Genomic DNA, 56,379 nt, shown 5'->3' on the forward strand with positions numbered 1-56,379 from the left:
GTCTGACCCACCGCTTTCGCTGCCGTCGTAACCTCCGACGTCTCCTACAGGGATCGACAATGCGCAGCTGATGCTGAACCTGTAGGAGCTTCTGGATCTGTGCGACAGTGGCGAATGCGCTGTGTCAGGCACCTTCCAATGTCTGACCCACCGCTTTCGCTGCCGTCGTAACCTCCGACGTCTCCTACAGGGATCGACAATGCGCAGCTGATGCTGAACCGTGGGAGCTTCTGGAGCTGTGCGACAGTGGCGAATGCGCTGTGTCAGGCACCTTCCAATGTCTGGCCCACCGCTTTCGCTGCCGTCGTAACCTCCGACGTCTCCTACAGGGATCGACGATGCGCAGCTGATACTGAACCGTGGGAGCTTCTGGAGCTGTGCGACAGTGGCGAATGCGCTGTGTCAGGCACCTTCCAATGTCTGACCCACCGCTTTCGCTGGCGTCGTAACCCGCGGCGCCTCCCACAGGGTTCTGTGGGGTGCGTCAACCTTACTGTGCGTACCTGCCCGCAATCAGACCAGCCTTAATTCCCGAACTGCCGACTCAAGCCCGGCGGAACGCCGCTGGAATCGGTATCCTGCCACGGTCCGGCTGGCGAGGTGGCCCAGCTCCAGCCGTTATTCCAGCGGTAATAGGTACGCTGGCGGTAGAAGGTGTTGGGCACGTTATCCAGCACATGCACGCCCAGTTTGGCATCCCAGTGGCTGTTGCCGCCTGGCGGCGGAGCGAAGTTGGCGGAGGTTTTCGGGACGGACGGGATCGAGGTCGACGGCGGGGTCTGTGGCGTGGTGCGAGGGGTGCCCGGCTGAGGAGTGGGCTGCGGGTTCGGAGAACTGCCCGGAATGGTTGGAATCGGCTCCGAACTTTGCGGGCCAGGATGCTGGACCGCACAGGCGGCGCTCAAGGCTACCACCACGCTCAACAAGGCAAATCGTGCGACGCGATACATAGGTCTCTCTACTGTGTCTGGGCCGCACGATCCGGCTACTGATCGGGGCTATCGATAGTCAGGGCCTGACGGGCAGTCACGTTGCTGGGCAACGGCTGGCTGCGACCGATCCACTCTCCGGAAGTGGGCTGGCCTGCGCGGGATACCCGAGCAACCAGTTGGACTTCCGGAAAGTTCGACAGTTTCAGCTGCGGCATCATTGCGTCAGCATCGGTCAACTCGACCTCCACCGGAAGGTCGGCCACGGTCACCCGCTTGACCGCCAACGGCGCGGGCGGCCCGGAGACCGCACGAGCGAAGACGAACACGGTGTCACTGGGCTGGACCTTGTCTTTCAACGCATCGGACAGGGTCACATGCACTTTCAGATGCGCACCCACAGCCGCTACCAAAGGCGTGTCCCGCAACGTTCCGCCATTCTGTACCAGCTTGTCGCTGGCCTTGGCGATGCCGCCTTCCAGCGCCGAGCGTGACGGATCGTTCGGCGGCAATACCGCCAGCAGACGCTTCCAGTAGTCCACCGCCTCCTGAAAATGCTGACTCTCGAACGCGTTGATCCCCCTGAGGCCCAGGCCGGTGACTTCGTTGGGATCGGTCTTCAGCGCTTCATCTGCAAGCCCCTGAATCTGCGGGGTCCAGGCCTTGTTACTGGCGAAATACAACGCTTGCGCCCACTGACCCAGCAGTTGCGGTTGGCGACCGGCCAGCGCAACCGCACGCTCGAACATCTGTGCCGCATCGGCGGGACGGTCCTGGGCCATGTAGGTGCGCGCCAGGAAGTAGAGGCTTTCGGCCGAATCCGGCTGCGCCTTTACAGCACGCTCCAGGCGGTTGGTCATCTGCGCCAGCGAACCTGGCGGCTGGGAGAATTCGCGGGTCAGCTCGACCTTGTCGCTGGCGCCGAAATGCAGGTAAAGCGCCAGGCCCAACGCGGGTACCAGCACCGCCACCAGCAACGGCAACGGTTTGCCCAGATGCGAAACCCGTTCGGCGGAAGAACCCTCGGTGTCCGCCAACAATTCACGGGCAGCTTCGGCGCGGCCGCTGTCCATCTGCGCGGCGGACAACATGCCCTCGGCCTGCTGCTTCTGCAGTTCTGCCAGACGCTCCTGATAGAGCGCGACATTAAGGGCGGTGCGATCTTCCTCGCTTTGTGCGCGACGACCCCGCAACAGCGGGATCAGCAGGAAACTCAGGGCCACCAGCAACAACAGGCCGGCGGCTAGCCAGAAATCGATCATTCGTGGTTTTTATCCAGCAGGTGGGCGAGGCGCTGACGCTCCTCGTCGGAAAGCACATCGGCCTCTTCGGCTCGCGGGCTTCGGCGGCGCACAACGATCACGCCAATCAGCAGCACACCGCCGAGCAGCAGACCGGCAGGGCCGAACCAGAGCAGCCAGGTGTGGGCATTCAGTTCAGGCTTGTAGCGCACGAACTCGCCATAGCGATCGACCATGAAATCGATGATCTGCTGATTGCTCTGCCCTTCGCCGAGCATGCGGTAGATCTCTTTGCGCAGGTCCGCGGCGATCGGCGCGTTGGAATCGGCGATATCCTGGTTCTGGCATTTCGGGCAGCGCAGTTCGCGGGTTAGCTGCGAGTAACGCGCGCGTTCGGCGTCGTCCCTGAAGGTGTAGGCGTCGATGGCGGCGTGCGCGATGCCTGTGCAGCTCAGCGCAAGGACGGCAGCAGCGAGCAAACGCATCATGGCTTATCCTCATCGACCAGCCCCTGATACAACCCGGCAAGCTTCTCCCGCCACACCGTCTCGTCGATGATCCCGACGTGCTTGTAGCGAATGATGCCCTTGCGGTCGATCAGGAAGGTTTCCGGCGCGCCGTAGACGCCCAGATTCAACCCCAGGCTGCCCGCTTCATCGTTGATGTTCAGCTGGTAGGGGTCGTGGAAATCCTTGAGCCACTTCAAGGCGTCAGCATTGACGTCCTTGTAGTTGACGCCGTAGATCACCACGCCCTGCTGCGCCAGCTTTGTCAGCACCGGATGCTCGACGCGGCAGGCAACGCACCAGGTGCCCCAGACGTTGACCAGCGCCGGTTTACCCAGCAGATCAGCGCGGGTCAGCGGCTTGCCGTCCTGCACCGCAGGCAAGGAAAACTCCGGAAAAGGCTTGTCGATCAATGCCGACGGCAGCTCCGACGGGTCCAGGTACAGCCCTCGGTAGAGAAACACCGCCATGCCGAGAAACAGCACCAGCGGAATCAATAACACCCAACGCTTCATACCACCGCTCCCGACAGGCCCAGTGCATCGCGCACCTTGGCTCGGACCTTGACCCGATAACGTTTGTCCAGCGCCGCGAGCAAGCCGCCCAGCGCGGTGATCAAGCCACCGAACCAGATCCAGCGCACGAACGGTTTGACGTGAACGCGCACCGCCCAGGCGCCGTTGTCCAGCGGCTCGCCCAGTGCAACGTACAGATCGCGTGAGAAGCCGCCGTCGATCCCGGCTTCGGTCATCATTGAACGTTGCACGGTGTAGAGGCGTTTTTCCGGGTACAGCACGGTGACCTGTTTGCCATCGGCGAGCACACGAATGGTGCCCTCGTCGGAGGTGAAGTTGGGGCCTTGAAGGTGCCGGGCGCCGTCGAAGACGAACGTGTAGCCGCCCAGCTCGACCGAATCGCCAGGGGCCATGCGCAAGTCCCGCTCGGCGCTGTTCTGACTCGACAACACCACGCCCAGGGCGACCACGGCGATGCCGATATGCGCCACCTGCATGCCCCAGTAACTGCGGGTCAACGAGCGCATGCCTTTGAGCAGGCCCTTGTGACGCGTCTTGTCCAGCAGATCACGCACTCCGGCCAGCAGCACCCAGGCGGCCAATAAAACGGTGGCGAGCACCGCCCAATGGAAGTCGGCCATGGCGAAACCTGCGATTACCGCCAACACCGCGCTGCCGACCAGTACCGGGGCCAGCATGCTCAGCAACCATTTGACGGGGGTGTCTTTCCAGCGCACCAGCACGCCGACAGCCATGACTGCCATCAGCAGGCCCATCAACGGCACGAACAGCGCGTTGAAATACGGCGGACCGACCGACATCTTCGCCCCGCTCAGGGCATCCAGCACCAGCGGATAAAGGGTGCCGAGCAGAATCATCGATGCAGCCACCACCAGCACCAGGTTATTGCCCAGCAGCAGGGTTTCGCGCGACCAGAGGCCAAAGCCGACGTGGCTTTTCACCACGGGGGCGCGGATGGCGAACAGGGTCAGCGAACCGCCGACCACCATCAGCAGGAACACCAGAATGAATACGCCACGGGCTGGGTCGGACGCGAACGCATGCACCGACGTCAACACGCCAGAACGGACGAGGAAAGTGCCCAGCAGGCTCAGGGAAAACGCGGCGATGGCCAGCAACACGGTCCAGCTCTTGAACACGCCGCGCTTTTCAGTGACCGCCAGCGAGTGAATCAGCGCAGTACCGACCAGCCACGGCATGAAGGACGCGTTCTCCACAGGATCCCAGAACCACCAGCCGCCCCAGCCCAGTTCGTAATAGGCCCACCATGAGCCCAGGGTGATGCCGATGCCGAGAAACGCCCAGGCGACGATGGTCCACGGCCGCGACCAGCGCGCCCAGGCAGCATCCAGACGACCGCCGAGCAACGCGGCAATGGCGAAGGCGAAGGCCACCGAAAAACCGACGTAACCCATGTACAGCATCGGCGGGTGAATGATCAGTCCGGGATCCTGCAACAACGGATTGAGGTCGCGCCCGTCCTGGGGAATCTGCGGCAGGATGCGGCTGAACGGGTTGGAGGTCAGGATCAGGAACAGCAGAAAACCAACGCTGATCATGCCCATCACTGCCAGCACACGCGCGAGCATGACCTGGGGCAACTGCCGGGAGAACACCGACACCGCGAAGGTCCAGCCGCCGAGAATCAGCGCCCAGAGCAGCAAGGAGCCTTCGTGGGCGCCCCAGACAGCGCTGAATTTGTAATACCAGGGCAACGCGCTGTTGGAGTTTTCGGCGATGTAGGTCACCGAAAAATCATCGACCATGAACGAGTACGCCAGGCAGCCGAACGCGAACAGTAGAAAGGCGAATTGGCCCCAGGCGGCAGGCTGAGCCAGGCCCATCCAGATACGGTCGCCGCGCCAGGCGCCGATCAGCGGCACGATGGCCTGCACGAGGGCGAAACACAGGGCCAGGATCATGGCCAGATGGCCGAGTTCGGGAATCATGGCTTACCCCTGTTTCGCAGGTTGGGACGCGCCGGGCGCTGACTGGATACTCTCTTTCAAGGCCCCAGTGTCCTTCAAGGCTTTGGTGACTTCCGGTGGCATGTATTTCTCGTCGTGTTTGGCCAGTACTTCATCGGCCACCACCACGCCATCGGCATTGAGCTTGCCCAGCGCGACGATGCCCTGCCCTTCGCGGAACAGGTCCGGGAGAATGCCGCGATAGGTAATGGTCACCGACTTGTTGAAATCGGTGACCACGAAGGTCACGTCCAACGAGTCGGCGGAACGTTGCAGCGAGCCTTTCTCGACCATACCGCCGGCGCGAATCCGCGTGTCATGGGGCGCTTCGCCGCTGGCGATCTGGGTCGGGGTGTAGAACAGGTTGATGTTTTCCTGCAAGGCACTGAGCGCCAGGGTTACCGCGATGCCGACCCCGGCGAGGATCGCCACGATGATCAACAGGCGCTTTTTTCGCAGCGGATTCACGTATTGCTCTCCCGGCGCAAACGGCGCGCCTCTTGTTGCAGGTAGCGCCGGCGCGCCAACAGCGGTGACGCAATGTTGATTGCCAGTACGGCCAGGCAGATGCCATAGGCGCTCCAGACAAACAGGCCATGTTTACCCATCGCCAGAAAGTCGCTGAAGGACTCGAAAATCATTGCCCGGCCCCCTTGCGCGATGTGGGTTGGCTGGAAACGTGGCCGAGGCTTTTCAAGACCTCCTCCTTGACCCAGCTGGCGCGGGACTCGCGCTTGAGCACTTCCAGGCGCATGCGCAGCAGCAACACGGCGCCGAAGAAGCAGTAGAAACCCAGCGCCGTGAACAGCAGCGGCAGCCACATTTCGGCGGGCATTGCCGGTTTCTCGGTGAGGCTGAAGGTCGCGCCCTGATGCAGGGTGCTCCACCACTGCACGGAGTATTTGATGATCGGGATGTTGACCACGCCGACGATCGCCAGCACCGCACAGGCCTTGGCAGCGCTGTCACGGTTGGTGATGGCGTTGCCCAGCGCGATCAGGCCAAAATACAGGAACAGCAGAATCAGCATGGAGGTCAGGCGCGCATCCCAGACCCACCACGAACCCCAGGTCGGCTTGCCCCAGATGGCGCCGGTGACCAGCGCCAGGGCGGTCATCCAGGCACCGATGGGCGCGGCGCATTGCAGCGCGACGTCGGCCATTTTCATCTTCCACACCAGCCCGACCACACCGCATACCGCCAGCATCACGTAGCAGGACTGCGCCAGCATTGCCGATGGCACATGGATATAGATGATGCGGAAACTGTTGCCCTGCTGGTAATCCGGCGGCGCGAAGGCCAGGCCCCAGACCACGCCGATGCCGATCAGCAACGCCGCTGCGACGCTCAACCATGGCACCAGACGGCCACTGATGCCATAGAACCACTTCGGCGATCCGAGCTTGTGGAACCAGGCCCAACTGATGCCGCTTTTAGCCTTGGCGCTTGTGTTCATCACGCTGCCTTTTCATCACTTTTTTCATCACGGTCTTGATCATTCAGGCGCTCCTTTTAGCTGAAGCGTCCTGTCGCGGATATTAAATAATGCTGGCTCGGCGCCTAAAAAGCTGTCCGATTGATCAGGTTTCGATTATTCGCCAACACTGATTTTCAAGCCAGCGGCAATTGCAAAGGGTGTCAGGGTTATAGCGAGCGCCGTCAGGCTGCCAAGCCAAAGCAGATAGCCGGTCGCTGGCATGCCCTGAAGGGCCGCTTGCAGAGCACCGCTACCCAGAATCAACACAGGGATGTAAAACGGCAGAATCAGCAATGCCAGCAGCAGACCGCCGCGCTTGAGCCCCACGGTCAATGCCGCACCCACCGCGCCGAGCAGGCTCAACACCGGTGTGCCCAGCAACAAGGACAGCAGCAACACCGGCAGACAGGCGGTTGGCAGACCGAGCATCAGCGCCAGCAAGGGTGCGAGCAAAACCAGTGCCAACCCGGAAAACGCCCAGTGTGCCACTACCTTGGCCAGTACCAGTAGGGGTAAAGGGTGCGACGAAAGCACCCACTGTTCAAGAGAGCCGTCTTCGAAGTCGCTACGGAACAACCCGTCCAGCGACAACAGCACCGACAACAGTGCCGCAACCCAGACCAGGCCGGGAGAAATCGTCCGCAGCAGTTGTGATTCCGGCCCTACGGCGAGTGGAAACAGGGCAATGACGATGGCGAAGAACACCAGCGGGTTGAGCAATTCGGCAGGACGGCGAAACAGCAGGCGGGCTTCGCGGGCAATCAACAGGGTGAACACATGACTCATACGGCCCACTGCCCCAGATCCAGTTCGCGATAACCGGCTGGCTTGCGGTGCAGCGTGTGGTGAGTGGTCAGCACCACACTGCCGCCCTGCTCACAATGCCCGGCCAAGCGTTCTTCCAACTGCGCCACGCCCTGCTTGTCGAGGGCGGTGAAGGGTTCGTCAAGCATCCACAGTCCCGGCCCCGGCAGATACAACCGGGCCAGTGCCACCCGCCGTTTTTGTCCGGCCGACAGCGTGTGGCACGGCACATCTTCGAAACCGCGCAGTCCAACCGCTTCGAGTGCCTGCCAGATGTCGTCGGCCGCGACGCTCTGGTGCAAGGCGCACAGCCACGAGAGGTTTTCGATGGGCGTGAGCAAGTCCTTGATCCCTGCCGCATGACCGATCCACAACAGGTTGCGTGCCAGTTCGCTCCGTTGCTGCGAAAGGGGTTTGCCGTCGAGCAGGACATCGCCCGCAGTGGGCTGCATCAGGCCGCTGAGCAGACGCAACAGGCTGGTCTTGCCGCTGCCGTTGGGGCCGCTTATCTGCACCATGTCACCGGCTGTCAGCCGCACGTCGAGATGCTCGAACAGCAGGCGCCAGTCACGCTCACAACTGAGCGCCACGGCTTCAAGGACAGGGATCGACATGTGGACCTTCTTTTCGGATAGCAGGTGTGCACGGCGGTTCAAGTCAGCGTCAGGCCGGCCGTTATACTGATGCAGCTTTACGGTAGCCCGCCGATGACCTCGGCGCCGGATTATACATAGATAGAAGCGCTTGCCGTTTTATCCCTGACCCGGATGCGGCAAACCCTTCAAAAAACACGGCAACCAGAGCGCAATTTTACCGAGTCCGGATCCGATGACAGGCGATATACCCAATCTTTCCTCCGTTGCAGCCGCTAAAGTCCTGTTGCGCGCGGGTGTCCCGCCGGGCGAGGTGCTCAAGCTGATGGAGCCGCGCGAAGGCCTGCTCAACTCAGGGCAAGTGGCCAATGCCGAGGTGGTCAGCCTCAAGCAGCTCGGCCAGGATTTCCAGCTGCTGCTCAAGCTGACGATGGACAATGGCCGCCAGACCACCCTCCCGGTCAGCAGCTCCCTGCCGCTGACGCCTGGCACCACGGTCAATGTCGCTCAGGATACCGCCGAGACCCTGACCATCAGCGTGCAGGACCTGCACAAAGCCATTGCCAACAGCCTGACCACCGTCGACACCCGTCAGTTACCCGCCGGTACGTTGCTGCAAGGCAAAGTGCTGACCACGCAGGTCGCCGCTCAGAACGTCGCGCAACTGGCCGGGCAAACTGCCAATGGTGCCGCGCAACCGAGCAATTACCGCTCGATCGTGCTGCTGCTCAACACCGCGCTGGCGGGCAGCAGCATGACCATCGACAGCCCGCAGCCCTTGAGAGTCGGCAGTCTGCTCAGTGCTCAGGTGCAGAACAGCCAGGCGTTGAATTTTGTCGCCATGCCTGATCGTCTCGACGAACTGGCACTGGCGCAGCAGTTGTCCACCCAGCAAAGCCGCCAGGGTTCGCTGCAAAGTCTGCTCACGGCGCTGCAGAATCTACCACCGCCCTCAAGCGACAGCGCCGACAACCTGCCGCCTTCGTTGCGCGCCAGCATTGATCAGCTGTTCGCCGACCTCCCTGATCTGCAGCAGATGACCACCGCCAAGGGTGTAGCGCAGGCGTTGAATGCCAGCGGGCTGTTCATGGAGTCGCGTTTGCTGGCGGGGCAAAACCCGACGCTGGTGCCGGACATGAAGGCCAACCTGTTGCGGGTCATCGCACAGCTGCTTCCCGGGCTGCCGGACAATGTCAGCTACAACGCCGCCGCTGCCGCCAACACCCTGGCGCGGGCGATGCCCAGCGTGATCCGAAATGCACTGGGGACTTTGGGCCTGGTCGCAGCGCCCAGCGTGCCGATCAACTTTCCATTACCGTCGCGCACCCTGGGCAACCCTGAAAGCCCGGACGATCTGGAGACGCTGTTGAAGCTGGCGGCGGGGGCGATTGCTCGCTTGCAGAGCCATCAGTTGGGCGGTCTGGAGCAGACACGCACCAATTCCGACGGCACGCAAGTGACCACCTGGCAGCTGGAAATCCCCATGCGCAACGCCCACGACGTGGTGCCGTTGCAGCTCAAACTGCAGCGCGAAGATGCCCCGGAGCGTGAGGACAACCCGGATACCGCAGCCCAGGAGATCAGGGAAAAAGAGAGGTTGTGGCGCGTGGAGCTGGCGTTCGACCTTGAACCGCTGGGGCCGTTGCAGGTTCAGGCGCAGTTGATTGCAGGCAGCCTCTCCAGCCAGATGTGGGCGCAGCGCGAAGGCGCCGCCGAATTGATCTGCGCCGAGCTGGACAACCTGCGCGCCCGGCTGGTCGCCTGTGGGTTGAATGTGAAGGAACTGGCGTGCAACCGCGGCATACCGGCCCAAGGGTCGCGTACCGTGCTGGAACAACGCTGGATCGATGAGAACGCCTGATGAGCACGCCCGACCAAAACCCGCGCCAGGCCATCGCCCTGAGCTACGACGGCCAACATGCCCCGACCCTCACCGCCAAAGGCGAAGATGCCCTGGCCGAAGCGATCCTCGCCATCGCCCGCGAGTACAAGGTGCCGATCTACGAAAACGCCGAACTGGTGACGCTGCTCGCACGCATGGAGTTGGGCGACAGCATTCCGCAGGAGCTATACCTGACCATCGCCGAGATCATCGCGTTCGCCTGGCGCCTGAAAGGCAAATTCCCGGCTGGATTCGACCCGGACCCGCAGCCGGTGGAGCGCGATATAACGCCGAAATAACATTGGCTGGATGAGCCCCTTCGAGAGTGGTGGTGAATCAGTTATAGATGAATCGACTGGGACGCCGTCTTCGCTGCCGTCGTAACCTGCGACGTCTCGCACAGGATCGCGTCAGCACTCTGGACCTGCGTTTGATTTTGATTTTGGAAACAGGTCTGCCGTTAGGCAGAACCATTTATGCCGCAGGTCGGTTATAGGAGCACGATTGCCCGCGATAACGGCGGCCAACGCCGGCGCTCTTAGTTATTCCCATGCACCTTACTCATCAGCTGCGCCTCAGCCTGCGTCAAACCACAAGACTGGGTGAGCTCATCAACACTGGCCCCCATACTCACCAGCCGCGCCGCCTGGGCAAACGACAGCGTGGAAGGATCGCGCTGCTCCAGCGCAGTAATCTTGTCCGGCAGCGGCGCGACGATGGCACGCAACTCATGCAGGTCCTCGCCCATCTTCACCGTACCGCCCTGATAGTTTTCCAGGCGCCGGGCCAGCTCACGAATGCGCTGATCACGCAGCGAGTCGGCTTCGACCTGCTGCGCAGACAGTGTGCGCTGGCGTTTGGTGTGGGCCATGAACATCGCGAGGGTCGCGACCCACAACACCGCTAAAAATATGACCGCAACCTCGAAAATCAATCAGATGTTCTCCAGCTCGGACCACTCTTCCTCGGACATCATCTTGTCCAGCTCCACGAGGATCAGCAGCTCACCATTCTTGTTGCACACGCCCTGGATAAACTTGGCGGATTCGTCGTTACCCACGTTCGGCGCGGTTTCGACTTCCGACTGACGCAGATAGACCACTTCGGCCACGCTGTCGACCAGGATCCCGACCACTTGCTTGTCGGCCTCAATGATCACGATACGCGTGTTATCGCTGACTTCAACCGGCGGAAGGCCAAAGCGCTGACGGGTGTCAATCACCGTGACGACGTTACCGCGCAGGTTGATGATGCCCAGCACATAGCTCGGCGCACCCGGCACCGGCGCGATCTCGGTGTAGCGCAGCACTTCCTGAACCTGCATCACGTTGATGCCATACGTTTCGTTGTCCAGGCGGAAGGTGACCCATTGCAGGATCGGATCTTCGGAACCCTGTGCTGACGACTTCTTCATACCCCTAACCCCTTGCGTGTTGTGCTCTGCAGACGACGCGCTCGCGCCGCCCTGTGTTTATTTGATGATGTTTATTTGAGTGCTTGCATCTGCTTGACCGCGCCGCTGGCAATCAGCTCGGCCAGTGCGGAAACGTCCAGCAAGGCACACATGTGCTCGATCACCGTCCCCGCCAGCCACGGACGTTGACCGCGATGGGTGCGCCATTTGATTTCATCGGGCGCAAGGCGCAGCGAACGGCTGACCTGATGCACCGCCAACCCCCACTCATACCCCTGAACCGAAATCACATACTGCAAGCCCTGACGAAAATCGTCGCGGTAGCGATCGGGCATGATCCAACGCGCGGTATCCAGCACCTTCAGGTTACCGGCCTGGCTGGGCAGGATCCCAAGAAACCAGTCCGGCTGACCGAACAAGGGCGTCAGGTCATGCCCAGCCAGCGGATAGATCGAGCCCAGGCAAACCAGCGGCACTGCCAGGGTCAGACCTGCCACATCGAACAACAGGCATTCGAAGGGTTCAGCGGCCCAGTCCGGCCGCGCATCCGCGGTCGGCGGCGGCGTCGGTGTGCGTTGCGCTGGCAAATGCACGTCGGCGACCGGCTCGACCACCGCCACGCCAGGCGCGGCGACGACAGGCGAGATGACCGCAGGAGCGATGACCGCCGGCAAGATGACCGGTTTCTCCAGCACCCTGGCCGCAACCGACTCGGCAACTGGTCGGCTCACCGCCTCGGCAGCTCGAATCGGCACCGCCGCCGCTACCGCATCGGCAACCGCCGAGCGCATGCGTGCGTCATGGGCCTGCTCTTCGAGCACCGCTGCTTGAAATTCATCGACGCTGTCGACGACTTCCAGCTCTTCGGTGGCGTCCTGAAGCAACGCGTCCAGATAGTTCTGCAGCGCCAGTTGTGGCCGTGTTGCGATGTCCAGAGGGCGGTTCATACGGGGGCCCGAAAATAAGTGATGCGATTACCGCCTGTCTTCTTTATCGGCCGCACCGCAGGCCGACTTGAGCGCGCAGGCGCAAGCCGTGTGAATAAACGATCAGCGGACACCTCAGGCCACCTGCCCTACAAGCTGCTCGGTGAGCATGTGTTTGAGCAGCGTGCGGTAGGCCAGCACCCCACGGCTCTTGTTGTCGAACTGCGACGGCGTCAGCCCTGCCCGACTGGCGTCCCGCAGACGTGTATCGACCGGGATGTAAGCCTTCCATACATGCTCCGGATAACTGTCACGCAACAGCTTGAGGGTGCCCATCGACGCTTGGGTGCGACGGTCGAACAGCGTCGGCACGATGGTGTACGGCAGCGGCACCTTGCGCGAGCGGTTGATCATCGCCAGCGTATTGACCATGCGCTCCAGGCCCTTGACCGCGAGAAACTCGGTCTGCACCGGAATCGCCAACTGCTGACTCGCCGCCAGCGCATTGACCATCAACACCCCCAGCAACGGCGGGCTGTCGATGATCGCATAGTCGAAATCCTGCCACAGCTGCGCAAGGCTTTTGGCGATCACCAGGCCCAAACCGCTCTGCCCCGGCGACTGACGCTCAAGAGTGGCCAGCGCCGTACTCGAAGGCAGCAGGGAAATGCGTTTGTCGCTGGTCGGCAAGAGCAACTGACCGGGCAGGCCATCCGGCACTACGCCCTTGTTCAGGAACAGGTCGAAACAGCTGTGCTCCAGCATGTCGGGGTCATGCCCGAAATAGCTGGTCATCGAGCCGTGGGGATCCAGGTCGACCACGACCACGCGCTTGCCCGCCTCGGCCAGCAAACCGGCTAAAGCGATTGAGGTGGTGGTCTTGCCGACCCCGCCTTTCTGATTGGCTACTGCCCAAACTCTCATGTGTTCGCGTTCCCCCCAGCCATCACAACCATGACCGAGACCGATTTAAGGGGCAGATGACGAAGATTTGACGCCCTGCGGCGGTTTGGCTGGGACAGGTGCAGTTTGTGTGCCAGCACGACGCAGCGCCGCATCGGGTTTTGCACTGGCTGCGGTGCCGGAGCCGGTGAGGCTGCGACGCACGTCCAGATTGCGCGAGATCACCAGCACCACACGGCGATTGCGCGCGCGGCCATCGGCGGTGGCATTGGAGGTCAGCGGCTGGAACTCGCCGTAGCCGACGGAGGCCAGCCGCGCCGGGTTGATCCCGTCCATGGCCAGCATGCGCACGATGCTCGAAGAGCGTGCCGAGGACAGCTCCCAGTTACTCGGAAACTGCGCCGTGTTGATCGGCTGATCATCGGTGAAGCCTTCGACGTGAACCGGGTTGTCGAATGGCTTGATGATTTTCGCCACCTTGTCGATCAGGTCGAATGCCAGGTTGCTGGGCATGGCGTCACCGCTGCCGAACAGCAGGCTGGAATTGAGTTCGATCTCGATCCACAACTCGTTGCCGCGCACGGTCATCTGCTTCGAAGCGATCAAGTCGCCGAAGGCGGCGTTGACGTCGTCGGCAATCGACTTGAGCGGGTCCTGCACGGCCTGCCCCAGCGCGGCGTCGGTCTGCTCGCTGTCCTGCACCAGCGGATCGGCAGGACGTACGGTTTGAGGTTTCTGCTCGCCAATCGGGATCGGTTTGACGCTGCGTTCGGCTTCGTTGAAAACCCCCACCAGCGCTTCGGAGAGCACCTTGTATTTGCCTTCGTTAAGCGACGAAATCGAATACATGACCACGAAAAACGCGAACAGCAAGGTGATGAAGTCTGCGTACGACACCAGCCAGCGCTCGTGATTTTCGTGTTCTTCGTGGCGACGTCGACGGGCCATCAGCGCATCACTCCATGAAGCCTTGCAGCTTCAGTTCGATCGAGCGCGGGTTCTCGCCCTCGGCAATCGACAGCAGACCTTCGAGCAGCATTTCGCGGTAGTGCGATTGACGGATGACAACAGCCTTGAGCTTGTTGGCCACCGGCAGCAGGATCAGGTTGGCCGAGGCGACGCCGTAGATGGTCGCAACGAATGCCACGGCAATGCCGCTGCCCAGCTGATTGGGGTCGGCCAGGTTGCCCATCACATGAATCAGGCCCATGACCGCACCGATGATGCCCACGGTCGGCGCGTAACCGCCCATGCTTTCGAAGACCTTGGCGGCCTGGATATCGCGACTTTCCTGAGTCATGAAATCCACTTCCAGAATCCCGCGAATGGCCTCGGGCTCGACGCCGTCGACCAGCAGTTGCAAGCCCTTGCGCGAGTAAGCGTCAGGCTCGGAATCGGCAACGGTTTCCAGACCCAGCAGGCCTTCCTTGCGCGCGGTCAGACTCCACGACACCACACGATCGATGCCCCCCGCCAGGTCGACGCGCGGCGGGAACAGAATCCAGATGAAGATCTGAATCGCACGCTTGAACGCGCTCATCGGCGTCTGCAACAGACAGGCCGCGAGGGTGCCGCCGAGCACGATCAGCGCCGCCGGGCCATTGAGCAAGGCACCCAGGTGGCCGCCTTCGAGAAAGTTGCCGCCGATGATGGCGACGAACGCGAGGATGATCCCGATAAGCGTCAAGACATCCATCAGAGACAAGCCTCGACCAGATGGCGCCCGATATCGTCCAGGCTGTACACAGCGTCGGCCAGATCGGCTTTGACGATGGCCATCGGCATGCCGTAGATCACGCAGCTGGCCTCGTCCTGCGCCCAGATGTGGCTGCCGCCCTGTTTGAGCAGGCGCGCGCCTTCACGGCCGTCCGCGCCCATGCCGGTCAGCACCACGGCCAGTACCTTGTCGCCGTAGGATTTGGCCGCCGAACCGAAAGTGATGTCGACACATGGCTTGTAGTTCAGACGCTCGTCGCCGGGCAAAATTTTCACCGCGCCGCGACCGTCGACCATCATCTGCTTGCCGCCAGGTGCCAGCAGCGCCAGACCCGGACGCAGGATGTCGCCATCCTCGGCTTCCTTGACGCTGATGCGGCACAACTTGTCCAGGCGCTCGGCAAAAGCCTTGGTGAACGCCGCGGGCATGTGCTGAATCAGCACGATGGGGGCCGGGAAGTTGGCCGGCAACTGGGTCAGGACCCGCTGCAGCGCCACTGGGCCGCCGGTCGAGGTGCCGATGGCCACCAGCTTGTAGGCCTTGCGCTTGGGTGCAGGCGAAGCCGGCGCATGGGGGGCGCTTGGGCGTGCAGGTGCCGGTGCAACAGCAGGTCGCGCGGCAGCTGTGGTCGGCGCAGGACCGCGCAGCGAAGCGGTTGACGGCGCGGCAGGCGCGGGAGCCGGAGCCACCGGAGCACTGCTGCTGTAGCCGCTGAAACGGCGATTACTGCGCGAAATGGTATGCACCTTCTCGCACAGCATCTGCTTGACCTTCTCGGGGTTGCGCGAGATGTCTTCGAAGTTTTTCGGCAGGTAATCGACCGCACCGGCATCCAGCGCATCCAGGGTCACCCGGGCGCCTTCGTGGGTCAGTGAGGAGAACATCAGAACCGGGGTCGGACAACGCTGCATGATGTGTCGGACGGCGGTAATGCCATCCATCATCGGCATCTCGTAGTCCATGGTAATCACGTCAGGCTTGAGGGCCAGCGCCTGCTCGATCGCTTCCTTGCCGTTGGTGGCGGTGCCGACCACTTGAATCGTTGTGTCAGAGGAAAGAATTTCCGAGACGCGCCGGCGGAAAAAGCCGGAATCGTCTACCACCAGAACCTTGACGGCCATAAATACTCCATTAGGAAAGCCGGCCAGCATTGCCGCACACCTTCCATCGAACATTCGACAAATCGATCACTCGACCTGCGACTAACCCCCGTGGGAGTGAGGTCGCTCACGAAAGCCTGGCTACAGACGCTACATCTCTAGCGGCCCAGACTTCTCATTCGTGAGCAAGCTCATTCCACAGGGGGTAAAACCGGCGTTAAATACGCCGCGCGGCGTACCGCTTAAGCATGCTCGGGACGTCGAGAATCAGTGCGATGCGGCCGTCACCGGTGATGGTGGCGCCGGACATGCCTGGCGTACCCTGCAACATCTTGCCCAGCGGTTTGATGACCACTTCTTCCTGCCCCACCAATTGATCGACGACGAAGCCGATGCGCTGGGTGCCGACCGACAGGATTACCACATGGCCTTCGCGCTGTTCTTCGTGAGCGGCAGAGCTGACCAGCCAGCGCTTGAGGTAGAACAGTGGCAGCGCCTTGTCACGCACGATGACCACTTCCTGACCGTCGACGACGTTGGTGGTCGACAGGTCCAGGTGGAAGATCTCGTTGACGTTGACCAGCGGGAAGGCAAACGCCTGGTTGCCCAGCATCACCATCAGGGTCGGCATGATCGCCAGGGTCAACGGCACCTTGATGACGATCTTCGAGCCCTGGCCCTTGGTGGAGTAGATGTTGATCGAGCCGTTGAGCTGGGCGATCTTGGTTTTCACCACGTCCATGCCCACACCGCGACCGGACACGTCGGATATCTCGGTCTTGGTCGAGAAGCCCGGCGCGAAGATCAGGTTGTAGCAATCGGTGTCGCTCAGACGATCGGCCGCATCCTTATCCATGACCCCGCGCTTGACCGCGATTGCGCGCAGTACCGCCGGGTCCATGCCTTTGCCGTCATCGGAAATCGACAGCAGGATGTGATCGCCTTCCTGCTCTGCCGAGAGCACTACGCGGCCGCCTCGGGACTTGCCCGATGCTTCACGCTCTTCGGGCGATTCGATGCCGTGGTCTACGGCATTGCGCACCAAGTGCACCAGCGGGTCGGCCAGGGCCTCGACCAGGTTCTTGTCCAGATCGGTTTCTTCACCCACCAGTTCAAGGTTGATTTCTTTTTTCAGCTGACGCGCCAGATCGCGAACCAGGCGCGGGAAGCGCCCGAAGACTTTCTTGATCGGCTGCATGCGCGTCTTCATCACCGCGGTCTGCAGGTCAGCGGTGACCACGTCCAGGTTGGACACGGCCTTGGACATGGCTTCATCGGCGCTGTTGGCACCCAGGCGCACCAGACGGTTACGCACCAGCACCAGTTCGCCGACCATGTTCATGATCTCGTCCAGCCGCGCGGTGTCGACGCGCACAGTGGTTTCAGCTTCGGTATGGACCTTGTCGCCCGCCGCGGGTGACGTAGCGGCTCTTGCAGGTGCTGGCGCGGTGGCAGCCGCTGCTTTTGCGGGTGCAGGCGCGGTGGCAGCTGCAGCAGCGGCAGCCGGTTTCGCGGCCTCGTTTTTTGCAGGCTCCACCTTGGCAGGCTCGGCTTTCCTGGCCGACGCAGGAGCGGCCACAGCAGCAGCCGCTACGCCGGGTTCGAACTTGCCCTTGCCATGCAGTTGATCAAGCAGTGCTTCGAATTCGTTATCGGTGATTTCATCCGACGCCGGTGCTTTCGCGTCGGCGGCCGGCTCTGCATTGACAGGTGCAGCAGCGACGGGTGCGGCAGCGGCTGGCGCTACGGCGGCATCTGGCGAGAACGAGCCTTTGCCGTGCAGCTGATCGAGCAACGCTTCGAACTCGTCATCGGTGATTTCATCGCTGGCAGGCGCGGCCGTCGCGGCCGTCGCGGCGGCCGGTGCAGCAGCGGCTGGCGGCGCGACTGCATCGACGGCGAACTGGCCCTTGCCGTGCAGTTGATCGAGCAACGATTCGAATTCGGCGTCCGTGATTTCGTCGCTGGCCGCTTGCGCAGCGGGAGCAGCAGGCGTCGAGACAGGTGCAGCCAGGGCAGCCCCCGCCGCTTCAGCCTTGACCGCATTGAGCGAGTCCAGCAGTTGTTCGAATTCCTGGTCAGTAATGTCCTCGGACGCAGCTTCGGCAACCTCCTCCACCACCGGCGCAGGCTCGGCGGCCACTTCGTCAGCAGACGCAGGTTCTGCCAGACGCGACAGGGCTGCGAGCAGCTCAGGGGTGGCGGGCGTGACATCCGAACGCTCACGGACCTGACCGAACATGCTGTTGACGGTGTCCAGAGCTTCGAGCACGACATCCATGAGTTCCGCGTCGACCCGCCGCTCACCTTTGCGCAGGATGTCGAACACGTTTTCGGCGATGTGGCAGCATTCGACCAGCTCGTTGAGCTGGAGGAAGCCGGCGCCCCCTTTTACAGTGTGAAAACCGCGAAAAATTGCATTGAGCAGATCCGCATCATCCGGCCGGCTTTCCAGCTCGACCAACTGCTCGGACAACTGCTCCAGAATCTCGCCGGCCTCTACCAGAAAATCCTGAAGGATTTCTTCATCGGCGCCGAAGCTCATTGGGGGGTGCTCCTAAATTTAACCGTCAAACCGATCCAGGGGCTGCGTTGTCGGCCTGCGCGCATTGCCTTCGTCGAAGCATTGGCGCGCAGACCTGCAGCCACTTTCACATAGAACCCGGGACTGAAATCTTCGAATCAGAACCCAAGGCTGGATAGCAGATCGTCAACATCATCCTGACCGGATACGACGTCTTCACGTTTATCGGCATGAATCTGCGGACCTTCACCCTTGGAATGAATTTTTTCCTGTTCTTTTTGCCTACGGAACTCTTCCTGGTCGTGTTCGATACCAGCAAAGCGATCCACTTGGCTTGCCATCAGCACCAGCTTGAGCAGATTGCTCTCGACCTCGGTCACCAGCGTAGTGACACGCTTGATCACCTGGCCGGTCAGGTCCTGATAGTCCTGGGCCAGCAAAATGTCGTTCAGGTGGATGGCGACCTCTTGGGTCTCCTTCTCGCTGCGCGTCAGAAAACCATCGACGCGGCGGGCCAGATCCCGAAACTCCTCGGCACCGATCTCGCGACGCATGAAACGCCCCCAATCGACGCTCAGGGCCTTTGCATCGGCACTGAGGCCATTCATCAGCGGCGTGCTCTGCTCCACCAGGTCCATCGTGCGGTTGGCCGCACCTTCCGTGAGCCTGACAACATACGACAGGCGCTCGGTGGCGTCAGTGATCTGGGACACTTCTTCGGCTTGCGGCATGTGCGGGTCAATCTGGAAATTGACGATTGCGCTGTGCAGTTCGCGCGTCAGCTTGCCGACTTCCTGATACAGACCGCGATCCCGGGTCTGATTAAGCTCATGGATAAGCTGCACGGCGTCGCCGAACTTGCCTTTTTCAAGGCTGGCGACCAGTTCTTGTGCGTGTTTCTTCAGGGTCGACTCGAAGTCACCCATTGTCGAATCTGTAGGATCCATAGCGCCCTCGCAGCGGACATCAGCTATTGACGCGCTCGAATATCTTCTCGATCTTCTCTTTGAGCACCTGAGCGGTGAACGGCTTGACCACATAGCCATTCACACCGGCCTGGGCGGCCTCGATGATCTGCTCGCGCTTGGCTTCGGCAGTCACCATCAGTACCGGCAGGTGACGCAAACGCTCGTCGGCACGCACCTGACGCAGCAGGTCGATACCGGACATGCCAGGCATGTTCCAGTCGGTCACCAGGAAATCAAAAGCGCCGCTCTGCAGCATCGGCAATGCGGTGGTACCGTCATCTGCTTCGGCCGTGTTGGTGAACCCAAGGTCACGCAACAGGTTTTTTATGATCCGCCGCATCGTTGAGAAGTCATCAACGATGAGGATTTTCATGTTCTTGTCCAATTCGACCTCCAAGCAGTCTTTAACGCGTCCAGCTCTGGACGCGCGTTCAATCAATCCCGGCACACCAAACCACCGGTTACACGAAAACGAGGGGGTCTTTCGAAGAAACATGTGATGAGCGCAGCGGAAAAAGGTCTTGAAGTCCTGATCCGACCGGCTCCTGCCTTGTCTCTTTTGTATCCCACACAACGCCTTGCACTGCCGGTCCCACATTCATGCCGCAGATTTCCATCCACGCCGCAGGTATCCATCGCAGGCCTGCGTCAATGAGTCATCGCGCGCGCCATTCTCCCAGACGTCCCCGCAAACGTGCGGCGCACTGGCTGTGCAGCTGGCTGACACGGGATTCGCTGACGCCCAGTACCTCGCCGATCTCCTTGAGGTTCAGTTCTTCGTCGTAGTACAGCGCCAGCACCAGGCGTTCACGCTCGGGCAGGTTGGCGATGGCCTCCGCCAGCGCGTTCTGGAAGCGCTCGTCTTCCAGATCCCGCGACGGCTCCAGCGACTGGCTCGCGCCGTCCTCGTGCAGTCCTTCATGCTCGCCGTCCTGCAACAGGTCGTCGAAACTGAACAGCCGACTGCCCAAGGTATCGTTCAAAATCCCGTAATAATCGTCGAGACTCAATTGAAGTTCGGCAGCAACCTCATGATCTTTAGCGTCACGGCCGGTTTTCGCTTCAATTGCCCGAATCGCATCGCTGACCATGCGCGTGTTGCGGTGAACCGAACGCGGCGCCCAGTCGCCCTTGCGCACTTCGTCGAGCATCGCGCCGCGGATACGAATACCGGCGTAGGTCTCGAAGCTCGCGCCCTTGGTGGAGTCGTATTTGGTCGACACCTCGAGCAAACCGATCATGCCCGCCTGGATCAGATCCTCGACCTGCACGCTGGCCGGCAGACGCGCCAGCAAGTGGTAGGCGATGCGCTTGACCAGAGGGGCATAGCGTTCAATCAACTCATACTGAGAGTCTTTGGACGATTTGCTGTACATGCGATAGCCACTTGCTGTCATGACACTGGCCCTGCGCTGGCCTGATGAACCAGGCGTTCAACGAAAAATTCAAGGTGACCACGCGGGTTCGCCGGCAGTGGCCAGGTATCGACCTTCTGCGCGATGGCCTTGAACGCCAGCGCGCACTTGGAGCGCGGAAACGCTTCGTAAACCGCCCGCTGCTTCTGCACAGCCTTGCGCACGCATTCGTCGTAAGGCACGGCGCCGACATACTGCAGGGCCACGTCCAGGAAACGGTCGGTGACCTTGGTCAGCTTGGCGAACAGGTTGCGCCCTTCCTGCGGGCTCTGCGCCATGTTGGCCAGTACGCGGAAGCGGTTCATGCCGTAATCGCGGTTCAGCAGTTTGATCAGCGCGTAGGCATCGGTGATCGAGGTCGGCTCGTCGCACACCACCAGTAGCACTTCCTGGGCAGCGCGCACGAAGCTCACCACCGATTCGCCGATCCCGGCAGCGGTGTCGATCACCAGCACGTCCAGGTTGTCGCCGATATCACTGAATGCCTGTATCAGACCGGCGTGCTGCGCCGGGGTCAGATGGACCATGCTCTGGGTGCCGGACGCCGCCGGCACGATGCGAACGCCGCCCGGGCCCTGCAACAGGACATCGCGCAGCTCGCAGCGCCCTTCGATGACGTCCGCCAGGGTGCGCTTGGGGGTCAATCCCAACAATACGTCGACATTGGCCAGACCCAGATCGGCGTCCAGCAACATGACGCGACGTCCCAGCTCGGCCAGGGCCAGCGAGAGGTTCACTGACACGTTAGTCTTGCCTACGCCACCTTTGCCACCGGTCACCGCGATAACCTGTACGGGATGCATGCTGCCCATGTTAATTTTTTACCTTGTCTTGCTTAGACCAAAGCCACATTTCGGGCTGCACGTTCACTGCGTGAACAATGCCTGGCAGACCACCGATGCAGGTAGATTCCATTGTCATTTTCCCTACCTAGCCCGCACGCTTGCCGGGGCTGTGATAAAGATCCGCAAACATATCCGCCATCGCTTCCTCGCTAGGCTCCTCCTGCATCTGCACGCTGACAGCCCTGCTGACCAGTTGGTGCCGACGTGGCAGATGCAGATCATCGGGTATCCGTGGGCCATCGGTGAGATAGGCCACGGGCAGTTCGTATGTCACCGCAAGACTGAGCACTTCGCCAAGGCTTGCGGTTTCGTCGAGCTTGGTCAGGATGCACCCGGCCAGACCGCAACGTTTGTAACTGTGATAAGCCGCTGTGAGCACTTGCTTCTGACTGGTAGTGGCCAGGACCAGATAGTTGCGCGCCTTGATCCCGCGACCGGCCAGGCTTTCGAGCTGCAGACGCAGGGCCGGATCGCTGGCTTGCAGGCCGGCGGTGTCGATCAGTACCACGCGCTTGCGCAGCAGAGGCTCCAATGCCTGGGCCAGGGATTGTCCCGGATCGACGTGAGTCACCGGCACATTGAGAATTCGCCCCAGGGTCTTGAGCTGTTCCTGAGCCCCGATGCGGAAACTGTCCATGCTCACCAGCGCGATATTTTGCGCGCCGTATTTCAACACATAACGGGCCGCCAGTTTAGCCAACGTGGTGGTCTTGCCCATCCCGGCAGGACCGACCATGGCGATCACGCCGCCCTCTTCCAGCGGCTCGATGTCCGGGGTGACGATCATGCGGGCCAGATGCGCCAGCAGCATGCGCCAGGCGTGCGGCTGATCATCGGTGTCCGGGACCATCGCCAGCAGATCACGCGACAGCGGGCCGGACAGGCCAACGCGTTGCAGACGACGCCACAGATTGGCCTGTTGCGGACGGTTGCCTTGCAGTTGATTCCACGCCAGCGAACCCAGCTGGACTTCCAGCAGTTCACGCAGGCCATTCAATTCGGAGCGCATCGACTCGTAGGCGCGCTGGCCGATCGCCGCCTCCGCAGCCGATTGACGTTCGGCGCGCTCGGTGCGATCGGCAGCGACCGCCGCGTGAATCGAAGGGCGAAACGGCTCATCCAGCGTCGGCTCGATTTGCTTGCTGTCGTCCATCGCAAGACCGGTGAACAACTGGCGGTTGGCGACGGTGTCCAGCTCGCTGCGGTGAGTCAGCTCGGCCTGGGCGGTGACGATGCGCGATTGAGTCTTGCGCAGCTCGTCTTCGAGCTCGATGTTCGGCACACGTGGCGCCAGCGCAGACAGTTTGTAGTCCAGCGCGGCAGTCAGTTCCACGCCGCCGGCGATCCGCCGGTTACCGATGATAGCGGCTTCAGCGCCCAGCTCATCACGAACCAGTTTCATGGCTTGTCGCATATCGGCGGCGAAAAAACGCTTAACTTGCATGACTCACTACCTCAGCCGTTAGGCCCGACAGTCGCTACGATGGTGACTTGCTTGTTGTCAGGAATTTCCTGGTACGCCAAAACATGCATATTCGGGACTGCCAGGCGTCCAAAGCGGGACAACATGGCGCGAACCGGACCTGCGACCAACAAAATAACCGGCTGACCCTGCATCTCCTGACGCTGCGCCGCTTCGATCAACGAGCGCTGAAGTTTCTCAGCCATGCTCGGTTCGAGCAGAACGCCTTCTTCCTGACCCTGACCTGCCTTCTGCAGACTATTGAGCAATATCTGTTCCAACCTTGGCTCAAGGGTGATAACAGGCAGCTCCGGCTCAGTGCCAACAATGCTTTGCACGATGGCGCGGGACAAACCGACCCGTACGGCAGCCACCAGGGCGGCGGTATCTTGACTCCGCGCAGCGTTGTTGGCGATGGCTTCGGCGATGCTGCGGATGTCGCGCACCGGGACCTGTTCGGCCAACAGTGCCTGCAACACCTTGAGCAGCGCCGACAGTGACAGCACACCTGGCACCAGTTCTTCGGCCAGTTTTGGCGAGCTCTTGGCCAGCAACGTCATCAGTTGCTGGACCTCCTCGTGCCCGATCAACTCATGAGAGTGCTTGTAGAGGATCTGGTTCAAGTGGGTTGCCACTACAGTGCTGGCGTCGACCACGGTGTAGCCGAGCGATTGCGCCTGCGCGCGCTGGCTGATTTCGATCCACACCGCTTCCAGGCCGAACGCCGGGTCTTTGGCAGTGATGCCGTTGAGGCTGCCAAAGACCTGCCCGGGGTTGATCGCAAGCTCGCGGTCCGGGTAAATCTCCGCCTCGGCCAGGGTTACACCCATCAGCGTCAGGCGGTAAGCGCTTGGCGCCAGGTCCAGGTTGTCGCGGATGTGCACGGTCGGCATCAGGAACCCCAGCTCCTGAGAGAGCTTCTTGCGCACGCCCTTGATCCGCGCCAGCAGTTGGCCACCCTGGTTGCGGTCTACCAGCGGAATCAGGCGATAACCCACTTCCAGGCCGATCATGTCGATCGGGGTGACGTCGTCCCAGCCCAGTTCCTTGGATTCCTGCGCGCGGGTTGGCGAAGGCAGTAGCTCCTGTTGGCGCTTGACCTCCTGAATCGCCGCCAGCTTGACCTGATTCTGTTTCTTCCACAGCAAGTACGCGCCACCCGCCGCCACCAGCCCCAGGCTGATGAACGAGAAGTGCGGCATACCCGGCACCAGCCCCATGACAATCATGATGCCGGCCGACACGGCCAGGGCTTTATGCGAGGTAAACATCTGACGACCGACCAGCTTGCCCATTTCTTCCGAACCGGACGCGCGGGTCACCATGATGGCCGCTGCGGTGGACAGCAAAAGCGATGGCAATTGCGCCACCAAACCGTCACCAATGGTCAACAGCGCATAGACCTTGCCGGCGTCGCCGAAGCTCATGTTGTGCTGGATGATGCCCACCAGCATGCCGCCGATGAGGTTGATGAACAGAATCAACAGGCCGGCGATGGCGTCGCCACGCACGAATTTGCTGGCACCGTCCATCGAGCCGTAGAACTCGGCCTCCTGGGCGACTTCCAGACGACGGCGCTTGGCTTCGGGTTGGTCGATCAGGCCGGCGTTGAGGTCGGCGTCGATGGCCATCTGTTTACCGGGCATCGCATCGAGGGTGAAGCGCGCACTCACTTCGGAGATACGACCGGCACCTTTGGTCACCACCACGAAGTTGATGATCATGAGGATCGCGAACACCACGATACCGACCACGTAGTTACCGCCGATCACCACCTCACCGAAGGCCTGGATCACCTTACCGGCAGCGGCGTGGCCGTCTTGGCCGTGGAGCATGACCACGCGGGTGGAAGCGACGTTGAGCGCAAGCCGGAGCAAGGTAGCGATCAGTAGAATCGTCGGGAAAACCGAGAAATCCAGGGGGCGTAGTGCGTAAACGCAGACCAGCAGGACCACGATCGACAGCGCGATGTTGAACGTGAAGAACACGTCCAGCAGGAACGGCGGCATTGGCAACATCATCATTGCCAGCATGACCAGCAACAGCAACGGCACGCCCAATTGACCGCGGCCCAGGCCAACCAGTCCAATGCGAGCGTTAGAGATTAACTGAGAGCGATCCACCGATTCTGTACCTGCGAATTAATCAAAACTTTGACGCCAGAGGCGCTGTAACGCAGGTATTGCAAAAACCTGTCCAACTCTTGGAAAGGGCTGAAAATATCAGGGTGCCACTATTTAGAACGTGGGGTAATCGACGAATGGGTAGCGCGGCTTGTTTGCTCTGCCTAACGGCAGAAGCGTTTCGCCTTCGGCGAGTTACCTGGAAAAAGCCCCCAAGTGACCAAGGGGGCTTGCTCCGGGTTTGGCCCGACTTCGTCGGGTTCCCTCACTTTGGACTGCCCTCAAGTCGCGATTCGTGTCGTCTGGACTATCGCGTAAGAAGAGCAAAAGCAAAGCGGGAGCGGGAGCGGGAGCGGCGGGATTAGGGCCTGAAGATAGACGCTGTACCTGTGGGAGCTGCCGGAGCTGTGCGACAGCCGCGAAGGCGGAGTGCCAGACAGCACATCCATAACTGACCCACTGCATTCGCTGCCGTCGTAACCTCCGACGTCTCCCACAGGGTGGACTCAGCCTTCAGATCTCCTGCGCTGCGGCTATTGCTGTCGGTGCGCGATAGTTCAGATACCGCCGACGCGACTTGAGTGCAGGCCGAACGCAGGCGACGCGCAGTGGGCCGAGCGACATGGATGGCGGATGGCGGCGGGCCAACGGAGCGTCACCGGAGTGAGGGAACCCTGACGAAGTCAGGGCCAAACCAGGAGCAAAAGCGCTTTGGTTACTTTCGCGCTTTTCGAGAGTGACCCGCCGTAAGGGCGGAGCCAATCTCTGCAACACCCTGATAACGGATATACACCCAGAACCCAGAACCCAGAACCCAGAACCTAAGAATCCCGCCGCAAATCCGGCGGAATCGGCAAATTCTCATTCAACGGATCAGGCCGTTTCCCACGCCCAGCACGGTACTGGCGAATCTGATAGACGTAAGCCAACACCTGCGCCACCGCCAAATACAACCCCGCCGGAATCTCCTGTTCCAGCTCAGTGCTGTAATAAATCGACCGCGCCAGCGCCGGAGACTCCAGCAACAAAATCTGATGCTGGGCAGCAATCTCGCGTATCTTCAGCGCCATGAAATCGCTACCCTTGGCCAGCAGCGTCGGCGCCCCACCCTTGTCCGGGTCGTACTTGAGGGCAACGGCATAGTGGGTCGGGTTGGTGATGACCACATCGGCATCCGGGATCGCTGCCATCATCCGCCGCTGCGACATCTCGCGCTGCAACTGCCGAATCCGCTGCTTGACCTCCGGCCGCCCTTCGCTGTCCTTGTGCTCGTCGCGCACTTCCTGCTTGGTCATCAGGAGCTTCTTGTGCGCTTCCCATAACTGAATTGGCGCATCCACTGCGGCGATGATTACGAGACCGAGGGCAATCCATAACGTACTCCAGCCCACCAGCTGGAGGCTATGCACGACCGCCGATTCCATCGGTTCGTGGGCGATAGCCAGCAGATCGTTCTTATCCTTCGCCAGCACCACCACCGCCACCAGCAGCACCACGGAAAATTTCGCCAGGGCCTTGAGCAACTCCACCAGCGATTTGGTGGAGAACATACGCTTGATGCCAGCGGCAGGATTCATCCGGCTGAACTTGGGCGCCATGGAGCCGGCGGCGAACAGCCAGCCACCCAGGGAGATCGGGCCGATCAGCGCCGCCAGGGTCAGGGCGATCAGCAGCGGCTGCAACGACAGCAGCGCTGCCTTACCCGACGCCATCAACATCAGCCCCATGGAGCGCTCATCCATGAGTGCATCGCGAGAAATGACGAAGTTGTCGCGCATCAGTTGCATCAGCATTTCCGCCATGGAGCCGCCAAACGCCAGCAGGCCGGCAGCCCCGACGATCATCACGAAAACCGTGTTCAGCTCTTTGGAGCGGGCGATCTCGCCCTTCTCCCGCGCGTCACGTTTGCGTTTGTCCGTGGGGTCTTCTGTCTTGTCCTGCCCACTCTCGCTTTCAGCCATGTCAGCGTGCCTTGACCATGTCCTTGAGCAACTGCAAGGCGTCGACCGCCAGCGGTTGGTATTGATTGAGAATGTCGCCGAGGGAGATCCACAGAATCCCCATGCCCAGCACCAGCGTCAACGGAAAACCGATGGAGAAGATGTTCAGCTGCGGCGCGGCGCGGGTCATCACGCCCATGGCGATGTTGACCACCAGCAGCGCCGTGATCGCAGGTAACACCAGGATGAGCGCCGCCCCAAGCACCCAGCCCAGACGCAGCACCAGCTCCCAGAAATCGGCGGCCACCAGCCCCTCGCCCACCGGCAGCGTGGTGAAGCTCTCGATCAGCACTTCGAACACCACCAGATGCCCGTTCATGGCCAGAAACAGCAGCGTGACAAGCATGGTAAAGAATTGACCGATCACTGCGGTCGATACCCCGTTGACCGGGTCGACCATGGACGCGAAGCCCATGCCCATCTGGATCGCCACGATTTGCCCGGCGATCACGAACGCCTGAAAGAACAACTGCAGCGACAACCCGAGCGCGGCGCCGATGATGATCTGTTCGCCGATCAGCAGCAGCGCACTGAGGTCCAGCGCGTGCACCTCAGGCATCGGCGGCAGACTCGGGGCGACGACAACCGTGATGGCCAGCGCCAGATAGAGGCGCACACGTTTGGGCACCAGCGTCGTGCCGAAGATCGGCATCGTCATCAGCACCGTCGCAATCCGGAACAACGGCAGCATGAACGCGGCAACCCAGGTGCTGATCTGCGTGTCGGTCAGCGCCAGCACAGGCTCCATTCGCCGATCAGCCGATGACTTGAGGAATGCTGGTGTACAAGTTGGTGATGTACTCCATGAACGTGCGGACCAGCCACGGGCCGACGACGATCAGGGTAATCAACATGACCAACAGGCGCGGCAGAAAACTCAGGGTCTGTTCGTTGATCTGCGTGGCTGCCTGGAACATCGATACCAGCAGGCCGACGATCAGGCTCGGCACCACGAGAATCGCTACCATGGTGGTGGTCAGCCACAGCGCTTCGCGAAACAGGTCTACAGCAACTTCCGGGGTCATGCCGGGCACTCCTCGTCAGACAGGTTCATACGCCGCCGAAACTGCCGGCCAGCGTGCCGATGATCAGCGCCCAGCCATCCACCAGCACAAACAGCATGATCTTGAACGGCAGGGAAATAATCAGGGGAGAGAGCATCATCATACCCATGGCCATCAGCACACTGGCGACGACCAGATCGATGATCAGAAACGGGATGAAAATCATGAAGCCGATCTGAAAGGCGGTTTTCAGCTCCGAGGTCACGAACGCCGGCACGATGATGGTCAGCGGCGCGGCATCGGGGGTGGGGATGTCAGTGCGCTTGGACAGACGCATGAACAGCTCCAAGTCGCTGGAACGGGTCTGCGCCAGCATGAAGTCCTTGATCGGCACTTCGGCCTTGGCCACGGCATCCTGAGCGGTCATTTTCTCGGCGAGATAGGGTTGCAAGGCGTCGTTGTTCACTCGGTCGAACACCGGGGCCATGATAAACATGGTCAGGAACAGCGCCATGCCGGTAAGGATCTGGTTCGATGGCGTCTGCTGCAAGCCAAGGGCTTGCCGCAGGATCGAGAACACGATGATGATCCGGGTGAAACTGGTCATCAGCATGACGAACGCCGGAATGAAGCTCAGCGCTGTCATGATCAAGAGGATCTGCAGGCTGACCGAGTACTCCTGCTGCCCGTTGGCACCGGTGCCCAGGGTGATCGCCGGAATCGACAACGGGTCGGCGGCGAACGCCAACGGCGCTGCCAGCAGCAACAGCAGCGTCAAAACAATACGCATCAGTTCTTATCCTTCTGACCCGGGCTGCCCAGTCCGTCTTTGCCTGGACGCGGCATGATCATGCCTTTGTTGCCCAGCACGTCCATCAGGCGTCTGGCGAATTCCGGCGTCGTGTGCTGGGTTTCCGGCACCTGGACCGGCTCGCTCATCACATGCAGCGCGGTGATGCTGCCGGGCGAGACCCCCAGGAGCACCTGCTCGTTGCCGACCTGGACCAAGACCAACCGATCACGCGGCCCGAGGGCGCGGGAACCGACCAGTTCGATGACCTGATTGCCCGCAGGCCCCGTACGCTGCACCCGGCGCATCAGCCAGGCGAGGACGAAAATCAGCCCGACCACCAGCAACAGGCCCAGCACCAGCTGCAGCAACTGGCCCCCGATGCCGCTGCTCAACGTGCTGGACACCGCGGGCGCCGTCACTGGCGCAGTGGCCGGGGCGACAGCGGCGGCAGGCGCGGCGGTTGTGGCCGGCGCGACAGCAGACGTGGCTGGACCGGCAGCCATGACCGCCCACGACGTTACCAGCAGCATCAGCCCCGCCAGCCCTTTCAGCCCTTTCAGCCCTTTCACAAAAAAAACGCCCACTTAACGCAGCTTCTTGATGCGTTCGCTCGGGCTGATCACATCGGTGAGGCGAATGCCGAACTTCTCGTTCACCACGACCACTTCACCGTGGGCGATCAGCGTACCGTTGACCAGCACGTCCAGCGGCTCGCCGGCCAGACGATCAAGCTCGATCACCGATCCCTGGTTCAGTTGCAGCAGGTTGCGGATGTTGATGTCGGTGCTGCCCACTTCCATGGAAATCGAAACCGGGATGTCGAGGATCACGTCCAGGTTCGGGCCGTCCAGCGACACCGGACCATTGTTTTTCGGCACGCTGCCAAACTCTTCCATTGCAAGGCGATTGCTCGAGGAATTACCGGCGTCGGCGGCCAGCAGTGCGTCGATGTCGGCTTGGCCACCCTCTCCGGCTTCATCCAGGGCCGCAGCCCACTCGTCGGCCAGCGCCTGGTCGTCTGCGGAATTCATTTCGTTTTCATTAGCCATGGTTGTCCTCGGGGAGCAATAGCAAATCGTTTACACAGCACATTCTGAAGCTGACGACAAAACATCAGCGGCGTTCTACCGGTTCGATCACTTGCAGGGCCAGATTACCCTTGTGCGAACCCAGCTTGACCTTGAACGACGGCACGCCGTTGGCGCGCATGACCAGGTGATCGTTCAGCTCGACCGGAATCACGTCGCCCGGCTGCATGTGCAGGATGTCCCTCAACTTGAGCTGACGACGGGCCACCGTCGCACTCAAGGGCACCGCCACGTCCAGCACGTCTTGCTTGAGGGCGTTGACCCAGCGCTCATCCTGATCGTCCAGGTCGGACTGGAAGCCGGCGTCGAGCATTTCGCGTACCGGCTCGATCATTGAATACGGCATGGTCACGTGCAGGTCGCCACCACCGCCATCGAGTTCGATGTGGAACGTGGAGACCACAATTGCCTCGCTCGGGCCGACGATGTTGGCCATGGCCGGGTTCACTTCCGAGTTGATGTACTCGAAATTGACTTCCATGATCGCCTGCCAGGCTTCTTTCATGTCGATGAACGCCTGATCCAGCACCATCCTCACCACGCGCAGCTCGGTCGGGGTGAATTCCCGGCCTTCGATCTTGGCGTGACGGCCATCGCCACCGAAGAAGTTATCCACCAGTTTGAACACCAGCTTGGCGTCCAGGATGAACAACGCGGTGCCGCGCAACGGCTTGATCTTGACCAGGTTCAGACTGGTCGGCACATACAGCGAATGCACGTACTCGCCGAACTTCATCACCTGCACGCCGCCCACTGCCACGTCCGCAGAGCGGCGCAGCAGGTTGAACATGCTGATGCGGGTATATCGGGCGAAACGCTCGTTGATCATTTCCAGGGTCGGCATACGTCCGCGGACGATGCGGTCCTGGCTGGTCAGGTCATAACTCTTGACGCTGCCAGGTTCCATAACGCTTTCGGTCTGCACCAGACCATCGTCCACGCCATGCAGCAGCGCGTCGATTTCATCCTGGGACAGCAGGTCTTGCACGGCCATGTCGTGGTCCTACTGCAGTACGTAGTTAGTGAAAAGTACCTGATCGATGACGCTTTTGTTCAGCTCTTTCTGCCCGACTTCCTGAACCACCGCAGCGGCTTTCTGGCGCAGCATTTCCATGCCCACCGGCGTTGCGATGGTGTCGAACGGCTGCCCGGAGAACATCATCACCAGGTTGTTGCGAATGACCGGCATGTGCACTTTCAACGCCTCCAGATCGGCGTGATCACGGGCCAGCAAGGTAATGCTGACCTGCATGTAGCGCTGCCGGCCGTTGACGTTGTAGTTGACCACGAAAGGCGGTGTCAGCGGTTCGAAGATCGCTTCCTTCTTGACGTTGGCAGCCTCAGCCGCCAGCGCGGGATCAGGCTTGCTCTCGGCCTTGTGCATGATGAACCAGGTCGCGCCGACCGACAGCCCGACAGCCAGCAACAGGCCCACCACCACAAGAATGATGACCTTCAGCTTGCCTTTTTTCGCGGGGTCTTTAACTGCGTCGTCGCTCTTCGCCATGCCAATAATCCGTCACTATCCAAGGGGTTCGGTGTTACGTGACAGAGCAAGAGCAAGGGTTGTGCCAGAGTTGGCGCGCAGGGAGGTGGGGCTTTTGATTCTGCCCGAAGGAGCGCAAGAGCGTGCTTGTCCGCAAACGGCCGTATCAGACGGTGCGGATGAGGCTGATAGCCGTCTTCGCGGGCAAGCACACTTCTACGTCTGCGGCAGAAGGGAGCTTGCCTGTCGGTCAGGCGTAATAGTCGACCGCGCTGGAGCCGATAACGGTCAACGGCGCGCTCGCCGCCGCCGACGCTGTATCGATTGGTGCGCCGTTGGCGATCAGATCGCTGCCGTTGGAACTGCCGGAGCCGCTGCTGTCATTACCGCGCTGGCCGTCGCCACCCGACTGCTGCTGGGCCTGCTGCTGCCAGCCACGGGACTGATCCGAAACGTTGACGTCGACCTGGCCCATGCCCTGCTGGACGAAGGAATCACGCAGACGCGACATCTGGCTTTCCAACGCTTCACGCACGCCGACATGGGCGCTCATGAAAGTCACCTGAGTCTGCTGATCTGCCGCCATATTGACGCGAATGTCCAGACGACCCAGTTCAGCAGGCTCCAACTGAATGTCGGCCTGCTTGAGATTTTGACTGGACAGATACATGACGCGGTTGACCACGCCTTCGGTCCAGCCACTCTGGTTCATGGCCAGCGGCTGATTGATCAAGGGCGCAGGCGCAGGCGCATTGTCTTTCACCTGTGCCGCTTGGGACAGCGCCGCCAGACGCTCGGCGAAGTTGTCCACTCGGGTGTCGCTGCCAGCGCTCTTGGTGTCCTTCAGGCCATCGGCCAGCAGACCGCTGAAGCCCTTGTCGCCGCCGCCCTCGGTGGTGCTCTTGTCTACGGGTTGATCGCCCAGCGCCGCCAGATTACTAACTTGCAGCTGCGTTGGATCGGCATTTGGGTCCTGCTTACCGGAGGCCTTGTTCGCGTCGTTCGTATTGCCGGCCGCTTGTGCCGTCTGCCGGGTGTGGTTTTCCAGTGCGACCTGCACGGCCGTTAGCCCTTCGAGCGGATCGGCCGAAGGATCGAACTTTTCGTCGTTGGCATCTGCCGGCGCCTGGACCACAGGCGCAGGAACGACCGGCGCTGCAGCGGCCAGCACAGCTGGATCGACCGCAGGCTGCGCATCAACCGCCGGCGGCTCTACAGGCGGCACGGGTTCCTGAGGCGCGGCGACGACCAGCGTCGGGTCAAGGACCGCAGCCGTGACGCTGGTGTCATCGGACGTGTGCGTGGTATCAGAAGCGTCGTCATCGCTTTTGTCGTTGCTGTCATTGCCGTCAGCCTTGCCGTGGTCAGCCTTGGCAGGCAAACCGTTGCCGTTATCGGCAACCGTCTTGTCGGAAGCGGCAGGAGAGTGGGTGGCATCGCTCTTGCTGTGAACTGCCGGACTCTTGGCACTTGCAGACTTGGCAGGGCTGTCATCGACGCTGTTTGCCTTGGCCGGGGCCTGCTTGGCGAACACGCTTGAAAAGCTGGAAGTGTTGTCCTTGACGGGGTCCGGTGCCTTCGCCGATGTGGCGGTGCTGGCTTTCTGGGCCTTTGCAGCCGTCAGAGCCGTCATTAATGGATTGTTGGCGAGGGCCATGTTGATCTCCGCAAGAGCACGATTACACAGAGATAAAGCAAATGGCGGGCCAGAGTTGGAAGTTTTGCGTACACAGCATCAATGACTGGCAAGCGTGGTCTGCAATTCAACGTCGAATATGTCGCGCACCACGCAGAATTCGCTGTCGATGTCTTGGACCAACTGCGTGACTCGCGCCTCGCTGACCGCACCCTGACCGCGGACCAGATCTTCGAGTTCTCCACACAACTGCGCCAGATGAGCGGCACCCATATTGCTGCTGCTGCCTTTGAAGCTGTGGGCCAGCAAGCCTAGCTGGTCCAGGTGGGTCTGCGAGGCCGCAGAGAAATCAGCGGCCTGGATCAACCCGTTCAAATCGGTGACACGGGCTTGCGAATCCCTGATGAATATATGAAGCAATGCCGGATATTCGGTCTCCATGACATCGCGCAACGTATTGAGTACGGTCAAATCCACATGTTCTTCCAACACTTGCTCACTCCTTGATCAAGAATCGCGGGATTATGCCAGACCCTCCCACGCAAACTCCACAGACGCCGTACGGCCATCTTCCGACCACCGGCAGCGATCGCTGAGCTGACGAACCAGGCTCAACCCGCGCCCTGACAGTTGGTCAATCGCAGGCGGCAGCGCCAGGACATGCTGGACGTCGAAGCCGCTGCCGCTGTCGTGTACCTGGACGGTCAGGCGACCACCCTGAGCTACCGGGATTATCTGAAAATTAAAGCGGATGAACCCATACTCCAGCGCGTCCAGCCGCTCACCGCGTTGCTGGTAGTAAAGCGCAAATCCTTCGGCGTCGCATTTGAGCGCCGAATCCAGCCCGAGGACGCCGTGCTCCAGGGCATTGCTGTACAGCTCGGCCAGCACGATGTACAGCTCGCTGCTTTGCTGACGCAGGCCGTGGACCTCTTGCAACAGTTGCAGCAAATAGGGCAGCGGGTTGAAACGTTTGAGGGTCGAGGCCCGGAATTCGAAACTCGCCGACCAGTCCAGCGGGCTGGAATCGCCGCTGTCGGTATAGACCACTGACGGCAGGCCGAGGGATTCCGGTTCGGTGAACCCCACCTCCAGCATGCTCACGTCATCACGCACCTGCCCGCGAAACCGTGCCAGGGCCCACTGCACCTCTTCAATCAGCGTCGCCGGATTGCGATTGGAGACGAACACGTTTTGCAGACGCCGCGCGCCGAACATTTCTCCGCTTTCGTCAGTACTGTCCACCACGCCGTCGGACAATAGAAATACTCGGTCGCCGGCGCCGAATGGATAGACTTGGGTGTTGTCATCGAAACTGCTGGCGCTCAGCACACCCAACGGCAAATGCGCCGACACCAGCGGCGTGTGCGGGCGCCCGTCGCTGTGCAGCAGATAGCCATCCGGCAGGCCGCCGTTCCAGACCTCCACCAGCTGCTGTTTGAAGTTCACGCAAATCAGCGCTGCGCAGCAAAACATGTCGACCGGCAGAATCCGCTTGAGCTTGGCATTCATCTCACGCAGGGTTTCCGGCAGGCCGTAACCCTTGGCCGTCATGCCGTAGAACACCTCGGCCAGCGGCATGGCACCGACCGCCGCAGGCAGGCCGTGGCCAGTGAAATCGCCGAGCAGCACATGCATGTTGCCGGACGGCGCCCAGGCCGCCAGCAGCAGATCACCGTTGAACAGCGCGTAAGGTGATTGCAGGTAGCGGATGTTCGGCGCGCTGAGGCAGCCGGAGTGGGCGATCTGATCGAATACCGCTTTGGCCACGCGCTGTTCGTTGAGCAGGTATTTGTGGTGCCGGGCAATCAGGTCGCGCTGTTGCAGGACGGTTTCCTGCAACAACCGCAGGCGGTTCATCGCATTGATCTTGGCGGCGAGCACCACTTGGTTGTAGGGCTTGGCGACGAAGTCATCACCCCCGGCATCCAGGCAACGCGCGAGCGCTTCGCCTTCGGTGAGGGAGGTCAGGAAGATGATCGGGACCAGCGCCTCACCGGCCAGCTCCTTGATCCGTCGCGCGGCCTCGAAACCGTCCATCACCGGCATCAAGGCGTCCATCAATACCAGCTGCGGGCGGCGCCGTTGGAACAGAGCAACCGCCTCAGCCCCATCGCAGGCGCTCAGCACCTCATGCCCCTGGCGGCTGATGATCGCCGAGAGCAGCATGCGGTCGCTGGCATTGTCATCGGCGATGAGGATTGTCAGACGCTCAGGTGGTGCTGACTCCACCATCACTCGATGCGGAAGAGTTTGGAGAAGTTGGAAATGGCGAGGATTTTGATGACATCGGCATTGCAGTTTTCCAGCCGCACATCAGAGCGTTCACCGCCAGCGTGATCGCGTAACAGCAAAAGCATGCCCAGCGCCGAGCTGTCGAGGTAATTGGTTTCCTTGAGGTCGACCACGTAGCGCTGGGCCTTGGTTTCCTTTTCGTAGGCATCACGGAAATCCTGATGCTTCGAAAAATCGAAGCGTCCCTTGATCTTGATGGTCAGCTGCTGCTCGTCGGGAGAACGATCGGAGGTTACTGACATAGACAAAAATCCCTTATATGAAACGGTGTCAGACGCTTGAAGTTTTAGCACTGGTTGTGGGGCGCGGCAAATGGAAGATGGCGCGAGCGGGACCGAGGTCTGTGTTGCAGCGGCAAGCCACCCATCCGGGCCACAATCTAGAACTGCTCCTGGCGCGGCAATCGCTGGGACAACTCGTCCAGCAGCTTCTGTTCGCGCTTGTCTTCGAGCGCGCGAGCTTCGTCGATGTAGCGCTGCACCAACTTGCGCAGCCCCTCGACACGTGCGTAAGCCTTCTGCCATTCGCCGCGGGCCTTGTTCAGATTGTTCTGATGCCAGTTCAGGCTCTGGCGTTGCTGGTTGACGGCTGTCTCCAGCTGATTGAGAAAGCGCTGATAGTTCATCAGCCACTGCCCGGAAACTCCGTGTGCGCCCTTGTCGATCCACTGCTGCTGGTAGTCGGAACGAAATTTCTCCAGCTCGCCGAGTTTGCTCTCGGCCAGCCGCACCTGTCCCTGAAAATGCCCCAGGCGCTGGACGGCAGCTTTCTCTGTCTTTTCGGCCATGTCCACCACGGGCGCCAGACGGGCCGCGCGACTCTGCGCCATGACCTATCAGCTCCCGGCCTGGGGATTGAAGATCTTCGACAGTTGAGCTTCGCTGCTCGGCATACTCTCGTTGTCGTGCAACCCCTGGCGCAGGTAACGCACCAGTTGCGGCTGCAGATTGATCGCCAGGTCGGTTTCGCGATCGCCGCCAGCCACATACGCACCGACACTGATCAGGTCACGGCTCTGCTGATAACGCGACCACAACTGCTTGAAATACTGCGCCTGGGTCATGTGCTCGGCAGACACCACCGACGGCATGACCCGGCTGATGGAGGCCTCGATGTCGATCGCCGGGTAATGCCCCTCCTCCGCCAGACGCCGCGACAGCACGATGTGACCGTCCAGCACGCCCCGCGCCGAGTCGGCGATCGGGTCCTGCTGATCGTCGCCCTCGGACAGCACGGTATAAAACGCGGTAATCGACCCCCCGCCTTTCTCCGCATTGCCGGCGCGCTCCACCAGCTTGGGCAACTTGGCGAACACCGATGGCGGATAACCCTTGGTCGCAGGCGGCTCGCCGATGGCCAGGGCAATTTCCCGCTGGGCCTGGGCGAAACGGGTCAGAGAGTCCATCAGCAACAGGACGTTCTTGCCCTTGTCGCGAAAATATTCTGCGATGCGCGTGCAGTACATCGCGGCGCGCAGACGCATCAGCGGTGCATCGTCCGCTGGCGAGGCGACGACCACCGAGCGCTTGAGGCCTTCCTCGCCGAGGATGTGTTCGATGAATTCCTTCACCTCGCGACCCCGCTCACCGATCAGCCCGACGACGATGATGTCGGCCTCGGTAAAGCGGGTCATCATCCCCAGCAGCACACTCTTGCCGACGCCCGTACCGGCGAACAGGCCAAGACGCTGACCGCGACCGACCGTCAATAAACCGTTGATACAGCGGATGCCGACGTCCAGCGGTTGGCTGATCGGATCGCGCTTGAGCGGATTGATGGTCGGGCCGTCCAGCGGCACCCAGTCCTCGGCCTTCATTCCGCCCTTGCCGTCCAGCGCACGACCGGCGCCATCGAGCACACGACCAAGCATGGTCATGCCCATCGGCAGACGGCCAGTGTCCGGCAACGGCACCACGCGCGCACCGGGAGCAATACCGGCGACGCTGCCCACCGGCATCAGGAACACCTTGCTGCCGGCAAAGCCCATGACTTCGGCCTCGACTTCAACCGGATGATGGCTGTCGTCGTTGATCACCACGCAGCGACTGCCCATGGCCGCGCGCAAGCCTTCGGCCTCCAGCGTCAGCCCCACCATGCGCAGCAGGCGGCCTTCGACCATGGGTTGAACTGGCAGGGTGATGGCGTCAGCGTAAGTGCTCAGACGCTTGCCGAAGCTGGTGCGCTCAAGACGCATCGGATGCGTCCGCGTTTTTCTGCATGAGTTGTTCGGCACTCTTGATCGCCGCTTCCAGATCGACGCTCACATCGGGCACCGTGGGGTGCAGCGCCTGCTCGTGCAATTGATCGAACATCTTGGCAATCGCAACACTCAGCCGCGTTTCGACGGTCGCGTCGATCCGGCTGTGCTCGGTCTCGACCCTGCAACCGCCCGGCTGCAGCGTGTCGTCTTCAAGAATCCGCCAGTTTTCCTCGTGACGCTCGCGCAGGGCTTTGACCTGAGCGAAGTCCTGAGAATTGACCAGAATGCGCACGTTGGTGGCGCCCATCGGCAGCAGGCGCAAGGCGTCCTGCAGCACCTTGCCGATCTGGCTCGAGTCGGTTTTCAGTTCGCGCTGAATCACCTCGCGGGCAAGGTGTTCAACCAGCTGAATCATGGATTTTTCGATCTGTGCATCCTGGTCGGCGATAGGCTCGAACAGGTGCGTCATGAGGGTTTCCAGGCTCTCGAGTTTCGCCGCGAGGGCGACTTCGGCCTCCTGACGCACCTTGAGCTGGGTGCTGTGGAAACCTTCCTTCTCGCCGATGGCGAAGCCTTCGTTGTAAGCGTCCTGACGAATGCTTTCCAACTCTTCGAGGGTCAGTGGCTGGACTTCTTCGAGCGGCACTTCTTCGCTTTCGGCAGGCTCCGGCGCTTCGGCCACCGGTTCAGGCTCTGGCTCTTCCACGCGGGGATCGAAGCTGGGCAACGTCCAGACATCGATCCCACGCAGATCCTTGGCGCGGATAAGCTCGCTGGGTGCTTCTTTATCGGAGCTGAACATCGACTGCACCTGTTGTTAAATCATTTCCTCGCCACCCTTGCCGCCGAGAACGATCTCCCCGGCCTCCGCCATACGACGGGCAATGGTGAGGATTTCCTTCTGGGCTGCTTCCACGTCGCTGACGCGAACCGGACCCTTGGCCTCCAGGTCGTCGCGCAACAGCTCGGCGGCACGCTTGGACATGTTCTTGAAAATCTTTTCCTTGATCGCCTCGTCCGAACCCTTGAGTGCCAGTACCAGCACATCGGAAGAGACTTCGCGAAGCAAGGCCTGAATACCACGGTCGTCGACGTCGGACAGGTTGTTGAAGACGAACATCAGGTCTTCGATCTGTGTCGAAAGGTCTTCGTCCACCTCGCGAATGGAATCCATGAGCTGGCCTTCGATCGAGCTGTCGAGGAAGTTCATGATGTCTGCTGCACGCTTGATACCGCCCAGGGTGGTACGCGACGTGTTGGCGTTGCCCGAGAACTGCTTCTCGAGGATCTGGTTCAATTCTTTCAAGGCCGCGGGCTGCACGGTGTTCAACGACGAGACGCGCAGGATGATGTCCAGACGCACCTTGTGGTCGAAATGGCTCAGCACTTCACCGGCCTGGTCGGCGTCCAGATAAGCGACCACGATGGCCTGGATCTGCGGGTGCTCGTAGCGAATGACGTCCGCGACGGCGCGCGGTTCCATCCACTTGAGGCTGTCCAGACCGCTGGTGTTGCCGCCCAGCAGGATGCGATCGATCAGGCCATTGGCCTTGTCTTCGCCCAGGGCCTGAGTGAGCATCTTGCGGATATAGCCGTCGGAACCGATGCCGACGCCGGTCTGATCTCCGACCACGTCGACGAACTCGCTCATCACCTGCTCGACCTGCTCGCGATGGACATTGCGCATCTGCGCCATGGCCACGCCGACGCGCTGGACCTCCTTAGGGCCCATGTGACGCAGAACCTGGGCAGCATCAGTCTCACCCAGGGTGAGCAACAGGATCGCAGCCTTATCAACGCGGCTCAGTTTGACCGCAGCAGCACGATTATCACTCATCTGTGTTGATCCACTCTTTTACGACCTGAGCCACACGAGCCGGGTCTTCAGCCACCAGGCTCTTGATTGCGTTGAGCTGCGCGTCATAACCCTCGCTCGGGCTCGGCAGCAGAATGCTTTGCGGACCGCCCAGACTCACGCGGTCGTTGGCCAGCTCACCATCCATACCGACCATGCCGCCCAGCTCGACGTCACTGTCGGCGAGCTTGCTCTTCGGATTGGTGATGTTGTTCAACACCGGACGCAGGACGCCGAAGACCAGCACCAGGATGAAGAGCACGCCCATCGCCTGTTTGACGATGTCCCAGAACCATGGCTGCGAGTAGAACGGAATGTCCGGAATCACTTCGCCACGATCGGCGGAAAACGGCACGTTGATCACGCTGACACTGTCGCCACGGCTGGCATCGAAGCCCACGGCGTCCTGCACCAGACGGGTGAAGCGCGCCAGTTGATCGGCGGTCCACGGCACCATGGTGGTTTCACCGTTGGCCGGATTGACCTTGACCTGATCGTCCACCACCACCGCTACCGACAGGCGATTGATCTTGCCCTGCTGTTGCTTGGTGTGGCTAATGGAACGGTCCAGCTCGAAGTTCTTGGTCGACTGGTTACGCTTGTCCGCCGGGTACGGCGCGAGCATCGGCTGACCGGTGGCCGGGTCCATGATCTGCTGACCGTTGGCGTCCAGCAGCGGTTGGCCTGGAGCGATCGGGCCTGTAGCACCGGCGGCACTGGCGGTGGCGTTCTGCGGAGCAGTGGCCGGGCCCGGTGGCTGGTTGCTCAGAGCACCCGGCACGCCTTGTGGGCCGCTGCTGCTGGAGCGTTGTTCGTTGACCGTCTGCTCGCTGCGCAACGCAGGCTGATCAGGGTTGAAGCTTTCGGCGGTGGATTCCACCGCACTGAAGTCGACGTCGGCCGAGACTTCAGCTTTATAACGATCATTACCCAACACCGGTTGCAGAATGTTCTGCACGCGCTGGGTCAGCATGCCTTCCATGCGACGGGTGTAGTCAAACTGCTTACCGGCCATGCTCAGCTCGGAGTTTTCCGCCTGGTCGGACAGCAGATTGCCTTTCTGGTCGACGACGGTGACCTGTGATTTGGTCAACTCAGGGACGCTGGTCGCCACCAGATTGACGATGGCCATGACCTGACCCGGCTCGAGGCTGCGACCGGCGTACATTTCCACCAGCACCGAAGCGGTGGGTTTACGGTCGTCACGCACGAACACCGAACTCTTCGGAATCGCCAGGTGCACGCGAGCGGCCTTGATGTTGTTCAGGCTGGAAATGGTGCGCGCCAATTCGCCTTCCAGTCCGCGACGGTAACGGGTGGCCTCCATGAACTGGCTGGTGCCCAGGCCCTGGTCCTTGTCCAGAATTTCGAAGCCGACGTTGCCGTCGTTCTGCGCGATACCGGCGCCGGCCAGTTTGATACGGGCACGGGCCAGGTCGTCGGACTTGACCAGCAAGGCGCCGGAATTGGGCTCCACGGTGTAAGGAATGTCGGCCTGCGCCAGCGTATCCATCACCTGCTTGGTGTCCATGCCCGACAAGCTGCCATACAGCGGCTTGTAGTCTGGCTGTTGCGACCAAAGCACGACGGCAAAACCAATCGCCACGCTGGCAGCCAGACCGACCATGAGGCCAACCTGACGCAGCATCGTCATCTCGGACAGATTTTGCAGGAACGCCAAACCGAACATCGGCGGCTTGCTTCCTGTCGCACCCGTTTTGGCAGGTACGTTATCGGCGACGGCTTCAGCCATGACTTAAATTGTCCTCAAACCGGCATTTGCATGATGTCTTGGTACGCCTGAACCAGCTTGTTACGTACCTGGGTCAGCGCTTGAAACGAGACGCTGGCTTTCTGCGAGGAAATCATCACATCGGTGAGGTCCACGCCGCTCTTGCCCATTTCGAAGGCCGTGGACAGCTGGTTCGACGCCTGTTGCGTGTCGTTGACCTTGTTGACGGCCATGCCGAGCATGTCGGAAAAACTTGTGCCGCCTGTGATCTCCGGGGCTTCGATAGCAGCAGGCTTTGCCATGGCGTCCATCTGCATGGAGCGCATGTCCAACATCAAGCGATTAAATTCAACACCTTGGCTCATGGACTTCTCTCTCAAAAGGGCCGCAAATTTTTGACACCGATTCCGCGGTTATCCATGTAGTAGCAACAACGGTGCCAGACCAATGACGGCACAGTGCCAGCTTTTCATGAAAGTATTGGGATGGTTACAAAAGCTGCGTTTAGAACCTGTAGAGCGCACTTGCCCGCAAATGCTTCGTCTCAGCCAATCTTAATGGTCTGACACGACGCATTCGTGGGCAGGCGTGCTCCTACAGGCTTGATTGATGTCAGCTAGCGAACAGATACCCTTCGACATCCATCCCCGCATCCCGCATCTGCGCCAATTTGTAGCGCAACGTACGAGGGCTGATACCCAGGCGTTCGGCGGCTTCCTTGCGCCGGCCACGCTCAGCGCGCAGGGTGTCGATGATCATCTGAAACTCGCGACGGCGCAGGTCTTCCCCCAGCGCGCCAGCCAATTCGCCATTGGCAGTCTCCAGCGACGATTCCATGACACCGGGCGGTGTCGGCAGCGGCGCCAGAACCTGAAGCATCGGCGCCTGGGCAGGCATCGACGCGAAGCTGATGGGGCCCGCAAGACAGAAGTCCTGCGCCTGAATCACCCCACCCTGTTGCAGGATCAGCGCGCGCTGCACAGCGTTGTCCAGCTCGCGCACGTTGCCCGGCCAGCTGTATTCGACCAGACACTTTTGCGCATCGGCCGACAACCGCACCGGCGCGTGCTTCATTTTATTGACGTGTTTGGCCAGCAGACGCTCGGCCAGAGGCAGAATATCGCCGGGACGCTGACGCAGCGGGTGCCACGCAAGCGGAAACACCGACAGGCGATAAAACAGGTCTTCACGGAAACGCCCCGCCGCTACCTCGCCCGCCAGATCGCGGTTGGTGGTCGCGAGCACGCGAATGTCCAGTGCGATAGGCTTGCGCGCGCCGACCCGCTCCACCTCGCGCTCCTGCAAAACCCGCAGCAATTTGGCCTGCAGCCCCATCGGCATCTCGGAGATTTCGTCGAGCAGAATGGTCCCGCCATCCGCCTGTTCGAACTTGCCCGCCTGAGCGGCGATGGCGCCGGTAAAGGAGCCTTTCTCGTGGCCGAACAAGGTGGCTTCGAGCATGTTGTCCGGTATCGCCGCGCAGTTGATGGCAATGAACGGTTTACCGGCGCGCGGCGATTGCTGATGAATGAAACGCGCCAGCACTTCCTTGCCGGTCCCGGATTCGCCGGAAATCAGCACCGTGGAATCGCTTTTCGCCACCCGGCTCGCCAGATTGAGCAACTGTACGCTGGCCGGTTCGACCGCGATCGGGCCTTCACCGTCCGCAGGCCCCAATCGGCCCAACGCGTGACGGGCTACCAGCGCCAGAAGCGCCTTGGGCTCGAAGGGTTTGACCAGATAATCGGCGGCACCTTGACGCATGGCTTCCACGGCACGATCCACCGCGCCATGAGCCGTCATCAACAACACCGGCAGTTGCGGATAGCGGCTGCGCAGTTGGGCCAGCAATTGATGGCCGTCCATACCCGGCATGTTGACATCGCTGATCACCAGACTGAAAGAGACTGCACCCGCAGCCAGCATCGCCTCTTCGGCAGAGCCGACGGCGTGGTAATCGTGACCGGCCAGCTCCAGGGTTTCACCCAGCGCCTCGCGCAGGGAATGATCATCCTCGACCAGCAATACATTGATCGTCATGAGCGGTTACCTGTGGCGCTGACGCCCGGAATCAGCGGCAAGGAAACGATGGCACAGGTCCCGCGGCCCGGACGCGAACGAAATTGCACCTGCCCCTGGTGAGCCCTGGCAACTGCCGTGACCACCGCCAGCCCGAGTCCGGTGCCGGTGGTCTTGGTGGTGAAGAATGGCTCGCCGATCCGGGCCAGAGCGGCGGCTTCGATACCGCTACCGTTATCACTGATGCATAGGCGCAAGGTGTTGCCACGGTCGTACGCATGAATCTTGACGCGTGCGCCAGCAGCACTGGCCTGCACAGCGTTTTCGATCAGGTTGAGCAACGCACCGATCAGGGTGTCGCGGTTGCACAACAATTCGCCATCGACGCTGTTGCATCGCCAGCGCACCGCGACATCCCGAACATGGGTCTGCGCCGAGGACTCCAGCGCATCGACCAACGCCTGCGGGGTCACGCGATCGGTCAGCGGCAGCTCGCCTCGGGCAAACACCAGCATGTCGCGGACCTGATGCTCCAGCTCGTGCAGACGCTCCTTGAGGCGGCCAGCGAAACGCTGCTGGGTCTCGACATTCAGTGCCTGCTCGGTCAAATGGCTGGCGTAGATCATCGCCGCCGACAACGGCGTGCGGATCTGATGAGCAAGGGAGGCAACCATGCGTCCCAGCGACGACAGACGCTCATGGCGCGCCAGCTGGCTTTGCAGATGACGGGTTTCAGTCAGGTCGTTGAGCAGCACCAACTGCCCCGGTTCGGCGTCCAGCGAGCGGGTCGCGATGGACAGACGACGCCCGTCTTTAAGGGAGATTTCATGGCCGTCGTCTTCTCGAGGCGCGAAGCAGCGCGCAATGACGTGACGCCAGAGCATGCCGATCAGCGGCTCGCCCAATAGCTCCAGGGCGGCCGGGTTGGCCTCGCGAACCGTTCCGGTGCCGTCGATGACGATAACGCCTCCGGGCAACAGGTCGAGCAGATTCTGCAGCCGGTTGGCCAGACGCTCTTTCTCGGCCAGTTCCTGCATGCGCTGGGCGCTGACCACCGCCAGCTCACCCTTGAGCTCGGTAACCCGTGCTTCGAGCAAGCTGTAGGAATCAGTCAATTGCGCCGACATCTGGTTGAACAGGGAAAATGCCTGTTCCAACCCTTGTCGACTTTCCACTTCCGGGGACGGCTGCACTTGCGAACCTGGCAAGACGGGTTCGGAAGACATCTGAGCGGCCTGGGACATAGTTGATCTCTCGGTGGCGAACCGTCAGCAAACGGTATGTTGCAAGAGACTTAGCAATCCTCGTGCCGAAAAAAAACCGCTGAAAAATCAGCGGTTTGTTTTTTGCGCGTCAAACAAGTGTCAGTCGTCGACCTGATCGTCGCCTTCACGGCGACTCATCCCGTACTTACGCATCTTCTCCACCAGCGTGGTACGGCGGATGCGCAGACGTTCAGCGGCACGGGCAACGATGCCATTGGCGTCGTCCAGCGCCTGCTGAATCAGCCCCTGCTCCAGACCACCGAGATAGTCTTTCAAGTCCAGGCCTTCGGGCGGCAACATCGCACTGTTGGCGAAATTCGGCGTATGGCCGTTGATCGCCACGCGCTCTTCCAGATCGCTTCGCAGGCTGTCGACCAGTTGCTCGTCTTCGTCATCGACATAACGAAACTTCTTCGGCAGCTCGGAAACCCCGATTACCCCGTACGGGTGCATGATCGCCATTCGCTCCACCAGGTTGGCCAGTTCACGAACGTTACCCGGCCAGCCGTGACGGCACAGCGACATGATCGCCGCCGAGTTGAAACGGATCGAGCCACGTTTTTCGTGCTCCATGCGCGAGATCAGCTCGTTCATCAGCAGTGGAATGTCTTCCACACGCTCACGCAGCGGCGCCATTTCGATGGGGAACACGTTGAGGCGGTAGTACAGGTCTTCACGGAAACCACCGGTCTCGATCATGTCTTCGAGATTCTTGTGGGTCGCCGCAATGATGCGCACGTCGACGCTCTGGGTCTTGTTGCTACCCACGCGCTCGAAGGTGCGTTCCTGCAGCACGCGCAGCAGCTTGACCTGCATCGGCAGCGGCATGTCACCGATTTCATCGAGGAACAACGTGCCGCCGTTAGCAAGCTCGAAGCGCCCTGCCCGGCTGGTGATCGCCCCGGTGAACGCGCCCTTCTCGTGGCCGAACAGCTCGCTTTCCAGAAGCTCGGCCGGAATGGCGCCGCAGTTCACAGGCACGAAAGGCCCGTCGCGGCGTTTGGAATGGTAATGAAGGTTGCGCGCGACCACTTCCTTGCCGGTACCGGACTCGCCGAGGATCAGCACGCTGGCGTCGGTATCGGCAACCTGCTGCATCATCTGGCGCACATGCTGGATGGCACGGCTGGTACCGACCAGGCTGCGGAACAGATTGGTTTCGCGCTGACGACCACGCTCACGGGCCTGATCGTACATTTCACGATAAACCTGGGCCCGGTGCAGGGAATCGAGCAGCTTGCTGTAGCTCGGGGGCATTTCTACGGTGGACAACACCCGACGACGCAGGTCGTCGGCCAGGTCCGCCGACGAATTTTCGCCCATCAGCAAGACAGGAAGGAACTCATCCCACGCAGCGATGGTCTTAAGCAGCCCTTGTAGACTGCCTGGGGCATTTACGGTGCCGACCAATACGCACAGGACTTCCCGGGTGGACGCCAGAGAACCTACCACTTGCTGCCAGTCGGTACTGGAGCAGGACAGGTTCTCATCGCCAAGAAAATTCAGAATCACCGCCATATCACGGCGGCGCTGGCTATCGTCATCGATCAGCAGAATTTTGATTTCACGCCACATGCAATAGCAACTTCCCTAGTCAACTCTATGCCCATCGAAGGGCGAGTTCGACATAATTTGGCCGTGGTGCAGCTGATAGGCGTCTGAATGTAGTCAGCGCCGCGACGCTAAGTTAAGACAAAATAGCTCAATCAGTCAAATTTATGACGCGACAATGGAAGGCAATCTTCTTTGTGCGCAATCCGGTGCAAAGTATCACGCATCAAGGCTGAAATGAATCGGATGTCAGCGCATCATTGATGCTTTCTGGGCTAAATGATAGATCTTCGCGGCGTTGTGCCCCTGACGCGCCTGACTCATCTGCGAAGCGAGATTCTCGCGCGCCGACGACGTCACATCAATCAGGCGCCTGTACAACAGCAGCAAGGCTTCCAGATTGCTACGCAACTTCTGCTTGTCGACATCCTGATCATCAAGAACCCGATCGATACAGGTTCTGCACTCAAGATCCAGCGCCGTAATGGCTTCCCAATCTCCATCGGCCAGCGCGCTCTCCAGCGCATGACGAGTTACTTCAATATTTTGCAGTGCACTCATGACAATCTCCTGGGGAGCAAGAGCCCCAACCTTTCAACGACCAGCGCCAGACCAGGGCTATTTACCTATTGCCAGCTTTTCAAGGCTTCGCCGGTGTCGCCGTCGCTGGATCGATGGCATCCCAACCTTGTTTCACGGTCAACAGCAACCCGGAAACCTCGTCGAGTATCTCCAGGCTATTGATCCGGTTGGCCATAACCAGACGGCGCGTCATGTAATCATATAGCCGAGCATAGTTGGCCGCGATGTCAGCCCCCGTCTCGAAATCCAAGCCGTCACGCAGACCGGCCAGAATATTCTGAGTCTTGGCAATCAGCTGGCTCTTCTGCAGCAACTCATTGCGCTCCATGCAACCGCGGGCCTGGGCGATCCGACTCAGCCCGCCTTCCATCAGCAATTGAATCAAGCGATGAGGCGAAGCATCGACCATTTCGGATTGTGTATTGACGCTTCGGTACTGTCGAAGCGCGGCTATGCGATTCATGGATGTTACCTCGGGAAGTTGCCTGACATTTGACCCTCATGCCTTTGTATCGACCCAAGGGCGTCAAAGTTTAGCCGCCCCTTGACCGATCATCCGCTTCAATCGCTGGAATCGGTGTTGAGCGCATTGAGCGTTGTCATCACGCTACTGCTGGTCGCATTGAGTTGCGCGACCAGGGTGTCCATGGCGTTGTACTTGGCGTACATGGTCGTCTGGTACTTGTCCATACGTGTATTGAGGGTAGTCTGCTGAGTCGCCAGGTCGCTCAGCGTGTCGTTCAGAGAGTCGACGCGTTGATCAAGCAAGCCGTCATTCTTGACGTATAGGTCGAGGCCGGAAGACATGCGGTCAAGCAAACCACCCGTACCGGTAAAAAAACCCTCCACCGATGAAGCGTTTGTTTCCAACGCTGTTTCCAGCTTGTCGTCGTCGATTTTAAGCGTGCCGTCGGTTTGTGTAGCTACGCCCAGTTGCGACAGCAGCGTAATGGTGCCGCCATTGGTAGAAGTACCGACCAATTGGTTACGCAGACTGTTGATAATATTGCGCACGCTGGAATCGCTGGTCAGCGCAGCCGCGGTAGTGGTGGCGTTACCATCGTCGTCAGTGCTGGAGGTGACGGACGTGAGCGATTTGATCGAGCTCATCAGCGTGTTGTACGAGTCGACGAAACTCTGGATCGAGGTTTTCAGCCCGTCGGTGTTGGTTTCCACCGTGAGCGTAGACTTAGAATTTTCGCCGGTTAACAGGGTGAATTCGACACCACTGATCGCACCCGTGACCGTGTTTGATGCACTGGTCATCGACAGGCCGTCGATGGTGAACTCGGCGTCCTGCGCAGGCGCAGTGACGTAACCGCCCGTGGTCGCAGAGGCGACTGAACCTGTAGCCGATGAACCATCGATCGCCAGGGCTGAAAGACCCGACGTCGCCGTCACGCTGATATCAGTGCCTTCGCCGGTCTTGCTGGAGCTGATGACCAGGCGTTGACCGGTGGAGTCAGTGATGATGTTGGCCGTGATGCCGCTGGATTTCAGCTGGGTGTTGATGCTGTCACGGATGGTCGACAGGCTGGCATTGGCAGCCACTTTTACCGTGCCGAGGGTGCTGTCGCCTTGGGTCAAGGTCAGGCTGCCACCCGTTGAAAAGGTAGCGCCCGAATCAATGTACTGGGTAGCAACCTTGGAGCCGGTTGCGAGTTGAGCAACCGTGAGCGAATAAGTTCCGTCAGCAGCGCCCGAGCTCACGGTAGCCGTCATCTTGTCTTCGTCTGACGACGTAGCGGTCAGGCCGGCAAAGGATTTGGCCACGTTCAGATCGGTCATGGCCGTCTGGAAAGTCGACAGCGCCGACTTCAACGAACTGACTGCGGACAGCGTAGTCGTGGCCTCAGTCTTGGCATTGGTGATCTGCGTCTGCTTTGGCGTTTTCTGTGCAGTTACCAACGACGAGACGATGGAGTCAATGTCGATCCCTGACCCAACTCCGTTAACCGAAGTACCCATAGTGTGTCCTCCCACTCAAATTATTGGCGCATGCGTTAGGAAATGAACTTATTCCCTCAGCCATGCAAGTTAAGCACCAACCCTAACTCTCACGCCCATCCGTCGAACAGCGAGGTGTTACCGTCCTTGAGACTCTGCGCCAGCTTCAGTGCCACTTCCGAAGGCATCTGCCGTATCACTTCGCCGGTATCGCTGGCAACCACCTTGACTACCTGGATGCCGGTGCTTTCATCCACGGAGAAGTTCAGATTACGGTGCGTCACCGTCATAAAATCCTGCAGGCTGCCCACCGCCTGCTCAAGCGTTTGCGACACAGGCTGCCCAGCCTGCTCGGACCGTTGGCTAGCCTGGCCTGTTTGGCTCGCCACCGAATTACCACCCGCCGCGAGAGTTCCGAGGGTACGACTATCAACGGCCGCTATATTCAGATTGAGGCCCATGAATCATTCCTCTTATGGCAACGAAAGAAAGGGCGCAAGCGCCCTTTCCGTGGTTTTAGCCGTATGGCTGCTACCTTATTGCAGCAGTTTCAGTACAGCGGAAGGCAGCTGGTTGGCCTGAGCCAGTACAGCGGTCGCCGCGGACTGCAGGGTTTGCTGCTTGGTCATCTCGGCCGTTTCAGCCGCGAAGTCCACATCCTGGATGGTCGAGCGAGCAGCAGTGGCGCTTTCCGACACGTTCTGCAGGTTGGAGATGGTGCTATCGAGACGGTTCTGGATGGCACCCAGGGAAGAACGCTGGGTGTCGATTTGCTTCAGAGCGGCGTCGATAACCTGAGTGGCTTTTTGAGCCGAAGAGGCATCGGTGATGCTCAGTTGCTGAACGGTGAAGTTCGAGGTGGACACAGCCGTAGAGGCAACACCAGCAACCAGAGTGCCAGTACCTGTTACAGATGCAATGTCGCTACCAGAGGTCAAAATGATACCGGTGCCCGCACTGTCTAGGGTAGCGGTCACGCCACTAACGTTGGTGTTGATGGCGCTGACTACGTCGCTCATTGACGAACCGGAAGCGATGTCGACTTCCACGCCACCGATGGTCATAGAGCTCGAAGCCACGGTAGCAGCGGCGCTGGCCACAACCGCACTCATGGATTTGACAGCCAGAGCAGCACTGCCTTTCAGAGCTGAAGCACCCATGTCACTCAGGGTGAAGGAAACGGTTTCGTTAGCGTTAGCGCCGACTTGGAATGTGAGAGTGCCGCTATTGCCTGCTGTACCGTCCAGCAGTTTGATACCCGACGAGCCGCCGCCGAAAGTGGTTGTCTTAGAGATACGAGTCAGTTCTGCGGTCATCGACTTGAACTCTTGGTTCAGTGCCGACTGGTCTTCACTGCTATTGCTGCCGTTAGCCGACTGCAGGGACAGTTCACGCATACGCTGCAAAATATTGGTCGATTCTTGCAGCGCGCCTTCAGCGGCGGTTGCGATCGAGTTGGCATCTTGAGCATTCTTGACCGCTACGTCCAGACCTTTGACCTGAGAGGTCAGACGGTTGGAGATTTGCGAACCCGCAGCGTCGTCTTTGGCGCTGTTGATACGCAGGCCAGTCGACAGGCGAGTCATCGACGTGGTCAGAGCATTGGAGGAAGCGGTCAGGTTCTTTTGAACCGACAGGGAGGCAATATTCGTGTTGACGGTAAGAGCCATGACAAATTTCCTTGCAGTGAGTCTAACGGAGTGTGGGTTCCAGGGCTGGGTGGTAGTGCGAGTGAGTTGCCGTACAGAACCTTCGTAGTAGTTATCGTCGGGTCTTGGAATCACTTGAGGAAAATTTGCTTTTTTTTTGCTCACACCCTTGCAATCCGGATTTCTAAGGGATGGCCTTGTTCTTGCTACAGCTCTGATACATGTCAAACCCCCGTCACGACAGCCGGACCTTCTTATGCAGAGCAGAACACAACAGGCCGAGATCCAGCGCATATCTACCGCGCTGGCGTTGGCAGAAAAAAGTCAGAATAGCGACACGCAGCTTAAGCTCTATCAAGAACTTGCACGCTTGGTCCCTGGTACCGCCCTTATTCACGCCCAGATTGCGCACCTACTCTTCGAGCGCCAGCAAGAGCAACAAGCCGCAGACCATGTCGAAACCGCCCTTGCATTACCCCATGACATCAAGGTCGACCGTCTGATCTTTCAGCACATGTGTAAATTGACCCGCTATACCACCAAGCCTGCACAGGCTCGCGAATGGTTCAATGCGCAGCCGAACCTGTGGCGCTTCAAACTGCTTCACGAAGCACTCAATCGCATTGAAGCGCGGGAGGAGTTGGAGCGGGTAATCCACGACATGCTGGAATTACCACTTTTACCTGCCGAGCAATCGCAGATTCTTACCCTGCTCGCCCAACAGTATTTCGGCCAAGCACGTTACCACGATGCTATCGGCTGCTATCAACTGGGCCTTGAGCTGGACCCTGGCAACCAAACGCAACTGTTCAACTTGGCAGGATCGCTGGAGCACGTCGGTCGCTATGAGGAGGCCTTCAAGTACTACAAGCAAGTATTGAGTAACAACCCTGAACACGCCGGCACTCACAACAACATCGCACTCATCATGCTACGCCTGGGAGAATTCCAGCAGGGCTGGCAACACAATGAGTGGCGCTGGAAGGCGTCCCAGCCCGAGCACGCGCAGCACTTCAGCATCCCACGCTGGAATGGCGAGTCGCTGGAGGGGAAAGTCTTGTTGGTGTGGGCCGAGCAAGGTATTGGCGATCACATCATGTTCGCCAGCATGCTGAACGAATTGCGCGAGTTCGGAGGCACGCTGCACTATGAAATCTACGCGCGCCTCGATGACCTATTCACTCGCAGCTTCGACGGGGTCAACTTTCTGCGCCGCGAGACGATGGGAGAGGAACAGATTGAAGGCAAACGCATGTTCAAGCAAAGCTGGCCTCGTGCGGATTTCCAGATCCCGATCGGCAGCCTGGGCGGAATCTTGCGCAATGACTTGGCCAGTTTCGGCAGTGGAAAAAGTTTTCTCACGGCCGATCCTCAAGCCTCGCAGGACTACAAGGATAAATATGCACGGTTGTTTCCTGGCAAACGGCTGATTGGCTTGTCATGGCGCGGTGGCAAGACGATGCAGACCGAGCGCCAGAGCCGTCGTGCACAGATCCAGGACCTATTGCCGCTCTCGGAACTGAGCAACGTGCAATTCATCGATCTGCAGTACGACAGTACCGCTGAAGAAATTGCTGAAATGCAAGCAGCTGGCCTGTCCGTCTACCACGACGACACAGTCGACGCACGCATCGCGATGGATCCCCAAGCCTCGCAAATCAGCGCTCTGGACGCCGTAATCAGCGTTGATAACACCACTGTTCACCTTGCCGGCGCACTCGGCGTGCCCACCTACGTACTTGTCCAATTGAACCCCAACTGGCGCTGGGGGCTCAAGGAAGGGCGCAGCTATTGGTACAACAGCGTTCAACTGTTCCGCAATCCGGCGCTTATTGGCTGGAATAATCCACTGGAACGCATTATTACCGCGCTGCAAACCGACGGCATCATCTGACAGTGAGAATCGAATTCGCCCGCGAGCGTGGGAATACGAACAGCTCGCTGGCAAGCCGACTCATGTAGAACGCTCGGACCTGCGCAGCAATTTCCTGAGCACCGAGCTTTCGGCAACTCTAAATAAGTTTGTAGCGTTCGATAAAGGCGTTCATATCCGCCATCATCAACGGCAGACGCTCGTTGATGACCTCATCGGACCACTCCCACCACTTGATTCGCGAAAGACTCGCAATGTCTTCCTCGCAATGACGATATTTCAAGACTTTTCCGGGATTACCGCCATATATCGCAAATGGCGGAACATCCTTGGTTACGACACTGCGGGCAGCGATAACCGCACCGTCGCCGATAGTCACGCCGGATAGAATCGTAGCGCCGTAGCCAATCCAAACATCATTGCCAATCGTCACATCACCTTTAACAGCATGGTCGGCGACAGGACAATCGTTCAGCGCAGGCCAGTATTGTTTAAGGCTGGCAAAAGGATAGGTAGTCACTCCATCCATACGGTGGTTTGCCAGCACGATCACCACGCCGTCGGCGATCGAGCAGAATTTGCCAATCCGCAGTTTCGAATAAGCTTTTTCGACAACAGCAGGAATGCCGTAAGTATGATCCCCAATGACCCAACCAAAATGCTCGATTTCTGCTGCCAGATGATGAGCCGTAAGACGGTCATGACGTTTTCGGCTTTGGAAGTCCCACTCAATCTGCCGAAGCTGATGGACTATTTTCATTTCAGGATGCAGCAGAAAATCACCCTCAAGTACAAGTTTTCCGTCGATCAAACTGGCTCTGTTGAAGACAGTACTCGGTCTACCTTCCGAAGTCAGAAACGCGAGATTTCCATCGACTACTCCCCAAGCCGCCTCATTGCGGTGGTAGTAGCCATCCAGGGTCCCGCCCGGTATCAACTTGACAGGGGCAACATCGAGAGTGCCGTCAGCACGACAGAGCTTGAACGTGAGCGTAGTCAGATCGGGCGCAGAAGAGGAGTCAGGGAAGTGATTGGCCATTTTGTATGTCGTCGCAACTCATTCAGGTTGGGGTTTACGCACCATTTACAGCGGGGACCTGTCCCAGTGCGCATTAGAAGAGAGGTTTCAGCTCATCGGCGAGACGCACGCCATCAGCCAGACTTCCAGTGAGTTCGAAGCGCGATTCGGGGTCAGCAAAGAAGGCGCAGATATCATCCATGCTGCCGCTCGCAGTGAAGTCCAGGTAACCGTCGTCGTCACGGGGGTTGTCGGCCAGCACCGGCACGCCATTGGCGGTCATCATGTAGATGCGGAACGGATTGACGAACTGCTCCCCTTCTCCCGCACACAATGACAAGCCATAACGCGTGGACGACAAGTAATAGTCACGACTCATGTGTGGCGTCTTATGGTCCACCGTGCGCAAGCGCATGCCGGCAATGGCCGCAAGCCTGTCCAACTTGATTTGGCGTTCGCCCTTGGCTAACCCGAAGAACACTGCATCGTGCTGGATAGTTGCGCGACGATTAATGTTTGGGGTGACCAGCTCGTCAAAGTAGCCCCAGCGTGCGTAAGTGGCCTTGTGGCTGACCCCGCACGCCTGGTATGCCTGCAGGTTGTAGCGATACGGAGTGCATATGAAACGGCTCATCTTCAGCAGCTCGAGGTAATTCTCGATCTTGAAGCCGGCGCGCTGGTTGATGGTCTTGCCATCAAAACACTCCACGTCGTAGATGGAAAATTCCGCCTGGGTTTGGCGGATGTGCTGCAAGTGCCCTTCATCAACCAGCCAGTCGGCGCCAATGACCACGTTGTGCACTCCAGTGAAAAACTGGTTGTGGCTCATGCTCACTTCGTGCCCCAAGGACGTAAGGCTGTGATAAAGGCCATAGATGATATCAGCCTTGAAGTTGAACCAGTCGTTGCTGCCGATATGGGCGATGTTGAGTTTCACCGTGAACTCCGAGGGCAAATAGCGGAAGCGCTGCCAGGCGCTTTCGGCCACAAATGAGCCGCCTAAGCGCCACGCACAATGAGCGGCAGGTTTCTGACGGCAATAAAGGGGGACGGTGCAAGAAGGGCGCCAAGTGAATGGCAAAAAGCAGTGGGAGCCCGAATGGGGCTCCCGGAGGGCTTCAACGACGCTCGATAATCGCCGACCCCCAAGACAATCCCACCCCAAAGCCGCTGATTGCCACGCGCTTCCAGCGGTCGCTGAAGGCATGCTTTTCCAACAGCAGTGGAATACTTGATGACACGGTATTGCCGGTTTCCAGCATATCCTTGACGAATTTCTCCGGCGCAGCTTCTTCAAAACGGCGCGCCACGGCGTCAACGATGGCCGCGCTGCCCTGGTGGATGCAATAGGCGTCGATATCGCTCGATGTCAGCCCGGAGCTATCGAGCAGCAGTTGCAGGTGCGCCGGCACTTTAACCAGGGCGAAGTTGAAGACCTGACGGCCATTCATGAGAAACAGCCCGTTGGCGACTTTCAAGTGCGCGGCACCGCTGCCGTCGGTGCCAAAGGCCGATTTGCCAAGTGTCCAGACCGGCTCATCGCCCATCCAGGTAACGGTAGCGGCATCGCCAAACAGCATGGCGGTATTACGGTCTTCAGGGTCGACGATTTTGGAGTAGGGATCGGCGGTAATCAGCAGGCCATTCTTCAGGCCGGTGGCTTCCATGAAGCCCTTCATGGCGTATAGGCCATACACGTAACCCGAGCAGCCCAGCGAGAGGTCGAAGGCGGCGATATGGATTGGCAGGCCCAATTTGGCCTGAACGATGGCTGCAGTGTGTGGCAATCCTTCTTCGTCACCGTTCTGGGTGACGACAATCAGCGCGTCAATGCTATCCGGGTGCAGTTCGGGGTGATTGGTGAACAGGGTTTTGACGGCCTCGACACATAGGTCGGAGGTTTCTTGAGCATCGTCTTTACGAGGCAGAAAGGCGGAGCCGATCTTGCCGAGAATGAAATCTTCGGCCTTGCCGAATTTCGCGCCCTGCGCATAGTTATCAACGCCGCCCGTGGGCACGTAGCTCGCGATACTTTTAATGCCAATCATGCTGGCTTCCCAATGCAGAAAAACGGGTAATCACCGCCCGCCGGGGACGGGGGCGTCTAGGGCTCCGTGGCGGGCCAGGACCTGCGACAAGCCAAAGGGCCTGCGCGCCTATTAATACAATACAGTGAAGATGCACGTTTTGACCCATTGGTCACAAGTCCGACGAATCGTACTCTGCAAAAAAATATGCCCATGAATGCGACGCATCCATGACATCTCTTGCCGCTTTGCCGTCGGAAAAGCGGAAAACCATTGCCGCTTTTCTGACATCGCCGCTTGTCGCTGCTCCGCAGAGCCCCGGAAATCAGGGCTTTCCAATTTGGCATGAGGCTTGCTTCAGCACCAATCACAGATATCTGGTCTGCCGCCAAAGGTTACCGACATGAGTATCAGTTTCGACAATGCGCTGGGCATTCACCAGCAAGCCCTCACCTTTCGCGCAGAGCGAGCGGAGGTATTGGCCAATAACCTGGCCAATGCCGATACCCCTAACTACAAGGCTCGGGACCTGGACTTTGCTGCCGTTCTGGCCAACCAGAGCGACAAGACCAGGAACGGCACCTTCGCCCTCGAGCGAACCAATGCCAGACATATTGAAGCCGAAGGTCTGGGCACCGGTGATGAGGAACTGCTGTACCGCACCCCATCGCAGCCTTCCATCGATCAGAACACCGTCGATGCGCAGATCGAACAAGCGAACTACGCGCAGAACTCAGTGAACTTCCAGGCCAGCTTCACACTGCTCAACAGTAAATTCAAAGGGCTGGTATCGGCCCTTCGCGGAGAGTAAGTCATGTCTCTTGCCAACGTCTTCAATATCGCCGGTACCGGCATGAGCGCGCAAACCACGCGTTTGAATACCGTAGCCAGCAACATCGCCAACGCCGAGACCGTCTCCTCGAGTATTGACAAGACCTATCGCGCCCGGCATCCGGTGTTCTCCACCATGTTCGACCAAGCCAGTGCCGACACCGGCGACAGCGGTTCGCTGTTTCAGGACCAGGAC

At 60.0% G+C, this 56,379-nt stretch carries 58 protein-coding genes (1 of these 58 only partly in view); 5 read left to right on the plus strand and 53 right to left on the minus strand.

Translation table 11 applies throughout. The features are described 5' to 3' along the window. Window positions 1-524 precede the first annotated feature (524 nt). From CE491_RS08440 to ccmA, 10 genes are all read right to left on the minus strand, one after another. Complete coding sequence (locus CE491_RS08440) at window positions 525-950, minus strand: hypothetical protein (protein WP_110947898.1); 426 nt, start codon at window positions 948-950, stop codon at window positions 525-527. 35 nt (window positions 951-985) lie between these two features. Further along, complete coding sequence (gene ccmI, locus CE491_RS08445) at window positions 986-2,191, minus strand: c-type cytochrome biogenesis protein CcmI (protein WP_110947899.1); 1,206 nt, start codon at window positions 2,189-2,191, stop codon at window positions 986-988. Then, entirely contained in the window at window positions 2,188-2,658 is a 471-nt protein-coding gene (locus CE491_RS08450) for a cytochrome c-type biogenesis protein (RefSeq protein WP_110947900.1), read from the minus strand. The genes ccmI and CE491_RS08450 overlap by 4 nt, the downstream gene beginning before the upstream one ends. Then, on the minus strand, window positions 2,655-3,191 hold the full coding sequence (locus tag CE491_RS08455; protein ID WP_110947901.1) for a DsbE family thiol:disulfide interchange protein: 537 nt from the start codon (window positions 3,189-3,191) through the stop codon (window positions 2,655-2,657). The genes CE491_RS08450 and CE491_RS08455 overlap by 4 nt, the downstream gene beginning before the upstream one ends. Continuing rightward, window positions 3,188-5,161, minus strand: a complete 1,974-nt coding sequence (locus CE491_RS08460) for a heme lyase CcmF/NrfE family subunit (protein WP_110947902.1) — start codon at window positions 5,159-5,161, stop codon at window positions 3,188-3,190. Before CE491_RS08460 ends, CE491_RS08455 begins: the two co-directional genes overlap by 4 nt. Before the next feature lie 3 nt (window positions 5,162-5,164). Continuing rightward, window positions 5,165-5,647, minus strand: coding sequence for a cytochrome c maturation protein CcmE (gene ccmE / locus CE491_RS08465; RefSeq protein ID WP_110947903.1), 483 nt, complete (start codon window positions 5,645-5,647; stop codon window positions 5,165-5,167). Further along, window positions 5,644-5,820 carry a heme exporter protein CcmD gene (gene ccmD, locus CE491_RS08470; RefSeq protein ID WP_110947904.1) on the minus strand — a complete coding sequence of 59 codons (177 nt, stop codon included), beginning with the start codon at window positions 5,818-5,820 and terminating at the stop codon, window positions 5,644-5,646. The genes ccmE and ccmD overlap by 4 nt, the downstream gene beginning before the upstream one ends. Further along, on the minus strand, window positions 5,817-6,635 hold the full coding sequence (locus CE491_RS08475) for a heme ABC transporter permease (RefSeq protein ID WP_199885034.1): 819 nt from the start codon (window positions 6,633-6,635) through the stop codon (window positions 5,817-5,819). The genes ccmD and CE491_RS08475 overlap by 4 nt, the downstream gene beginning before the upstream one ends. A gap of 135 nt (window positions 6,636-6,770) precedes the next feature. After that, on the minus strand, window positions 6,771-7,442 hold the full coding sequence (gene ccmB / locus CE491_RS08480) for a heme exporter protein CcmB (RefSeq protein ID WP_110947905.1): 672 nt from the start codon (window positions 7,440-7,442) through the stop codon (window positions 6,771-6,773). Further along, the gene (gene ccmA, locus CE491_RS08485) at window positions 7,439-8,074 is read right to left on the minus strand and encodes a cytochrome c biogenesis heme-transporting ATPase CcmA (protein WP_110947906.1); all 636 of its coding nucleotides are present in this window, start codon (window positions 8,072-8,074) and stop codon (window positions 7,439-7,441) included. Before ccmA ends, ccmB begins: the two co-directional genes overlap by 4 nt. Before the next feature lie 214 nt (window positions 8,075-8,288). Here ccmA and fliK point away from each other — a divergent pair, with 214 nt between their 5' ends. Further along, window positions 8,289-9,914, plus strand: coding sequence for a flagellar hook-length control protein FliK (gene fliK / locus CE491_RS08490; protein WP_110947907.1), 1,626 nt, complete (start codon window positions 8,289-8,291; stop codon window positions 9,912-9,914). Then, a complete protein-coding gene (locus CE491_RS08495) occupies window positions 9,914-10,234 on the plus strand; it encodes an EscU/YscU/HrcU family type III secretion system export apparatus switch protein (RefSeq protein WP_110947908.1) in 321 nt (106 codons plus the stop codon). The genes fliK and CE491_RS08495 overlap by 1 nt, the downstream gene beginning before the upstream one ends. 239 nt (window positions 10,235-10,473) lie before the next feature. Here CE491_RS08495 and CE491_RS08500 read toward each other — a convergent pair whose 3' ends face one another. The 40 genes from CE491_RS08500 to CE491_RS08695 all read right to left on the minus strand — a co-directional run bounded on the left by CE491_RS08500 (window position 10,474) and on the right by CE491_RS08695 (window position 50,455). Next, window positions 10,474-10,869, minus strand: coding sequence for a DUF2802 domain-containing protein (locus tag CE491_RS08500; protein ID WP_110947909.1), 396 nt, complete (start codon window positions 10,867-10,869; stop codon window positions 10,474-10,476). Continuing rightward, complete coding sequence (locus CE491_RS08505; protein ID WP_062385949.1) at window positions 10,870-11,349, minus strand: chemotaxis protein CheW; 480 nt, start codon at window positions 11,347-11,349, stop codon at window positions 10,870-10,872. Between the two features lie 71 nt (window positions 11,350-11,420). Continuing rightward, complete coding sequence (locus tag CE491_RS08510; RefSeq protein WP_110947910.1) at window positions 11,421-12,296, minus strand: CheW domain-containing protein; 876 nt, start codon at window positions 12,294-12,296, stop codon at window positions 11,421-11,423. A gap of 114 nt (window positions 12,297-12,410) precedes the next feature. Further along, window positions 12,411-13,199 (minus strand): ParA family protein, encoded by a 789-nt coding sequence (locus CE491_RS08515; RefSeq protein WP_110947911.1) that lies wholly within the window; start codon window positions 13,197-13,199, stop codon window positions 12,411-12,413. Window positions 13,200-13,244: 45 nt separating this feature from the next. Beyond that, window positions 13,245-14,126 carry a flagellar motor protein MotD gene (gene motD / locus CE491_RS08520; protein ID WP_110947912.1) on the minus strand — a complete coding sequence of 294 codons (882 nt, stop codon included), beginning with the start codon at window positions 14,124-14,126 and terminating at the stop codon, window positions 13,245-13,247. A gap of 7 nt (window positions 14,127-14,133) precedes the next feature. Beyond that, window positions 14,134-14,874: a flagellar motor protein gene (locus tag CE491_RS08525; protein ID WP_110947913.1), complete on the minus strand. Its 741-nt coding sequence runs from the start codon at window positions 14,872-14,874 to the stop codon at window positions 14,134-14,136. Continuing rightward, window positions 14,874-16,016, minus strand: a complete 1,143-nt coding sequence (locus CE491_RS08530; RefSeq protein ID WP_110947914.1) for a protein-glutamate methylesterase/protein-glutamine glutaminase — start codon at window positions 16,014-16,016, stop codon at window positions 14,874-14,876. The genes CE491_RS08525 and CE491_RS08530 overlap by 1 nt, the downstream gene beginning before the upstream one ends. Before the next feature lie 196 nt (window positions 16,017-16,212). Continuing rightward, window positions 16,213-18,540 carry a chemotaxis protein CheA gene (locus tag CE491_RS08535; RefSeq protein WP_110947915.1) on the minus strand — a complete coding sequence of 776 codons (2,328 nt, stop codon included), beginning with the start codon at window positions 18,538-18,540 and terminating at the stop codon, window positions 16,213-16,215. Between the two features lie 137 nt (window positions 18,541-18,677). Next, complete coding sequence (locus CE491_RS08540; RefSeq protein WP_110947916.1) at window positions 18,678-19,466, minus strand: protein phosphatase CheZ; 789 nt, start codon at window positions 19,464-19,466, stop codon at window positions 18,678-18,680. 19 nt (window positions 19,467-19,485) lie between these two features. Next, window positions 19,486-19,860: a chemotaxis response regulator CheY gene (locus tag CE491_RS08545; protein WP_175500148.1), complete on the minus strand. Its 375-nt coding sequence runs from the start codon at window positions 19,858-19,860 to the stop codon at window positions 19,486-19,488. A gap of 283 nt (window positions 19,861-20,143) precedes the next feature. Continuing rightward, a complete protein-coding gene (gene fliA / locus CE491_RS08550) occupies window positions 20,144-20,884 on the minus strand; it encodes an RNA polymerase sigma factor FliA (RefSeq protein ID WP_110947917.1) in 741 nt (246 codons plus the stop codon). Further along, a complete protein-coding gene (gene fleN, locus CE491_RS08555; protein ID WP_110947918.1) occupies window positions 20,881-21,714 on the minus strand; it encodes a flagellar synthesis regulator FleN in 834 nt (277 codons plus the stop codon). Before fleN ends, fliA begins: the two co-directional genes overlap by 4 nt. A gap of 118 nt (window positions 21,715-21,832) precedes the next feature. Further along, the gene (gene flhF / locus CE491_RS08560; RefSeq protein WP_110947919.1) at window positions 21,833-23,191 is read right to left on the minus strand and encodes a flagellar biosynthesis protein FlhF; all 1,359 of its coding nucleotides are present in this window, start codon (window positions 23,189-23,191) and stop codon (window positions 21,833-21,835) included. 11 nt (window positions 23,192-23,202) lie between these two features. Further along, on the minus strand, window positions 23,203-25,332 hold the full coding sequence (gene flhA, locus CE491_RS08565; protein ID WP_110947920.1) for a flagellar biosynthesis protein FlhA: 2,130 nt from the start codon (window positions 25,330-25,332) through the stop codon (window positions 23,203-23,205). An 821-nt stretch (window positions 25,333-26,153) separates the two neighbouring features. Next, window positions 26,154-27,293 (minus strand): flagellar biosynthesis protein FlhB, encoded by a 1,140-nt coding sequence (gene flhB, locus CE491_RS08570; RefSeq protein WP_110947921.1) that lies wholly within the window; start codon window positions 27,291-27,293, stop codon window positions 26,154-26,156. 1 nt (window position 27,294) lies between these two features. Next, window positions 27,295-28,080 (minus strand): flagellar biosynthetic protein FliR, encoded by a 786-nt coding sequence (gene fliR / locus CE491_RS08575; protein ID WP_110947922.1) that lies wholly within the window; start codon window positions 28,078-28,080, stop codon window positions 27,295-27,297. A gap of 7 nt (window positions 28,081-28,087) precedes the next feature. After that, on the minus strand, window positions 28,088-28,357 hold the full coding sequence (fliQ, locus tag CE491_RS08580; protein ID WP_110947923.1) for a flagellar biosynthesis protein FliQ: 270 nt from the start codon (window positions 28,355-28,357) through the stop codon (window positions 28,088-28,090). A 25-nt stretch (window positions 28,358-28,382) separates the two neighbouring features. Continuing rightward, on the minus strand, window positions 28,383-29,126 hold the full coding sequence (gene fliP, locus CE491_RS08585) for a flagellar type III secretion system pore protein FliP (protein ID WP_110947924.1): 744 nt from the start codon (window positions 29,124-29,126) through the stop codon (window positions 28,383-28,385). Next, the gene (gene fliO, locus CE491_RS08590; protein ID WP_110947972.1) at window positions 29,126-29,632 is read right to left on the minus strand and encodes a flagellar biosynthetic protein FliO; all 507 of its coding nucleotides are present in this window, start codon (window positions 29,630-29,632) and stop codon (window positions 29,126-29,128) included. Before fliO ends, fliP begins: the two co-directional genes overlap by 1 nt. A gap of 81 nt (window positions 29,633-29,713) precedes the next feature. Next, entirely contained in the window at window positions 29,714-30,178 is a 465-nt protein-coding gene (gene fliN, locus CE491_RS08595) for a flagellar motor switch protein FliN (RefSeq protein ID WP_110947925.1), read from the minus strand. A gap of 64 nt (window positions 30,179-30,242) precedes the next feature. Further along, a complete protein-coding gene (gene fliM, locus CE491_RS08600; RefSeq protein ID WP_110947926.1) occupies window positions 30,243-31,211 on the minus strand; it encodes a flagellar motor switch protein FliM in 969 nt (322 codons plus the stop codon). Between the two features lie 9 nt (window positions 31,212-31,220). Continuing rightward, window positions 31,221-31,724, minus strand: a complete 504-nt coding sequence (fliL, locus tag CE491_RS08605) for a flagellar basal body-associated protein FliL (protein ID WP_110947927.1) — start codon at window positions 31,722-31,724, stop codon at window positions 31,221-31,223. Between the two features lie 229 nt (window positions 31,725-31,953). Beyond that, entirely contained in the window at window positions 31,954-33,360 is a 1,407-nt protein-coding gene (locus CE491_RS08610; RefSeq protein WP_110947928.1) for a flagellar hook-length control protein FliK, read from the minus strand. Between the two features lie 78 nt (window positions 33,361-33,438). Beyond that, window positions 33,439-33,831 carry an Hpt domain-containing protein gene (locus tag CE491_RS08615; protein WP_110947929.1) on the minus strand — a complete coding sequence of 131 codons (393 nt, stop codon included), beginning with the start codon at window positions 33,829-33,831 and terminating at the stop codon, window positions 33,439-33,441. 30 nt (window positions 33,832-33,861) lie between these two features. Next, on the minus strand, window positions 33,862-35,571 hold the full coding sequence (locus CE491_RS08620) for an ATP-binding SpoIIE family protein phosphatase (protein ID WP_267894475.1): 1,710 nt from the start codon (window positions 35,569-35,571) through the stop codon (window positions 33,862-33,864). A gap of 2 nt (window positions 35,572-35,573) precedes the next feature. Then, window positions 35,574-35,876 carry an STAS domain-containing protein gene (locus CE491_RS08625; protein WP_110947931.1) on the minus strand — a complete coding sequence of 101 codons (303 nt, stop codon included), beginning with the start codon at window positions 35,874-35,876 and terminating at the stop codon, window positions 35,574-35,576. 137 nt (window positions 35,877-36,013) lie between these two features. Beyond that, window positions 36,014-36,463 (minus strand): flagellar export protein FliJ, encoded by a 450-nt coding sequence (fliJ, locus tag CE491_RS08630; protein ID WP_110947932.1) that lies wholly within the window; start codon window positions 36,461-36,463, stop codon window positions 36,014-36,016. A gap of 6 nt (window positions 36,464-36,469) precedes the next feature. Then, window positions 36,470-37,828 carry a flagellar protein export ATPase FliI gene (gene fliI / locus CE491_RS08635; RefSeq protein ID WP_110947933.1) on the minus strand — a complete coding sequence of 453 codons (1,359 nt, stop codon included), beginning with the start codon at window positions 37,826-37,828 and terminating at the stop codon, window positions 36,470-36,472. Then, window positions 37,818-38,636: a flagellar assembly protein FliH gene (gene fliH / locus CE491_RS08640; RefSeq protein ID WP_110947934.1), complete on the minus strand. Its 819-nt coding sequence runs from the start codon at window positions 38,634-38,636 to the stop codon at window positions 37,818-37,820. The genes fliI and fliH overlap by 11 nt, the downstream gene beginning before the upstream one ends. A 15-nt stretch (window positions 38,637-38,651) precedes the next feature. Further along, window positions 38,652-39,671, minus strand: a complete 1,020-nt coding sequence (gene fliG / locus CE491_RS08645) for a flagellar motor switch protein FliG (RefSeq protein WP_110947935.1) — start codon at window positions 39,669-39,671, stop codon at window positions 38,652-38,654. After that, a complete protein-coding gene (gene fliF, locus CE491_RS08650; RefSeq protein WP_110947936.1) occupies window positions 39,664-41,442 on the minus strand; it encodes a flagellar basal-body MS-ring/collar protein FliF in 1,779 nt (592 codons plus the stop codon). The genes fliG and fliF overlap by 8 nt, the downstream gene beginning before the upstream one ends. A gap of 14 nt (window positions 41,443-41,456) precedes the next feature. Beyond that, complete coding sequence (gene fliE / locus CE491_RS08655; protein ID WP_110947937.1) at window positions 41,457-41,786, minus strand: flagellar hook-basal body complex protein FliE; 330 nt, start codon at window positions 41,784-41,786, stop codon at window positions 41,457-41,459. Window positions 41,787-42,033: 247 nt separating this feature from the next. Then, window positions 42,034-43,461 (minus strand): sigma-54-dependent transcriptional regulator, encoded by a 1,428-nt coding sequence (locus CE491_RS08660; protein ID WP_110947938.1) that lies wholly within the window; start codon window positions 43,459-43,461, stop codon window positions 42,034-42,036. Then, entirely contained in the window at window positions 43,458-44,684 is a 1,227-nt protein-coding gene (locus tag CE491_RS08665; protein ID WP_110947939.1) for a sensor histidine kinase, read from the minus strand. Before CE491_RS08665 ends, CE491_RS08660 begins: the two co-directional genes overlap by 4 nt. A gap of 120 nt (window positions 44,685-44,804) precedes the next feature. Next, entirely contained in the window at window positions 44,805-46,280 is a 1,476-nt protein-coding gene (locus tag CE491_RS08670; protein WP_110947940.1) for a sigma-54 dependent transcriptional regulator, read from the minus strand. Window positions 46,281-46,505: 225 nt separating this feature from the next. Beyond that, the gene (fliT, locus tag CE491_RS08675; RefSeq protein ID WP_110947941.1) at window positions 46,506-46,817 is read right to left on the minus strand and encodes a flagellar protein FliT; all 312 of its coding nucleotides are present in this window, start codon (window positions 46,815-46,817) and stop codon (window positions 46,506-46,508) included. Between the two features lie 79 nt (window positions 46,818-46,896). Further along, complete coding sequence (gene fliS, locus CE491_RS08680) at window positions 46,897-47,301, minus strand: flagellar export chaperone FliS (protein ID WP_110947942.1); 405 nt, start codon at window positions 47,299-47,301, stop codon at window positions 46,897-46,899. A gap of 98 nt (window positions 47,302-47,399) precedes the next feature. Continuing rightward, window positions 47,400-48,806 carry a flagellar filament capping protein FliD gene (gene fliD / locus CE491_RS08685; protein WP_110947943.1) on the minus strand — a complete coding sequence of 469 codons (1,407 nt, stop codon included), beginning with the start codon at window positions 48,804-48,806 and terminating at the stop codon, window positions 47,400-47,402. 89 nt (window positions 48,807-48,895) lie between these two features. Next, a complete protein-coding gene (locus CE491_RS08690; protein WP_110947944.1) occupies window positions 48,896-49,246 on the minus strand; it encodes a flagellar protein FlaG in 351 nt (116 codons plus the stop codon). A 75-nt stretch (window positions 49,247-49,321) separates the two neighbouring features. Then, entirely contained in the window at window positions 49,322-50,455 is a 1,134-nt protein-coding gene (locus tag CE491_RS08695; RefSeq protein WP_110947945.1) for a flagellin N-terminal helical domain-containing protein, read from the minus strand. Window positions 50,456-50,690: 235 nt separating this feature from the next. Here CE491_RS08695 and CE491_RS08700 point away from each other — a divergent pair, with 235 nt between their 5' ends. Further along, a complete protein-coding gene (locus CE491_RS08700) occupies window positions 50,691-52,328 on the plus strand; it encodes a tetratricopeptide repeat protein (RefSeq protein ID WP_110947946.1) in 1,638 nt (545 codons plus the stop codon). A 118-nt stretch (window positions 52,329-52,446) separates the two neighbouring features. Here the strand turns inward: CE491_RS08700 and CE491_RS31050 are convergent, their stop codons facing one another. From CE491_RS31050 to CE491_RS08715, 3 genes are all read right to left on the minus strand, one after another. Further along, window positions 52,447-53,346, minus strand: coding sequence for a CatB-related O-acetyltransferase (locus CE491_RS31050; RefSeq protein ID WP_324880398.1), 900 nt, complete (start codon window positions 53,344-53,346; stop codon window positions 52,447-52,449). Between the two features lie 73 nt (window positions 53,347-53,419). Further along, window positions 53,420-54,313, minus strand: a complete 894-nt coding sequence (locus CE491_RS08710) for a CgeB family protein (RefSeq protein WP_110947947.1) — start codon at window positions 54,311-54,313, stop codon at window positions 53,420-53,422. Between the two features lie 130 nt (window positions 54,314-54,443). Next, a complete protein-coding gene (locus tag CE491_RS08715) occupies window positions 54,444-55,373 on the minus strand; it encodes a ketoacyl-ACP synthase III (protein ID WP_110947948.1) in 930 nt (309 codons plus the stop codon). A 382-nt stretch (window positions 55,374-55,755) separates the two neighbouring features. Between CE491_RS08715 and flgB the strand changes: the two genes are divergently transcribed. Continuing rightward, complete coding sequence (flgB, locus tag CE491_RS08720) at window positions 55,756-56,163, plus strand: flagellar basal body rod protein FlgB (protein ID WP_110947949.1); 408 nt, start codon at window positions 55,756-55,758, stop codon at window positions 56,161-56,163. Window positions 56,164-56,166: 3 nt separating this feature from the next. Then, window positions 56,167-56,379, plus strand: the 5' portion of a protein-coding gene (flgC, locus tag CE491_RS08725; RefSeq protein WP_110947950.1) for a flagellar basal body rod protein FlgC. 237 nt of this gene lie beyond the right edge of the window; the window shows 213 of its 450 coding nt (coding positions 1-213); its start codon is at window positions 56,167-56,169; its stop codon lies off the right edge, out of view.

The sequence above is a fragment of the Pseudomonas bohemica genome (assembly GCF_002934685.1).
Lineage (GTDB): Bacteria > Pseudomonadota > Gammaproteobacteria > Pseudomonadales > Pseudomonadaceae > Aquipseudomonas > Aquipseudomonas bohemica.

What these genes read in the sequence shown, in the direction of transcription:
- CE491_RS08455 (WP_110947901.1), bottom strand. Translation starts at nt 3,191, where the DNA reads ATGAAGCGTTGGGTGTTATTGATTCCGCTGGTGCTGTTTCTCGGCATG.
- CE491_RS08690 (WP_110947944.1), bottom strand. Translation starts at nt 49,246, where the DNA reads ATGGGCCTCAATCTGAATATAGCGGCCGTTGATAGTCGTACCCTCGGA.
- fliG (WP_110947935.1), bottom strand. Translation starts at nt 39,671, where the DNA reads ATGAGTGATAATCGTGCTGCTGCGGTCAAACTGAGCCGCGTTGATAAG.
- CE491_RS08510 (WP_110947910.1), bottom strand. Translation starts at nt 12,296, where the DNA reads ATGAACCGCCCTCTGGACATCGCAACACGGCCACAACTGGCGCTGCAG.
- ccmD (WP_110947904.1), bottom strand. Translation starts at nt 5,820, where the DNA reads ATGATTTTCGAGTCCTTCAGCGACTTTCTGGCGATGGGTAAACATGGC.
- fliT (WP_110947941.1), bottom strand. Translation starts at nt 46,817, where the DNA reads ATGAGTGCACTGCAAAATATTGAAGTAACTCGTCATGCGCTGGAGAGC.
- ccmB (WP_110947905.1), bottom strand. Translation starts at nt 7,442, where the DNA reads ATGAGTCATGTGTTCACCCTGTTGATTGCCCGCGAAGCCCGCCTGCTG.
- fliN (WP_110947925.1), bottom strand. Translation starts at nt 30,178, where the DNA reads ATGGCTAATGAAAACGAAATGAATTCCGCAGACGACCAGGCGCTGGCC.
- CE491_RS08700 (WP_110947946.1), top strand. Translation starts at nt 50,691, where the DNA reads ATGCAGAGCAGAACACAACAGGCCGAGATCCAGCGCATATCTACCGCG.
- fliP (WP_110947924.1), bottom strand. Translation starts at nt 29,126, where the DNA reads ATGCGTATTGTTTTGACGCTGCTGTTGCTGCTGGCAGCGCCGTTGGCG.
- fliO (WP_110947972.1), bottom strand. Translation starts at nt 29,632, where the DNA reads ATGGCTGCCGGTCCAGCCACGTCTGCTGTCGCGCCGGCCACAACCGCC.
- fliJ (WP_110947932.1), bottom strand. Translation starts at nt 36,463, where the DNA reads ATGGCGCAGAGTCGCGCGGCCCGTCTGGCGCCCGTGGTGGACATGGCC.
- CE491_RS08535 (WP_110947915.1), bottom strand. Translation starts at nt 18,540, where the DNA reads ATGAGCTTCGGCGCCGATGAAGAAATCCTTCAGGATTTTCTGGTAGAG.
- ccmA (WP_110947906.1), bottom strand. Translation starts at nt 8,074, where the DNA reads ATGTCGATCCCTGTCCTTGAAGCCGTGGCGCTCAGTTGTGAGCGTGAC.
- CE491_RS08475 (WP_199885034.1), bottom strand. Translation starts at nt 6,635, where the DNA reads ATGAACACAAGCGCCAAGGCTAAAAGCGGCATCAGTTGGGCCTGGTTC.
- CE491_RS08530 (WP_110947914.1), bottom strand. Translation starts at nt 16,016, where the DNA reads ATGGCCGTCAAGGTTCTGGTGGTAGACGATTCCGGCTTTTTCCGCCGG.
- CE491_RS08660 (WP_110947938.1), bottom strand. Translation starts at nt 43,461, where the DNA reads ATGACGATCAATGTATTGCTGGTCGAGGATGATCATTCCCTGCGCGAG.
- flhF (WP_110947919.1), bottom strand. Translation starts at nt 23,191, where the DNA reads ATGCAAGTTAAGCGTTTTTTCGCCGCCGATATGCGACAAGCCATGAAA.
- CE491_RS08625 (WP_110947931.1), bottom strand. Translation starts at nt 35,876, where the DNA reads ATGTCAGTAACCTCCGATCGTTCTCCCGACGAGCAGCAGCTGACCATC.
- fliD (WP_110947943.1), bottom strand. Translation starts at nt 48,806, where the DNA reads ATGGGTACTTCGGTTAACGGAGTTGGGTCAGGGATCGACATTGACTCC.
- fliL (WP_110947927.1), bottom strand. Translation starts at nt 31,724, where the DNA reads ATGGCGAAGAGCGACGACGCAGTTAAAGACCCCGCGAAAAAAGGCAAG.
- CE491_RS08460 (WP_110947902.1), bottom strand. Translation starts at nt 5,161, where the DNA reads ATGATTCCCGAACTCGGCCATCTGGCCATGATCCTGGCCCTGTGTTTC.
- CE491_RS08515 (WP_110947911.1), bottom strand. Translation starts at nt 13,199, where the DNA reads ATGAGAGTTTGGGCAGTAGCCAATCAGAAAGGCGGGGTCGGCAAGACC.
- fliK (WP_110947907.1), top strand. Translation starts at nt 8,289, where the DNA reads ATGACAGGCGATATACCCAATCTTTCCTCCGTTGCAGCCGCTAAAGTC.
- fliA (WP_110947917.1), bottom strand. Translation starts at nt 20,884, where the DNA reads ATGACAGCAAGTGGCTATCGCATGTACAGCAAATCGTCCAAAGACTCT.
- ccmI (WP_110947899.1), bottom strand. Translation starts at nt 2,191, where the DNA reads ATGATCGATTTCTGGCTAGCCGCCGGCCTGTTGTTGCTGGTGGCCCTG.
- motD (WP_110947912.1), bottom strand. Translation starts at nt 14,126, where the DNA reads ATGGCCCGTCGACGTCGCCACGAAGAACACGAAAATCACGAGCGCTGG.
- flgB (WP_110947949.1), top strand. Translation starts at nt 55,756, where the DNA reads ATGAGTATCAGTTTCGACAATGCGCTGGGCATTCACCAGCAAGCCCTC.
- fliI (WP_110947933.1), bottom strand. Translation starts at nt 37,828, where the DNA reads ATGCGTCTTGAGCGCACCAGCTTCGGCAAGCGTCTGAGCACTTACGCT.
- fliQ (WP_110947923.1), bottom strand. Translation starts at nt 28,357, where the DNA reads ATGACCCCGGAAGTTGCTGTAGACCTGTTTCGCGAAGCGCTGTGGCTG.
- CE491_RS31050 (WP_324880398.1), bottom strand. Translation starts at nt 53,346, where the DNA reads ATGGCCAATCACTTCCCTGACTCCTCTTCTGCGCCCGATCTGACTACG.
- CE491_RS08525 (WP_110947913.1), bottom strand. Translation starts at nt 14,874, where the DNA reads ATGGATGTCTTGACGCTTATCGGGATCATCCTCGCGTTCGTCGCCATC.
- fliH (WP_110947934.1), bottom strand. Translation starts at nt 38,636, where the DNA reads ATGTTCAGCTCCGATAAAGAAGCACCCAGCGAGCTTATCCGCGCCAAG.
- CE491_RS08610 (WP_110947928.1), bottom strand. Translation starts at nt 33,360, where the DNA reads ATGGCCCTCGCCAACAATCCATTAATGACGGCTCTGACGGCTGCAAAG.
- CE491_RS08695 (WP_110947945.1), bottom strand. Translation starts at nt 50,455, where the DNA reads ATGGCTCTTACCGTCAACACGAATATTGCCTCCCTGTCGGTTCAAAAG.
- fliM (WP_110947926.1), bottom strand. Translation starts at nt 31,211, where the DNA reads ATGGCCGTGCAAGACCTGCTGTCCCAGGATGAAATCGACGCGCTGCTG.
- CE491_RS08505 (WP_062385949.1), bottom strand. Translation starts at nt 11,349, where the DNA reads ATGAAGAAGTCGTCAGCACAGGGTTCCGAAGATCCGATCCTGCAATGG.
- fleN (WP_110947918.1), bottom strand. Translation starts at nt 21,714, where the DNA reads ATGGGCAGCATGCATCCCGTACAGGTTATCGCGGTGACCGGTGGCAAA.
- fliS (WP_110947942.1), bottom strand. Translation starts at nt 47,301, where the DNA reads ATGAATCGCATAGCCGCGCTTCGACAGTACCGAAGCGTCAATACACAA.
- CE491_RS08670 (WP_110947940.1), bottom strand. Translation starts at nt 46,280, where the DNA reads ATGTGGCGTGAAATCAAAATTCTGCTGATCGATGACGATAGCCAGCGC.
- CE491_RS08495 (WP_110947908.1), top strand. Translation starts at nt 9,914, where the DNA reads ATGAGCACGCCCGACCAAAACCCGCGCCAGGCCATCGCCCTGAGCTAC.
- fliE (WP_110947937.1), bottom strand. Translation starts at nt 41,786, where the DNA reads ATGAGCCAAGGTGTTGAATTTAATCGCTTGATGTTGGACATGCGCTCC.
- CE491_RS08545 (WP_175500148.1), bottom strand. Translation starts at nt 19,860, where the DNA reads ATGAAAATCCTCATCGTTGATGACTTCTCAACGATGCGGCGGATCATA.
- flhB (WP_110947921.1), bottom strand. Translation starts at nt 27,293, where the DNA reads ATGGCTGAAAGCGAGAGTGGGCAGGACAAGACAGAAGACCCCACGGAC.
- CE491_RS08450 (WP_110947900.1), bottom strand. Translation starts at nt 2,658, where the DNA reads ATGATGCGTTTGCTCGCTGCTGCCGTCCTTGCGCTGAGCTGCACAGGC.
- fliF (WP_110947936.1), bottom strand. Translation starts at nt 41,442, where the DNA reads ATGGCTGAAGCCGTCGCCGATAACGTACCTGCCAAAACGGGTGCGACA.
- fliR (WP_110947922.1), bottom strand. Translation starts at nt 28,080, where the DNA reads ATGGAGCCTGTGCTGGCGCTGACCGACACGCAGATCAGCACCTGGGTT.
- CE491_RS08540 (WP_110947916.1), bottom strand. Translation starts at nt 19,466, where the DNA reads ATGGATCCTACAGATTCGACAATGGGTGACTTCGAGTCGACCCTGAAG.
- CE491_RS08715 (WP_110947948.1), bottom strand. Translation starts at nt 55,373, where the DNA reads ATGATTGGCATTAAAAGTATCGCGAGCTACGTGCCCACGGGCGGCGTT.
- CE491_RS08665 (WP_110947939.1), bottom strand. Translation starts at nt 44,684, where the DNA reads ATGTCCCAGGCCGCTCAGATGTCTTCCGAACCCGTCTTGCCAGGTTCG.
- CE491_RS08440 (WP_110947898.1), bottom strand. Translation starts at nt 950, where the DNA reads ATGTATCGCGTCGCACGATTTGCCTTGTTGAGCGTGGTGGTAGCCTTG.